Origin of the sequence: Kineosporia sp. R_H_3, from assembly GCF_002198675.1 — a bacterium.
In the GTDB taxonomy this organism is placed as follows: Bacteria; Actinomycetota; Actinomycetes; order Actinomycetales; family Kineosporiaceae; genus R-H-3.
Genome location: NZ_MWLL01000152.1, coordinates 56775 through 104287, shown reverse-complemented (window position 1 = coordinate 104287; position 47513 = coordinate 56775). Strand labels below are relative to the sequence as shown.

At 74.1% G+C, this 47513-nt stretch carries 43 protein-coding genes (1 of these 43 only partly in view); 22 read left to right on the top strand and 21 right to left on the bottom strand.

Features of this window, described 5'->3' with window-relative positions:
- Nucleotides 1-1035 (bottom strand): LacI family DNA-binding transcriptional regulator (locus tag ECOMGDLI_RS15805; RefSeq protein WP_233153478.1); only part of this gene is annotated, 1035 nt, incomplete at its 3' end.
- Between the two features lie 265 nt (nt 1036-1300).
- Here ECOMGDLI_RS15805 and ECOMGDLI_RS15800 point away from each other — a divergent pair.
- The 7 genes from ECOMGDLI_RS15800 to ECOMGDLI_RS15770 all read left to right on the top strand — a co-directional run bounded on the left by ECOMGDLI_RS15800 (nt 1301) and on the right by ECOMGDLI_RS15770 (nt 10051).
- Nucleotides 1301-2824, top strand: a complete 1524-nt coding sequence (locus tag ECOMGDLI_RS15800; protein WP_198954894.1) for a sugar ABC transporter ATP-binding protein — start codon at nt 1301-1303, stop codon at nt 2822-2824.
- The gene (locus ECOMGDLI_RS15795; RefSeq protein ID WP_198954893.1) at nt 2821-3903 is read left to right on the top strand and encodes an ABC transporter permease; all 1083 of its coding nucleotides are present in this window, start codon (nt 2821-2823) and stop codon (nt 3901-3903) included. The genes ECOMGDLI_RS15800 and ECOMGDLI_RS15795 overlap by 4 nt, the downstream gene beginning before the upstream one ends.
- A complete protein-coding gene (locus ECOMGDLI_RS15790) occupies nt 3900-4880 on the top strand; it encodes an ABC transporter permease (protein ID WP_088317760.1) in 981 nt (326 codons plus the stop codon). Before ECOMGDLI_RS15795 ends, ECOMGDLI_RS15790 begins: the two co-directional genes overlap by 4 nt.
- A 138-nt stretch (nt 4881-5018) precedes the next feature.
- Entirely contained in the window at nt 5019-6089 is a 1071-nt protein-coding gene (locus ECOMGDLI_RS15785; protein ID WP_088317787.1) for a substrate-binding domain-containing protein, read from the top strand.
- Nucleotides 6090-6163: 74 nt separating this feature from the next.
- Entirely contained in the window at nt 6164-6529 is a 366-nt protein-coding gene (locus ECOMGDLI_RS15780; RefSeq protein WP_088317758.1) for an L-rhamnose mutarotase, read from the top strand.
- A gap of 1 nt (nt 6530) precedes the next feature.
- Entirely contained in the window at nt 6531-7700 is a 1170-nt protein-coding gene (rhaI, locus tag ECOMGDLI_RS15775) for an L-rhamnose isomerase (protein WP_088317757.1), read from the top strand.
- An 80-nt stretch (nt 7701-7780) separates the two neighbouring features.
- Nucleotides 7781-10051, top strand: coding sequence for an alpha-L-rhamnosidase (locus ECOMGDLI_RS15770; protein WP_088317756.1), 2271 nt, complete (start codon nt 7781-7783; stop codon nt 10049-10051).
- Nucleotides 10052-10076: 25 nt separating this feature from the next.
- Here the strand turns inward: ECOMGDLI_RS15770 and ECOMGDLI_RS15765 are convergent.
- The 3 genes from ECOMGDLI_RS15765 to ECOMGDLI_RS15755 form a co-directional block, all read right to left on the bottom strand.
- Nucleotides 10077-12266, bottom strand: a 2190-nt coding sequence (locus ECOMGDLI_RS15765; protein ID WP_143447734.1) for an MMPL family transporter, incomplete at its 3' end; no start/stop codon positions are given.
- 60 nt (nt 12267-12326) lie between these two features.
- Nucleotides 12327-12938, bottom strand: a complete 612-nt coding sequence (locus ECOMGDLI_RS15760) for a TetR/AcrR family transcriptional regulator (protein ID WP_088317753.1) — start codon at nt 12936-12938, stop codon at nt 12327-12329.
- 90 nt (nt 12939-13028) lie between these two features.
- Entirely contained in the window at nt 13029-14648 is a 1620-nt protein-coding gene (locus tag ECOMGDLI_RS15755; protein ID WP_088317752.1) for a PP2C family protein-serine/threonine phosphatase, read from the bottom strand.
- Between the two features lie 444 nt (nt 14649-15092).
- Between ECOMGDLI_RS15755 and ECOMGDLI_RS15750 the strand changes: the two genes are divergently transcribed.
- Nucleotides 15093-17633, top strand: coding sequence for an ATP-dependent Clp protease ATP-binding subunit (locus ECOMGDLI_RS15750; RefSeq protein WP_088286476.1), 2541 nt, complete (start codon nt 15093-15095; stop codon nt 17631-17633).
- 79 nt (nt 17634-17712) lie between these two features.
- Here the strand turns inward: ECOMGDLI_RS15750 and ECOMGDLI_RS15745 are convergent, their stop codons facing one another.
- From ECOMGDLI_RS15745 to ECOMGDLI_RS15725, 4 genes are all read right to left on the bottom strand, one after another.
- Nucleotides 17713-18798, bottom strand: coding sequence for a hypothetical protein (locus tag ECOMGDLI_RS15745; RefSeq protein ID WP_088317751.1), 1086 nt, complete (start codon nt 18796-18798; stop codon nt 17713-17715).
- Between the two features lie 477 nt (nt 18799-19275).
- On the bottom strand, nt 19276-19500 hold the full coding sequence (locus ECOMGDLI_RS15735) for a hypothetical protein (RefSeq protein WP_088317749.1): 225 nt from the start codon (nt 19498-19500) through the stop codon (nt 19276-19278).
- Complete coding sequence (locus ECOMGDLI_RS15730; RefSeq protein ID WP_088317748.1) at nt 19497-20189, bottom strand: SDR family oxidoreductase; 693 nt, start codon at nt 20187-20189, stop codon at nt 19497-19499. Before ECOMGDLI_RS15730 ends, ECOMGDLI_RS15735 begins: the two co-directional genes overlap by 4 nt.
- A 10-nt stretch (nt 20190-20199) precedes the next feature.
- On the bottom strand, nt 20200-21009 hold the full coding sequence (locus tag ECOMGDLI_RS15725) for a TetR/AcrR family transcriptional regulator C-terminal domain-containing protein (protein ID WP_088317785.1): 810 nt from the start codon (nt 21007-21009) through the stop codon (nt 20200-20202).
- 144 nt (nt 21010-21153) lie between these two features.
- On the opposite strand from ECOMGDLI_RS15725, the gene ECOMGDLI_RS15720 reads away from it, so the two are divergent.
- From ECOMGDLI_RS15720 to argA, 6 genes are all read left to right on the top strand, one after another.
- Entirely contained in the window at nt 21154-22182 is a 1029-nt protein-coding gene (locus ECOMGDLI_RS15720) for an ATP-binding cassette domain-containing protein (protein WP_088317783.1), read from the top strand.
- A complete protein-coding gene (locus tag ECOMGDLI_RS15715; RefSeq protein WP_088317747.1) occupies nt 22179-23027 on the top strand; it encodes an ABC transporter permease in 849 nt (282 codons plus the stop codon). Before ECOMGDLI_RS15720 ends, ECOMGDLI_RS15715 begins: the two co-directional genes overlap by 4 nt.
- Nucleotides 23028-23035: 8 nt before the next feature.
- Entirely contained in the window at nt 23036-25294 is a 2259-nt protein-coding gene (locus ECOMGDLI_RS15710) for an excinuclease ABC subunit UvrA (protein WP_088317781.1), read from the top strand.
- A gap of 77 nt (nt 25295-25371) precedes the next feature.
- On the top strand, nt 25372-26046 hold the full coding sequence (locus ECOMGDLI_RS15705; RefSeq protein WP_158221020.1) for a TetR/AcrR family transcriptional regulator: 675 nt from the start codon (nt 25372-25374) through the stop codon (nt 26044-26046).
- On the top strand, nt 26046-26477 hold the full coding sequence (gene arfB, locus ECOMGDLI_RS15700; protein WP_088317745.1) for an alternative ribosome rescue aminoacyl-tRNA hydrolase ArfB: 432 nt from the start codon (nt 26046-26048) through the stop codon (nt 26475-26477). Before ECOMGDLI_RS15705 ends, arfB begins: the two co-directional genes overlap by 1 nt.
- A gap of 75 nt (nt 26478-26552) precedes the next feature.
- Nucleotides 26553-27884 (top strand): amino-acid N-acetyltransferase, encoded by a 1332-nt coding sequence (gene argA, locus ECOMGDLI_RS15695; RefSeq protein WP_088317744.1) that lies wholly within the window; start codon nt 26553-26555, stop codon nt 27882-27884.
- Between the two features lie 74 nt (nt 27885-27958).
- Here the strand turns inward: argA and ECOMGDLI_RS15690 are convergent, their stop codons facing one another.
- The 10 genes from ECOMGDLI_RS15690 to ECOMGDLI_RS15635 form a co-directional block, all read right to left on the bottom strand.
- Nucleotides 27959-28915 carry an NAD-dependent epimerase/dehydratase family protein gene (locus ECOMGDLI_RS15690; RefSeq protein ID WP_088317743.1) on the bottom strand — a complete coding sequence of 319 codons (957 nt, stop codon included), beginning with the start codon at nt 28913-28915 and terminating at the stop codon, nt 27959-27961.
- Between the two features lie 151 nt (nt 28916-29066).
- On the bottom strand, nt 29067-29957 hold the full coding sequence (locus ECOMGDLI_RS15685) for an adenine glycosylase (RefSeq protein ID WP_088317742.1): 891 nt from the start codon (nt 29955-29957) through the stop codon (nt 29067-29069).
- Between the two features lie 52 nt (nt 29958-30009).
- Nucleotides 30010-30420, bottom strand: coding sequence for a type II toxin-antitoxin system VapC family toxin (locus ECOMGDLI_RS15680; RefSeq protein WP_088317780.1), 411 nt, complete (start codon nt 30418-30420; stop codon nt 30010-30012).
- Nucleotides 30421-30425: 5 nt separating this feature from the next.
- The gene (locus ECOMGDLI_RS15675; protein WP_088317741.1) at nt 30426-30707 is read right to left on the bottom strand and encodes a type II toxin-antitoxin system Phd/YefM family antitoxin; all 282 of its coding nucleotides are present in this window, start codon (nt 30705-30707) and stop codon (nt 30426-30428) included.
- A 72-nt stretch (nt 30708-30779) separates the two neighbouring features.
- On the bottom strand, nt 30780-31862 hold the full coding sequence (disA, locus tag ECOMGDLI_RS15670) for a DNA integrity scanning diadenylate cyclase DisA (protein ID WP_088317740.1): 1083 nt from the start codon (nt 31860-31862) through the stop codon (nt 30780-30782).
- 224 nt (nt 31863-32086) lie between these two features.
- A complete protein-coding gene (radA, locus tag ECOMGDLI_RS15665; protein ID WP_088317739.1) occupies nt 32087-33520 on the bottom strand; it encodes a DNA repair protein RadA in 1434 nt (477 codons plus the stop codon).
- A 1347-nt stretch (nt 33521-34867) separates the two neighbouring features.
- Nucleotides 34868-35245 carry a hypothetical protein gene (locus tag ECOMGDLI_RS15650; protein WP_143447733.1) on the bottom strand — a complete coding sequence of 126 codons (378 nt, stop codon included), beginning with the start codon at nt 35243-35245 and terminating at the stop codon, nt 34868-34870.
- An 81-nt stretch (nt 35246-35326) separates the two neighbouring features.
- A complete protein-coding gene (locus ECOMGDLI_RS15645) occupies nt 35327-36013 on the bottom strand; it encodes a class I SAM-dependent methyltransferase (RefSeq protein ID WP_088317736.1) in 687 nt (228 codons plus the stop codon).
- A 22-nt stretch (nt 36014-36035) separates the two neighbouring features.
- The gene (locus tag ECOMGDLI_RS15640) at nt 36036-36911 is read right to left on the bottom strand and encodes a hypothetical protein (protein ID WP_088317779.1); all 876 of its coding nucleotides are present in this window, start codon (nt 36909-36911) and stop codon (nt 36036-36038) included.
- A gap of 38 nt (nt 36912-36949) precedes the next feature.
- Nucleotides 36950-37819, bottom strand: coding sequence for a GNAT family N-acetyltransferase (locus ECOMGDLI_RS15635; RefSeq protein ID WP_233153476.1), 870 nt, complete (start codon nt 37817-37819; stop codon nt 36950-36952).
- 60 nt (nt 37820-37879) lie between these two features.
- On the opposite strand from ECOMGDLI_RS15635, the gene ECOMGDLI_RS15630 reads away from it, so the two are divergent.
- The 7 genes from ECOMGDLI_RS15630 to ECOMGDLI_RS36305 all read left to right on the top strand — a co-directional run bounded on the left by ECOMGDLI_RS15630 (nt 37880) and on the right by ECOMGDLI_RS36305 (nt 44042).
- Nucleotides 37880-38815, top strand: a complete 936-nt coding sequence (locus ECOMGDLI_RS15630) for a Ppx/GppA phosphatase family protein (RefSeq protein ID WP_088317735.1) — start codon at nt 37880-37882, stop codon at nt 38813-38815.
- A 63-nt stretch (nt 38816-38878) separates the two neighbouring features.
- On the top strand, nt 38879-39877 hold the full coding sequence (locus tag ECOMGDLI_RS15625; protein ID WP_233153475.1) for a sugar phosphate isomerase/epimerase: 999 nt from the start codon (nt 38879-38881) through the stop codon (nt 39875-39877).
- 191 nt (nt 39878-40068) lie between these two features.
- On the top strand, nt 40069-41643 hold the full coding sequence (locus ECOMGDLI_RS15620; protein WP_088317734.1) for an MFS transporter: 1575 nt from the start codon (nt 40069-40071) through the stop codon (nt 41641-41643).
- Nucleotides 41644-41686: 43 nt separating this feature from the next.
- The gene (locus ECOMGDLI_RS15615; protein WP_088317733.1) at nt 41687-42283 is read left to right on the top strand and encodes a TetR/AcrR family transcriptional regulator; all 597 of its coding nucleotides are present in this window, start codon (nt 41687-41689) and stop codon (nt 42281-42283) included.
- Nucleotides 42284-42349: 66 nt separating this feature from the next.
- A complete protein-coding gene (locus ECOMGDLI_RS15610) occupies nt 42350-43138 on the top strand; it encodes an ABC transporter ATP-binding protein (RefSeq protein WP_088317732.1) in 789 nt (262 codons plus the stop codon).
- Nucleotides 43135-43869 carry an ABC transporter permease gene (locus ECOMGDLI_RS15605; RefSeq protein WP_233153474.1) on the top strand — a complete coding sequence of 245 codons (735 nt, stop codon included), beginning with the start codon at nt 43135-43137 and terminating at the stop codon, nt 43867-43869. Before ECOMGDLI_RS15610 ends, ECOMGDLI_RS15605 begins: the two co-directional genes overlap by 4 nt.
- A gap of 47 nt (nt 43870-43916) precedes the next feature.
- Nucleotides 43917-44042 (top strand): hypothetical protein, encoded by a 126-nt coding sequence (locus ECOMGDLI_RS36305; protein WP_255395991.1) that lies wholly within the window; start codon nt 43917-43919, stop codon nt 44040-44042.
- Between the two features lie 22 nt (nt 44043-44064).
- On the opposite strand, the gene ECOMGDLI_RS15600 is transcribed toward ECOMGDLI_RS36305, so the two are convergent.
- Nucleotides 44065-44892: a bifunctional 2-polyprenyl-6-hydroxyphenol methylase/3-demethylubiquinol 3-O-methyltransferase UbiG gene (locus ECOMGDLI_RS15600; protein WP_143447732.1), complete on the bottom strand. Its 828-nt coding sequence runs from the start codon at nt 44890-44892 to the stop codon at nt 44065-44067.
- A gap of 566 nt (nt 44893-45458) precedes the next feature.
- Here ECOMGDLI_RS15600 and proC point away from each other — a divergent pair.
- Nucleotides 45459-46268 carry a pyrroline-5-carboxylate reductase gene (proC, locus tag ECOMGDLI_RS15595; RefSeq protein WP_088317730.1) on the top strand — a complete coding sequence of 270 codons (810 nt, stop codon included), beginning with the start codon at nt 45459-45461 and terminating at the stop codon, nt 46266-46268.
- Nucleotides 46269-46283: 15 nt separating this feature from the next.
- On the opposite strand, the gene ECOMGDLI_RS15590 is transcribed toward proC, so the two are convergent.
- A complete protein-coding gene (locus ECOMGDLI_RS15590) occupies nt 46284-46955 on the bottom strand; it encodes a TrkA family potassium uptake protein (RefSeq protein WP_233153473.1) in 672 nt (223 codons plus the stop codon).
- A 70-nt stretch (nt 46956-47025) separates the two neighbouring features.
- Nucleotides 47026-47513: the end of a diguanylate cyclase domain-containing protein gene (locus tag ECOMGDLI_RS15585; RefSeq protein ID WP_158221019.1), read on the bottom strand. It continues 1924 nt past the right edge of the window; only the last 488 of its 2412 coding nucleotides appear in the window; its start codon lies off the right edge, out of view — the gene reads right to left on this strand; its stop codon occupies nt 47026-47028.

Below are 47513 nucleotides of genomic sequence, written 5' to 3'. Positions count from 1 at the left end.
GAGCGCCTCGAGCACCTTGAGCGCCTCGCGGACGACGAGGTCGGGGCTGAACTGCACCTGGCGGTGGGTGTGGGGCGGGCCGCCGTTGGCCGCGGCGTCCTCCTCGAGGAGCAGCTCGGCGGCGGTCCGGCCGAGCTGGTGCCGGGGCTGGCGCACCGAGGTGAGCGGGACGGCGGCCGCGGCCGCGAACTCGATGTCGTCGTAGCCGACGATCGCGACGTCGTCCGGGACCGCCATCCCGAACTGGGTCAGCTGCTGGAGCAGGCCGAGGGCGAGCAGGTCGTTCGCGCAGAAGACCGCCGTCGGACGGCGGCGGGCCGGCATGCCGGTGATCCGCTCGCCCGCACCGCGGCCCTCGCCGACCGTGAGGCCCTCGGTGACGATCTCGGTGAGCGCGTCCGCGGGCAGGCCCGCGGCGGCGAGCGCGGCCCGGGCGCCCTGGAGCCGTTCGCGCACCTGGACGATGCCCATCGGGCCGCCGACGAAGGCGATCCGGCGGTGGCCGAGCTCGAGCAGGTGGGCGACCGCGAGCTCGCCGCCCTCGACGTCGTCGACGGACACGCTGCAGCCCTCGAAGCCGCCGTGCTGCGCGCGGTCGAGGAGGACGACGGGGACGCCGCGGCCGGGCAGCGCGGCCAGCCGGTCGCCGTCCGGGTCGACGGGGGTCACGAGGACGCCGCGCACGCGCTGCTCGAGGAGCAGGTCGAGGTAGTCGTCCTCCCGGCGTGCGTCCTGGTCGCTGTTGCAGAGGAACAGCGCGAGACCTGCCGCGCGGGCCGCCTCCTCGACGCCCTTGGCGACGTCGGAGAAGAACGGGTTGCCGGCGTCGAGCAGGACGTAGGCGATCGTCCGGCTGCGCCCCGCGCGCAGCTGGCGCGCCGACTCGTTGCGGATGAACCCGAGCTCGGCGATCGCCTCCTCGACGCGGGCGCGGGTGGCGGCGCCCACGTGGTCCGGGCGGTTGAGGACGTTGGAGACCGTGCCGACCGAGACGCCTGCGCGGGCGGCGACGTCCTTGATCCCGGGCGGAGACACGGCAACCTCCGAATCGATGCGTCTGAAACGTCCCAGACGGACGGCGGGGGCGCGGGCCGCCGTCTGTGCGCAGTATGCACCTCGCGGGCCTGCTGCCGTTCCCGGACGCGCGACGAGCGCCGCCTGGACTGGAAACGCTCTCGGATGGAGCGGCCGCTGTCGGGCGGCCGACCTCGGTCACGAGACGGTAACGCGGCCTTGACGCCCGGGAAACGGGCCTCTTAGAGTCACCGCTCTGAAAGGTTTCATGAGAGGTGGGTCACAGGTGGTCGACGCAGAGCCGCTCGTCCGCGTGCGTGGCGCGGCGAAGGCGTTCGGGGGTGTCCAGGCCCTCCGCGACGCCTCGCTCGAGCTGTTCGCCGGCGAGGTGCACGCCCTGCTCGGCGAGAACGGCGCGGGCAAGTCGACGCTGCTCAAGGTGCTGGCCGGCGTCCACCGCACCGACGCCGGCGAGGTGACCATCGGCGGCGGCCCCTTCGAGCAGGGCAGCACCCGGCGCTCCCGCGAGCAGGGCGTCGCGGTGATCTACCAGGAACCGAGCCTGTTCCCCGACCTCTCGCTCGCGGAGAACGTCTTCATCGGCCGCCAGCCCGTCACCGGCCGCGGCGCGGTCGACTGGGCCCGGATGCGGCAGGAGGCCGCAGCGCTGTTCGGCCAGCTCGGCGTCGACCTCGACCCGGACCGCCCCGCCCGCGGGCTGTCGATCGCCGACCAGCAGATCGTCGAGATCGCCAAGGCGCTGTCCACCGACGCCCGGGTCATCGTCATGGACGAGCCGACCGCAGCGCTCTCGGCGTCGGAGTCCGAGCGGCTCCTCGACGTCGCCCGGCGGCTGCGGGACGGCGGCGCCGCCGTCGTCTTCGTGAGCCACCGGCTCGACGAGGTCTTCGCGCTGTGCGACCGGCTCACGGTCATGCGGGACGGCGCGACCGTGCGGACGAGCACCGTCGAGGGCACCGACGCCGGCGAGGTCGTCCGCTGGATGGTCGGACGCGAGCTCACCGACCTGTTCCCCAAGACCGAAACGACCACCGGCGACGTCGTCCTGCGGGTGCGCGGCCTGACGACGGACGGCGTCTTCGACGACGTGAGCTTCGACGTCCGCGCCGGCGAGATCGTCGCGTTCGCCGGCCTGGTCGGCTCCGGCCGCAGCGAGGTCGTCCGGGCCGTCTTCGGCATCGACCGCTACGACAGCGGCTCGGTCGAGGTGCTCGGCGCCCCGCTGCCGCCCGCCGACCCGCGGGCCGCCCTGGCCCGCGGCGTCGCGCTCGTCCCCGAGGACCGCCGCCAGCAGGGCCTGTTCATGCCGGCCTCGATCGCCCGGAACACGGCCGTCGTCGTGCTCTCCCGGCTGGCCCGCCGCGGGGTGGTCCGGGAGCGGGCCGAGCGCGAGCTCGCGGCGCACTGGGCGCAGCGCCTCCAGCTGCGCCACGGCGGCCTCGACCAGCCCGTCGAGCGGCTGTCGGGCGGCAACCAGCAGAAGGTCGTGCTCGCCAAGTGGCTCGCCACCGACCCGCGGCTGCTCGTCGTCGACGAGCCGACCCGCGGGATCGACGTCGGCACCAAGGCCGAGGTGCACCGGCTGCTGTCCGAGCAGGCCGGCCGGGGCCTGGCCGTCCTCATGGTGTCCAGCGAGCTGCCGGAGGTGCTCGGCATGGCCGACCGGGTCCTCGTCATGCGGGAGGGCCGGCTCATGGCCACCCTCGACCGCGACGAGGCGACCCAGGAGCGGGTCATGCTCGCCGCGACCGGCCAGGCGTCGGTCGCCGGCGAGGGGAGCGCCGCGTGAACGGCGGGCTGCGGCGGGTGCTCGCCGGCCGGGAGGCCCCGGTCGCCGGTGCGCTGCTCGTCGTCCTCGCGGTGACGACGGCCGTCAACCCGCGGTTCCTCTCCGACCAGGGCCGCTTCGACCTGCTCGTCGCCATCGCCATCACCGGGCTCATGGCCGTCGGCCAGACGTTCGTGCTCGTCATGCGGCACGTCGACCTGTCGGTCGGGTCGGTGCTCGGGCTGTCCGCCTTCATGGCCGGCTCCGCGGTCCGCGGTGACACCGGCGGGCCGCTGGTCCTCGCGCTGCTCGTCGGCGTCGTCGTCGGCGTCCTCGCGGGGCTGGTCAACGGTGCCCTCGTGGCGTTCCTGCGGCTGCCCGCGCTCGTCGTCACCCTGGGCACGCTCTACGTCTTCCAGGGCGTCCAGGCGCTGCTCACCGGCGGCACCCGGATCAACGCCGACCAGCTGCCCTCCTCGGTCGTCGGCTTCGGGGTCACCGGGTTCCTCGGCGTCCCGTGGCTCATGTGGGTCTGCCTGCTCGCCGCGGCCCTCGGCGGCGTCTTCCTGCGGACCCGCCGGTCGGGGCGCGACCTCTACGCGGTCGGCAGCAACCCGCCCGCGGCCGAGCTCGTCGGCATCCCCGTCGCCCGGCGGACGCTGCTCGCCTACATGGTGAGCGGGGCCTGCGCCGGCGGTGCCGGGGTGCTCTTCCTCGCCCGGTTCGGCGGCGTCGACTCCAACGCCGGCATCGGGTACGAGCTGCCCGTCGTCGCGGCCTGCGTCGTCGGCGGCGTGAACATCTTCGGCGGCTCCGGGACCGTGCTCGGCGCGCTCCTCGGGGCGATGCTCCTCAAGACGATGGGCGTCTCGCTCAGCGCGCTCTCGGTGCCCGAGTTCTGGCAGCAGGCGATCAACGGCCTGCTCCTGCTCGTGGCGATCACCGCCGACCGGGTCGTGCTCCTGCGTCGCGAACGTGCGGCGCGCGTCGAGGCCGCCCGGCACCGGCGCGAGCAGGCGGACGCCGAACCGGCGCCACCGGCGGCGGGCGCGGAGAGCCCCGGCCACGAGGGTGCGACGACGACGGAGGTCGTGCGATGAGCCGCGTGCTCAGCTGGGACCGCTCGGTCTTCGTCCTGCTCGTCGTCACCGTCGCGGTCGGTGCGGTCGTCGACCCGGACTTCGCCGGCGGCTCGAACCTGGGGTTCGTCCTGCAGGACATCGGCGAGATCATGCTCATCGCGCTGCCGATGACCTTCCTCATCATGACCGGCGAGATCGACCTGTCGGTCGCGTCGACGGCGGCGCTGGCCGGCTGCGTCCTCGGCTGGGCCTGGCAGGCGTCCGGGTCGATGGCGGTCGCGGTCCTCGCGGCCGTCGGCACCGGGGTCGTCTGCGGCGCGGTGAACGGCTTCCTCGTGACGCGGCTCGGGCTCGGCTCGCTCGCGGTGACGATCGGCACCCTGGGCCTGTACCGGGGCCTGTGCTACGCCCTGCTCGGCGACACGACCGTCGCGGACTTCCCGGCGGGCTGGACGAACCTCGGGTTCTCCTCGATCCCCGGCACCCCGCTGCCGTACGTGACACCGCTGCTCGTCGTCCTCGCGATCGTGTTCGGCGTCGTCCTGCACCTGACCCGGACCGGGCGCTGGGTCTTCGCCGTCGGCCAGAGCGTCGAGGCGGCCCGGTTCGCCGGCATCCCGGTGGCCCGCCTCAAGTTCCGGCTCTTCGTCGTCACCGGTGCGGTGGCCGGCCTCGCAGGCGTCGTCTACGACCTGCGGTTCGCCAGCGCCCGCCCGGACGGCGCCCTCGGCTTCGAGCTCGCGGTCATCGCGTCGGTGCTCTTCGGCGGCGTCTCGATCTTCGGCGGCGTCGGGACGATGTGGGGCGTCGTCAGCGCCGTGCTCTTCCTGGGCAGCGTCCGATCGCTGCTGCAGCTGCAGGGCGTCCCCGGGAACGCGCTGACGATCATCACCGGCGGCCTCCTGCTCGCCTCCGTCGTCATCCCGGTCGTCGCCCAGCGCTGGAGCGCGTTCCGCGAACGACGCGGCCGGGCCCTGGCCGCCGCCGCCCCCTGACCCTTCCCCGCCGGGGAAGCGCACCACCCCGCACCGCCGTACGACCCGCACCGTCAGACCCGCACCGTCAGACCCCGCACCGTCAGACCCGAACCGCACGACCAGCACAGCGCAGTCACCGTCTCCCAAGGAGTGCAGATGCGTCCCACCCGTCTCCGTCTCGTGGCGTTCCTCGCTGTCGCGGCCGCCTCGCTGGCGGCCTGCGGCGGCGGTTCGAGCGCCGGCGCGGGCTCGTCCTCCAGCGCCGCGGCGCCCAGCGAGTCCGCCTCCACCCCCGCCGCCACGGCGGGTGCCGTCAAGGAGGGCCTGAAGATCGCGATCCTCCCCAAGGCCATCAACATCCCCTACTTCGACGCCGCCTACGCCGGCGCGCAGAAGGCCTGCGCCGAGATCAAGGCCGAGTGCGAGCAGATCGGCCCGACGCAGGCGACCGGGGCCGCGCAGCTGCAGTTCATCAACACCGTCATCCAGAAGAAGTACGACGCGCTCGTCATCTCCGCGGCCGACGCCAACTCCGTCGTGCCGGCGCTCAAGAAGGCGCAGGACGCCGGGGTCGCCGTCGTCACGTACGACGCGGACGTCGCCGACACCTCGGCCCGCAGCGTCATGGTCAAGCCGACGACGCCGGACCTCATCGGCAAGTCCCAGGTCGACTGGATCTCCAAGGCGATCGGGTCGGGCGGCGGCGAGATCGCGATCCTCTCGGCGGCGGCCACCGCTGAGAACCAGAACGCCTGGATCAAGATCATGGAGGCCGAGCTCGCGGCGAACCACCCCGAGCTCAAGCTCGTCGACACCGTCTACGGGGACGACGACGCCGCCAAGTCCGCCGAGAAGGCGGCGGCCCTCATGCAGTCGCACCCGAACCTCAAGGGCATCATCAGCCCGACGACGGTCGGTGTCGCCGCCGCCGCGAAGTACATCAGCGGCTCGAAGTACAAGGGCACCGTCCAGGTGACCGGTCTCGGCCTGCCGAGCGAGATGAAGGCGTACGTCAAGGACGGCACCGTGAAGTCGTTCGGTCTGTGGGACCCGGGCATGCTCGGCTACCTCGGCGTCTACGCGGCGGGCGTCAAGGCGAGCGGCGGCGACCCGAAGGCCGGCTTCAAGGCCGGTGACAAGGACTACACGGTCGACGGCGACGGCGTCGCGATCGTCGGCCCGCCGCAGGAGTTCACGGCCGAGAACGTCGACCAGTTCACCTTCTGACCGTTGGGAAAGACCCGGCGCCGGTGCCGCCCACGGGGCGGCACCGGCGACCGGCCCGCCGAAAGGGCCCGTCCGTGAACCGGTACTGCTTCCTGCTCCAGGTCCGCCCGGAGCGGCTCGAGGAGTACGCCGCCGCGCACGAGCGGGTCTGGCCCGACATGCTGCGGGCCCTCGCCGCGACCGGCTGGCACAACTACTCGCTCTTCCTGCGCGACGACGGTCTGCTCGTCGGCTACGTGGAGAGCCCCGACCTCGCGGCGGCGCAGGCCGCGATGGCCGCGACCGACGTCAACGCCCGCTGGCAGGCCGAGATGGCCGGGTTCTTCGTCGGGCTCGACGGCCGCGGTCCGGACGAGGGCTTCCTGCTGCTGCGGGAGGTCTTCAACCTCGACGACCAGCTGTCCCGGCTCCCCGCCCCCACGACCCCTTCGGAGCACTGACATGGCCGATCTGCCCGCCGCCGTCCTGGACACCCTCTCCACGGTGGCGATCGAGCTGCCGTCCTGGGCGTTCGGGAACTCCGGGACGCGCTTCCGGGTGTGGCCGTCGGCGGGGACGCCGCGGAGCGTGCACGAGAAGATCGCGGACGCGGCGCAGGTGCACGCGTACACCGGGGCGGCCCCGTCGGTCGCCCTGCACATCCCGTGGGACGAGGTCGACGACTACGCCGCGCTGCGGGCCTTCGCCGAGGACCTCGGCGTCCGGTTGGGGACGGTGAACTCGAACACGTTCCAGGACGAGGCCTACAAGTTCGGGTCGCTGACCTCGTCGGACCCCGGCGCCCGGCGCAAGGCCGTGGACCACCACCTGGAGTGCATCCGGATCATGCACGCGACGGGGTCGCGGGACCTGAAGATCTGGCTCGCGGACGGCGCGAACTACCCGGGGCAGAACGACCTTCGGCGCCGGCAGGACAACCTCGCGACCTCGCTGGCGGAGATCTACGCGGCGCTCGGTCCGCAGCAGCGTCTCGTGCTGGAGTACAAGTTCTTCGAGCCGGCGTTCTACTCGACCGACGTGCCGGACTGGGGGACGGCGTACGCGCACGTCGCCGCGCTGGGTGAGCGCGCGGTGGTGTGCCTGGACACGGGTCACCACGCGCCGGGCACGAACATCGAGCAGATCGTCGCGACGTTGCTGCGGCTGGGGAAGCTGGGCTCGTTCGACTTCAACTCGCGGTTCTACGCCGACGACGACCTCATCGTGGGGGCCGCGGACCCGTACCAGCTGTACCGGATCATGGTCGAGGTGGTCCGCGGCGGCGGGCTCGACCCCGCGTCCGGGGTCGCGCTCATGCTCGACCAGTGCCACAACGTCGAGGCGAAGATCCCGGGCCAGATCCGGTCGGTCCTCAACGTGCAGGAGATGACGGCGCGGGCACTGCTGCTCGACCGGAGCGCACTCGAGGCGGCGCAGGACGCGAACGACGTCCTCGCCGCGAACGAGGTCTTCATGGACGCGTTCTACAGCGACGTCCGGCCCGCTCTCGCTGCGTGGCGGGAGTCCCGGGGTCTGCCCGGCGACCCGATGAAGGCGTTCCTCGCCGACGGCTACCTGGCCCGGATCGCCGACGAACGCGTCGGCGGCACCCAGGCCGGCTGGGGCGCCTGATGACCACCGGCCCGTCCGATCGACCCGCACGCACCGCATACGGCACCGCCGAGCCGGATCCGACACCCCGGAAGGACCTCATGACCCACGCCACCCGTACCTGGACCGCTTCGATGGTCGCCCCCGACGAGGACTTCGCGGGTGCACCGCTGCTGCGCGGGGAGGTCGTGCTGGACGCCGGTCACGGCGACGTCGTCTCCGCACGGCTGCTCGCGACCGCGCACGGCGTGCTCGAGGCGTACGTCGCCGGCGAACGCGCGGACGACGACGTGCTGACCCCGGGATGGTCCTCGTACGAGTGGCGGCTGCGCTATCGGGAGTACGACGTGAGCCGGCAGGTCGCCACGGCCCAGCGGGACGGCCTCGGCCAGGTCGTGCTCGGGCTCGCGCTCGGCAACGGGTGGTGGCGCGGCCGGCTGGGGTTCCTCGGCAACCGGTGCGTGTACGGCAGCGAGCTCGCCGGGCTCGCCGAGCTCGAGGTGACGTTCGCCGACGGGCACGTCCAGGTGGCCGGCACCGGCACCGCCTGGCGCTCCGGCCCGTCCGCGGTCACCGCCAACGACCTCTACGCGGGCCAGACCGTCGACGCCCGGCTCGCCGACGACGGCTGGCTGCGCCCCGGTGCCGACGTCTCGGACGCGGCCGGCTGGGCCGGCGTCCACGTCGTCGGGCGCGACCCGGCCACCCTCGTGCCCTACCTCGGGCCGCCCGTGCACCGGCAGGGCGTCCTGGCCCCGGTGGCGGTCACCACCGCCCCGTCGGGGCGCACCGTCGTCGACTTCGGGCAGAACCTCGTCGGCTGGGTCCGGCTGCGTGTCCCGGCGGGCGCCGGCGCCGCGGGCACCGTGGTGACGGTCCGGCACGCCGAGGTGCTCGAACCGGACGGCGAGCTGAGCACCCGCCCGCTGCGCACCGCCGAGGCCACCGACCGGTTCGTCCTCTCCGGCCGGACCGACGCCGAGGACGTGTTCGAGCCGACGTTCACCTTCCACGGCTTCCGGTACGCCGACCTCGACGGCTACCCCGGTGAGCTCACCGCGGGGAACGCCGCCGACGTGCTCGAGGCCGTCGTCGTGCACTCCGACCTGGAGCGGACCGGCACCTTCGAATGCTCGGACCCGTTGCTCAACCGCCTGCACGAGAACGTCGTCTGGTCCCAGAAGGGCAACTTCCTCGACCTGCCCACAGACTGCCCGCAGCGCGACGAGCGGCTCGGCTGGACCGGTGACATCGCCGCCTTCGCGCCCACCGCGGCCTACCTCTACGACGTCTCCGCATTCCTCGGCGACTGGCTCTGCGACGTCGACGCCGAGCAGCGGTCCGCCGGCGGCATGGTGCCGCACGTCGTCCCCGACAACCTCAAGTACGACACGCTCCCCGAGTTCTTCCCACGCGCCGAGACGACGGCGTTCTGGTCCGACGCCGTCGCCTGGGTGCCGTGGGCGCTCTGGCGGGCGTACGGCGACCTCGAGGCGCTGCGCCGCCAGTACCCCGCGATGCTCGCCCACGCCCGCCGGGTCACGACCCTGCTCTCCCCGAACGGGTTGTGGGACACCGGGTTCCAGTTCGGCGACTGGCTCGACCCGACGGCGCCGCCGGAGGCCCCGTTCGAGGCCAAGGCCGACCAGGGCGTCGTCGCGACCGCGTGCGCCGTCCGGACGTACACCGTCGTCGCCGACGTCGCCGCCCTGCTCGGCCACGACGAGGGCGCCGCGCGGACCCGCGCCCTGCGGGACCGGACCCGGGCCGCGTTCGCCGAGCACTACGTCGGCGACGACGGCACGATCCGCTCCGACTGCCAGACCGTCTACGCGCTGGCGATCGCCTTCGACCTGCTCGACCACGCCCACCGTGACGCAGCCGGCAAGCGCCTGGCCGATCTCGTCGTCGAGGCCGACCACCGGGTCTCCACCGGGTTCGCCGGCACCCCGTTCGTCCTCGACGCGCTCACCGCGACCGGGCACCTCGACGTCGCCTACGCCATGCTCACCGAGCGAGGCTGCCCGTCCTGGCTCTACCCGGTGACCATGGGCGCCACGACGATCTGGGAGCGCTGGGACTCCCTGCTCCCCGACGGCTCGGTGAACCCCGGCGAGATGACGAGCTTCAACCACTACGCCCTCGGCGCGGTCGCGGACTGGATGCACCGCACCATCGGCGGGATCACCCCGCTCGCACCCGGCTGCTCGAAGGTCCTCGTCGCCCCCCGCCCGGGTGGCGGCATCACCTGGGCGAAGGCGTCGCTGCGGACCCCGCACGGCACCGTCGCCGTCTCCTGGACCCTCGGCCCCGACGGCGCACCCGTCGTCGAGGTCGAGGCCCCCGGAGGTGTCGAGGTGGTCAGGGGCTGACCCGGACGCCGCCGCCGGCCCGCGNGGCCGCCGGGGCGGCGGGCCCGCCGTCGAGCACGTGCCGCAGCTTCTCGCCCTCGATGTCGAGGTCGGGCAGCAGGCGGTCGAGCCAGCGCGGCAGCCACCAGGCCGAGCGGCCGAGCAGCGTCATGACCGCCGGCACGACCGTCATCCGGACGACGAAGGCGTCGAACGCGATGGCGACCCCGAGGGCGAAGCCGATCGACTTGATGAACGACTGCGGCGACGTCACGAAGCCGAAGAAGACGCTGATCATGATGATCGCGGCGGCGGTGACCACCCGGGCGCCGTGACCGAAGCCGCTGACGACGGCGTCCCGCGCGGACGCCCCGTGGACGAAGTCCTCCCGCATCCGGCTCACGAGGAAGACCTCGTAGTCCATCGCGAGGCCGAAGACGATCCCGACGAGGAAGATCGGCAGGAAGCTGATGAGCGGCCCGGTCTGCTCGACGCCGAAGACCGCGCCGAGCCAGCCCCACTGGAAGACCGCGACGACGGCGCCGAAGGTCGCCGCGATGCTCGCGAGGAAGCCGACGGCGGCCTTGACCGGCACGAGCACGGAGCGGAACACGAGCATGAGCAGCAGCAGGGCCAGGCCGACGACGACGCCGATGTAGGGCAGCAGCGCGTCCTGGAGCTTCTCCGAGATGTCGATGTTGATCGCCGTGATGCCCGTGACGCCGACGCCCGCACCGGGCACGTCGCCGTCCAGCGCCCGGATGTCGCGCACGAGCGTCTGCGTGGCCGTCGCGCTCGGGGCGCTGCGCGGGACCACCGTGACGATCGCGGTGTCCCCGGCGGCGTTCGGGGTCACCCCGGCGACGGCGAGGACGTCGGGCAGCGCCTGGATCCGCTGCACCACCTGGCCGGCGAGCGGTTCGACCCCGGAGCCGGCCGTCGCCTCGACGACGACGACGAGCGGGCCGTTGAGCCCGGGCCCGAACCCGGACGCGATGAGGTCGTACGCCTTGCGCTGCGTCGTGTCCGGGGCCGCGGTGGAGTCGTCGGGCATCCCGAGCCGCAGGTCCTGCGCGGGGATGGCGACGACCCCGAGCGCGACGAGCGCGGCGACGAGGACGGGCAGCGGGTGCCGGGCGACCGTGCGGGCCCAGCGGAAGCCGAAGGCCGGCTTCGCCGACTCCTCCGCGTCGTCCTCCGGGTCCCGCGGGCGCAGCCCGGGGATCCGGCCGCCGGCGATCCGGGCGCCTGCGAAGCCGAGCAGCGCGGGCAGCAGGGTGAGCGCGATGAGGACGGCCAGCGTGACCGTCGCGGCGGCCGCGACACCCATCTGCGTGAGGAAGGGGACGCCGACGACGAAGAGCGCCCCGAGCGCGATGACGACCGTGGCGCCGGCGAAGACGACCGCCGACCCGGCGGTCCCGACGGCGCGGCCGGCCGCCTCGTCGAGGTCGCGCCCGAGGGCGATCTCGTGCCGGTAGCGGGAGACGATGAAGAGGGCGTAGTCGATGCCGACGGCGAGACCGATCATGAGGGCCAGGGTCGGGGTGTTCGAGGACAGGTCGGCGAAGCCGGTCGCCGTGGTGATGCCGGCGAAGACGATGCCGATGCCGAGCAGGGCGGTGAGCAGCGGCATGCCGGCGGCGACGAGGGAGCCGAACGTGACGACCAGGACGATCGCGGCGACCGAGACGCCGATGACCTCGCCGATCCCGGTCTCCGGCCTGGGCTGGAACGCGTCGCCGCCGACCTCGACCCGCAGGTTCGCGGCGCTCGCCCGGGTCGCGGCGGCGACGAGGGCGTCCCGGTCGGCGTCGGAGAGGTCGGCCGACTGGACCGCGTAGGAGACCTGCGCGAACGCCATCGTCTGCGCCGGGTTGACCGAGCGGGTCGCGAACGGGTCGGTCACCGAGGCGACCTTCGGTGCCTTCCGCAGGTTCGCGACGGTCTTCGCGACCTGGGCCGCGTACCCCAGGTCGGTGATCCTCGAGCCCTCCGGGGCGACGAGGACGACCCGCGCGGTCGCCCCGGAGGCGTTGGCCTCGGGGAAGCGCTCGCCGAGCACGTCGATCGCCTGCTGGGCCGGCGTGCCGGGGATCCGGAAGGCGTCGGACGACGTCCCGCCGAGCGTCAGCGCGGACGTCGCGACGGCGGCGAGCACCGCGAGCCAGAGCAGGGCGACCGCACGGCGGTGCCGGAAGGCGCCGCGGCCGAGGCGGTAGAGGAACAGGGCCATCTGAGTGCTCCGTGTCGTCGGTGCTGCGGGGTGGACGGGCGACGGGTCGGCGTGGGCGGGTCAGTGCGGGACGGGCAGGGGCGCGGGCAGACCGGCCCGGACCCGGGTGAGGCAGTCGCGGACGAGGTCGGGCAGGTTCTCGCCCTGGCCGCGCACCCACAGCCCGACGGCGACCCGGACGGCGACCATGACGGCCCCCGCGAGCACGTCGGGGGTGGGGTCGGCGAGCGGGTCGACGCCCAGCCGGTCGGCGAGCACCTGGGCGATCCGGGCCTCGACGTGGACGAAGGCGGCGAGCTGGTGGGCGACGAGGGCCGGGCTCTCGTCGAACATCGCGAACAGGCCGGCGGCGTCGGCGCGGGAGCCGACGAGAGCGGTCGCGTGCTCCGGCAGCAGGACGAGGAGGCTCTCCCACACGGGCTCGTGGGTCGGGCGGCCGGCCAGTGCGTCGGCCAGCTCGAGGCCGCGCTGGGCGAGCCCGTCGACGACCGCCTCCTCGACGCTCGAGAAGTAGTTGCGGAACGTCCGCGGCGAGACCCCGACGCGCTCGGCGACCGACTCGGCCGACACCGCCCGCAGGCCCTCGGCGAGCGCGGAGCGCAGCGCGGCCTGGCTCATCGCGGCCCGCGCCTCGCGCTTCTTGCGCTCGCGCAGCCCCTCGTCGCGGATCACCGGACCACTATCGGCGGATCTTGCAGTTCCGGCAAATTTTCCGGATCGGAATCGCCCGGACGGCTCTCCTGGCGGTCCCCGGGCCGGTGCTCAGCCGACGGGGCGGTGGACGACGAGCGCGACGTCGTCCCGGCCGCCGGCCGGCAGGAGCCGGGCGAGGAGCCCGTCGGCGAGGTCGTCGAGCGGTGCGTCCGGGCCGATCGTCCGGACGGCGGCCGCCAGGTCGTCGAGGCCGGTGCCGATCGAGGCCGGCGGGTGCTCGACGAGCCCGTCCGTGAAGAGCACGAGGGTGTCCGCGTCGCCGAACGGCACGGTGACGTCCGAGCGGGCGCCCGCGCCCGGGACGGTGAGCGGGACGTCGCCGGAGCCCTCGAGCCAGCCGGTGCCGCCGTCCGGGTGCAGGAGCAGGCCCGGGACGTGCCCGGCCGAGCTGTACGTCAGGGTGCCCGCGGAGCGGTCGACGACGCCGCAGAAGACCGTCGTGCACTCGGCGCCCGTCAGCTCGTCGGCGAACGCGTCGAGCGAGGTGATCGCGTCCGAGGGGGTCCGCCCGTCGAGGACGAAGGCGCGCAGCGCCGAGCGGAGCTGGCCCATGACGGCGGCCGCGCCGAGGCCGTGCCCGACGCAGTCGCCGACGACGACCGCCGTCCGGCCGCCGCCGAGCCGGACGGCGTCGTACCAGTCCCCGCCGACGGCGAGCCCGCCGATCTTGGGCCGGTACCGGGCGACGACGTCGGACATGCCGGTGACGCCCGGCAGCATCGACAGCTGGAGGGTCTCCGCGACGTGCCGCAGCGCGCCCACCTCGCGGTCCCGGCGGACGGCGGCGCCGAGCGCCGCCCCGAGGTTGTTCGCGAGCAGCTCGAGGAACGCCTGGAAGCCCTCGTCGAGCGGGCGCATCGGGCCCGCCTCGAGGACGGCGACGCCGACCGCGGCCGACTCGCCGCTCTTGCGCAGCGGGCAGACGAGCGTGTGGCCGACGACGACGGGGGCGCTCCCGCGGGCCGCGTCGCGGAGCAGGGCGCCGTCGACGGCGTCGACCCCCTCGCGGGCCCGGGTCGTGGCGAGGAGCAGGAGGTCGTCGCCGTCGACGAGGTGGACGTCGGCGGCGGCGACGTCGTCCGGGGCGAGCCGCAGCAGGCCGGCGGCGACCCGGCCGACGTCCTCGACGTCTCGCGCGCCGTGCAGCCGGCGGGAGAGCTCGGTGAGCAGCCGCAGCCGACGGCCCTCGACGACCGACTCGGTGGTCTCCGTCGCGATGTCGAGGACGCCCCGCACCGTGCCGTCCTCGTCGCGCAGCGGCGAGTACGAGTAGGTGAAGTAGGCCTCCTCGGTGAACCCCGAGCGGTTGACGACCAGGCGCATGTCGGTGGTCCACGTCGGGCGGGCCGTCGTGAGGACCTCCTGGAACAGCCCCTCGACGTCCGGCCAGACCTCGGCCCAGACCTCGGCGCAGGGGGCGCCCATGGCTGCGGGGTGCTTCTGCGTGCCGAGCATCTCGCGGTAGCCGTCGTTGTAGATCATGACGAGGTCCGGGCCCCACGTGACGAGCACCGGGAAGCGGGTGCTGAAGCACAGTTCGACGGCGGCCCGCAGCGGCTGCGGCCACGCGTCCGGCGGGCCGAGCGACGTCGCGGCCCAGTCGACGCCGCGGGCCAGGTCGCCGCACGGCGTCCCGGCGGTGACCGCCGTGAACCACGCCGGAAGCATGCGCCGAAGATAACGACACCATCGGGCGTCGGCGCAGCGAGGACGGTGCCGTACCGGGCGTGACCCGGGTCTCGGAAACAGAATTCGTGAGTCGCACGTGAGGTGACGTGTCGTCGCGGCATTACCCACCTAATGCGCAGAATGCGACGGATCGCGTCGGCCGCTGCGTCCGGGGGCGTTGTGACGTGCGCCACGCGGGAGGGTGCGGGAGCCTCGCGCGGGTCCCGACAGGCCCGCCGCCGGCTTCCGCTGCAAGCGAACAGAGAACCGGCCAACGCCCCGGGCGGAACACGAAAGTCCTCGTCAGAGTTGGTCGAAGCACTGGGAGCGGTGACGACTTGCCTCGAAGACAGGGGGTGAGGTTGCCGGTACCCGCAGATAGCATCGACAGGTCAGCGCTGGACGACCGTCCGGCGCCGGACCGCACGCACGCGAGGAGCGCTGATGTTCGAGAGGTTCACCGACCGCGCCCGCCGTGTCGTCGTCCTGGCCCAGGAGGAGGCCAGGATGCTCAACCACAACTACATCGGGACAGAGCACATCCTGCTCGGCCTGATCCACGAGGGCGAAGGCGTCGCCGCCAAGGCTCTGGAGTCCCTCGGCATCTCGCTCGACGCCGTGCGCGAGCAGGTCCAGGAGATCATCGGGCAGGGCCAGCAGGCGCCGTCCGGCCACATCCCCTTCACGCCGCGCGCGAAGAAGGTGCTCGAGCTCTCGCTGCGCGAGGCGCTCCAGCTGGGGCACAACTACATCGGCACCGAGCACATCCTCCTCGGCCTCATCCGCGAGGGCGAGGGCGTCGCCGCCCAGGTGCTCGTCAAGCTCGGGGCCGACCTCAACCGCGTCCGGCAGCAGGTCATCCAGCTGCTGTCCGGGTACCAGGGCAAGGAGCCCGCCGCCGCGAGCGGCGCCCAGGAGGGCACGCCGTCCGGCTCCCTCGTGCTCGACCAGTTCGGTCGCAACCTCACGCAGCAGGCCCGCGAGGGCAAGCTCGACCCGGTCATCGGGCGTGAGAAGGAGATCGAGCGGGTCATGCAGGTGCTGTCCCGCCGCACCAAGAACAACCCCGTCCTCATCGGTGAGCCCGGCGTCGGCAAGACCGCCGTGGTCGAGGGCCTCGCGCAGGCGATCGTCCGCGGCGAGGTCCCCGAGACCCTCAAGGACAAGCAGCTCTACACGCTCGACCTCGGCGCGCTCGTCGCCGGTTCGCGCTACCGCGGTGACTTCGAGGAGCGCCTGAAGAAGGTCCTCAAGGAGATCCGCACCCGCGGCGACATCATCCTGTTCATCGACGAGATCCACACCCTCGTCGGGGCGGGTGCCGCCGAGGGCGCGATCGACGCCGCGAGCATCCTCAAGCCGATGCTGGCGCGCGGCGAGCTCCAGACGATCGGCGCGACGACCCTCGACGAGTACCGCAAGCACGTCGAGAAGGACCCTGCCCTGGAGCGGCGCTTCCAGCCGATCCAGGTCCAGGAGCCGTCGCTGTCGCACACGATCGAGATCCTCAAGGGCCTGCGCGACCGGTACGAGGCGCACCACCGGGTCTCCATCACCGACAGCGCCCTCGTCGCCGCGGCGACCCTTGCCGACCGGTACGTCAACGACCGGTTCCTGCCGGACAAGGCGATCGACCTCATCGACGAGGCGGGCGCGCGGCTGCGCATCCGCCGGATGACGGCCCCGCCGGACCTGCGCGAGTTCGACGAGAAGATCGCGCAGACCCGGCGCGACAAGGAGAGCGCGATCGACGCGCAGGACTTCGAGAAGGCTGCCGCCCTGCGCGACACCGAGAAGAAGCTCCTCGCGGCGAAGGCCGAGCGTGAGAAGCAGTGGAAGGCCGGCGACATGGACGTCGTCGCCGAGGTCGACGAGGAGCTCATCGCCGAGGTCCTCGCCACGGCGACGGGCATCCCGGTCTTCAAGCTCACCGAGGAGGAGTCGGCCCGGCTCCTGCGCATGGAGGACGAGCTCCACAAGCGCATCATCGGCCAGAACGACGCGATCAAGGCCCTGTCGCAGGCGATCCGGCGCACCCGGGCCGGCCTCAAGGACCCGAAGCGTCCCGGTGGCTCGTTCATCTTCGCCGGCCCCACGGGTGTCGGTAAGACCGAGCTCGCCAAGGCGCTCGCGGAGTTCCTCTTCGGTGACGAGGACTCGCTCATCCAGCTCGACATGAGCGAGTTCTCCGAGAAGCACACGGTCTCGCGGCTGTTCGGCTCGCCCCCCGGCTACGTCGGGTACGAGGAGGGCGGCCAGCTCACGGAGAAGGTGCGGCGTCGTCCGTTCTCGGTGGTCCTCTTCGACGAGGTCGAGAAGGCCCACCCGGACATCTTCAACTCGCTGCTCCAGATCCTCGAGGACGGCCGCCTGACCGACAGCCAGGGCCGGTCGATCGACTTCAAGAACACGGTCATCATCATGACCACGAACCTCGGGACCCGGGACATCGCCAAGGGTGTCCAGATGGGCTTCCAGGCCAGTGCGGACACGAAGACCGGGTACGAGCGGATGAAGGCGAAGGTGACGGACGAGCTCAAGACGCACTTCCGCCCCGAGTTCCTCAACCGTGTCGACGACACGATCGTCTTCCCGCAGCTGTCGCAGGACGAGATCATCCAGATCGTCGACCTGATGCTCGCCAAGCTCGACGAGCGCCTGCGCGACAAGGACATGGGCATCGAGCTCACGCCGTCCGCGAAGGTGCTCCTGGCGACGAAGGGCTACGACCCGGTCCTCGGGGCGCGCCCGCTGCGGCGGACGATCCAGCACGACATCGAGGACCTGCTCTCCGAGAAGATCCTCTACGGCGAGCTGAAGCCGGGTCAGATCGTCCTCGTCGACACCGAGGGGGAGGGCGACAAGGCCGTGTTCACCTTCAAGGGTGCGATGCGGACGACGGTGCCCGACGTCCCGCCGGTCGAGACGACCTCCTCGGCGCCCGCCGCCGAGGACGGCCCGCTCGGCGCGGCCGAGGCCGGCTGACACAGCACGACGCACGACGACGGGCCCCGATCCCTGCGGATCGGGGCCCGTCGCCTTTGCCGCTGCGGACCGGGGGCGGTCAGCGGCGGACCGTCAGCGCCACCCGCTCGTGGCCGCCGAGGGCGCCGTCCCGGACGAGGGCGACCCAGCCGCCGCGGTCGAGGACGGTCTCGATGAGCTCGTCGACGAGGTCGTCGATGACGTCGGGCGCCTCGGTGTCCTCGGCCGGGGTGACGAGGTCACCGTCCACGGAGAGCCGGGCCGGGAAGCGGTAGCCCTCCTCGACGGCGAGCATCTCCGGGCGCTCGGTGCGGGCGGCGAGCCAGGCCGAGGCGATCCCGGCGGCGACCCGGTGCGCACCGGCCCGCCGCTCGAGCAGGGCGAGGGCGTCGTCCTGGCGGGAGAGCAGGTAGCGCTCGAGGACGGGCCGGGTACGCGCGGCGAGGTCCTCCAGGGTCGAGTGCTCGACCGCTCCGTGGACGACGCCGGCGAGCCGCCCGGTGTGCCGGGACACGGCGGTGAACGCGGCGACGGTCCGTTCGGGCCCGGCGACGACGAGCGGGGCCGGGTGCAGCCGCAGGTGGGTGCCCAGGGCTCGGTCGACGATGCGCATCGACGTCGCGAGGTCGGGGGTCTCCAGCGTCCGCAGGTCGAGCGGGAAGTGCCGGCCGGGGACCGGGGCCAGCCGGCCGGCCTGGCCGTCGAAGAGGGCGGCCCGGTGCGCGCTCAGGCTGAGGACGACGTGGCGCGGGGTGCGGTGGAGCGCCCTGACGAGGTCCCGGGTCGCGAACGACGGGTCGACGACGGTGCGGTCCTCGACCTCGACGGGCAACCGGACGCTGCGGGCGAGGGCCTCGCTCGCGTACAGGGCGAGCCCCCGCTCGGTGGGCGCGGTGACCGCCTCCTGCACGAGCCGGTCCAGGGCGTCGACGACCGTCCGGCTCTCGAGCCCCTCGGTCCGCAGCCGGCCGAGGGCGTGCAGTCGCAGCCGCTCCAGGCGGGCCGCGTCGCCGGGGGTCATCCGTGGCGCCGGCTGCGTCGTCATCATGAGCGAGACGCACGGGTAGCCCCGGACGGCCTGGACGAGCGTGACGAGGCCGGTGGTCAGCGGGGACGGCGACCAGGCGGCTCCGGCAGCGGGCGGGACCAGGGTCAGCTCAGGCACGGCGGGGCTCCTTCGAGGTGGCGGGGGACGATCGGGCGGTGGCCGGGCCGGCCGGCGCCCCGCGACCCGACGGCACGACGCGAGGGAGCGTCGCGGCCTGCCGCACGGGGAGCGGCAGAGACGTGCCGATGAGGGCTGCTGCGGGGAGCCGGCCGGACCGGCCGGTCGCGCGGTACGGCTGCCTGCCACGGACCGCCGGGGTGCGCCGGGGCGCGGTGCGGCGGGCGGTCGGTGGCGCGTCGGGGGTACGCATGACAGCCTCCGGCGACAGGAGCCTGCCTCCCGCGGACCGGTCGGCCCGCGGGAGGGGCTCGGAACCGGAGGTCTCTCCCGGCCGCCTCGGGCGCGGCCCCGGGCCGCCGGACGCCGCGCCGTCCCGGCCTCGCCGGGGTGCTGCGGAATCGTGATGACGACGACCCGGTCTCGGGATACTCCCCTCCATCTATGCGTCTAGTTTCAGGAACTCAATTTCGTCTGTCAAGAGATCGAGAACGAGTGATCGATCGCAGGATCGGACCTGCGGGCGACGACCTGCCACATGCGTGCCGTGCGGACGTACGGCTCGCGATCGCAGAGGGCGAGCTCGAGGCGCTCCAGGTCGGCGTGGAACGCCGGGTCGTGCTTGCGGGCGTCCCGCCAGGCGTCGCGGTGCGCGCCGAAGTCGGTGCGCGGTGGGGCTGTGGGGCCGTCGTCCGCCGTCACCCGACCGGGACGACGCCGTCGGCCGTGAGGTCGACGACGCGGTACCAGCCGGCCGGGTCCGAGGCGGTCTGCTCGGCGAGGTCGGCGTAGACCTGCGCCACGACGTCCGGGGCGAAGGGGGTGCCCTCGGCGACCGTCCCGCGGATCGTCACGGTCGCGACGTGGATGCCGTCGGGGGCGAGGTCCTCGGCGAGGGCGAGGGAGAGGTTGCGTAGCGCGGCCTTCTGCACCCCGAGGGTGGCCGCCCCCGGGAAGGGCCGGTCGGCCGAGCCGCCGCCGGTCGCGAGGATCGTGCCGGTGCGCTGGGCACGCATCGTCGGCAGCACGGCCCGGGCGGCCGTGAGCAGCGGGGCGGTGCCGACGGCGAGGTCGGCGAGCAGGTCGGCGGCGCTCGTCTCGTCGCTGCGCTGCGCCCGGTAGCGCGACGGGTTCACGACGAGGACGTCGACCCGGCCCGAATGCCCGCAGAACCGCTCGATGGCGAGCGTCAGGCGGGCCTCGTCGGTGACGTCGCACGGCGTCCACCCGGTCGTGACGCCCGCCGCCTGGAGCGAGGTGCCGAGCTCGGTGAGCCGGGCCTCGTCGCGTGCGACGAGCGCGACGTCGTAGCCGAGGGAGCCGAAGCGGCGTGCCGTCGCGGCCCCGATGCCCGGGCCGGCGCCGACGATGACAGCGAGAGGGTTCGACACGGGGGCGACGCTACCGCCGTTCCGCGGCCGTGCGCGTCGCGTGCGCCTCGAGCCCGTCGAGGAGCAGCTGGAGCCCGAACTCGAAGGCGTCGAGCGCCTCGCGCTCGAGGTACGGCGTCGTGTCGTCGGGGGCCCGGTCGGGCTGCTCGTACACGCCCTCCGCGGCCAGGGCCGTGATCGTCGGGTACCGGGTCGGCCCCTGCTCGGCCATGATCTCGTCGAGCAGCGGGGCCCGCTCGCTCCACCACTCGTCGTCGGAGACCCCGGTCGTCGACTCCGCGGCGCGGCTGTCCGCGTAGGTCCGCGCCGCACCGCGGACGAACGCGTCCACCGCGGAGGCGGCCCGGCCCGCGTCGAGGGCGGACAGGCCGGACGCCGTGAGCACCCGGAGCAGCTCCTCGTACCGGTCGAGCTCGTTCGGCCCGAGGACGGCGCGGCCGCCGGCGACCTGCAGCGCCCACGGGTGCCGGCGGTAGAAGTCCCAGGCGTCACGGGTCGCGGCCTCGAGCGCGGGCCGCCACCCGGCGCCGAGGTCGTACCGGGTCGGCCGCTCGCCGAGCACCGTGTCGAGCATGAGGTCGACGAGCTCGGCCTTGCCCGGCACGTAGCTGTAGAGCGACATCGCGCTGCGCCCCAGTCGCTCCCCGACCTTGCGCATCGACAGTGCCGCCAGCCCCTCGGCGTCCGCGATCGTGACCGCCGCCGCGACGACGTCCGCCACCGTCAGCCCCGGCCGCGGCCCGCGGCCCGTGCTGCGCGCCCGGCCCCACAGCAGCGCCATCGTCTTCTCGACGTCTCCGCGGCCGGCGTACTCGGTCACCGGGCGCTCCGCGCCGTCGCCGGGGTCGCAGGCGGCACCGTGCGGGTCCGCCACGGCCCGGGGCAGCAGGGCATCTTGCAACTCCTTACGGCGTACGCTAATTTCGTCACCCGATCTCCTTACAGCGTACAGAGTGGGGTGCTCATGCGGGGCTCAGGGGTGGACGGGACGGCGATCGAGGCGAGCGGGCTGGTGAAACGCTACGCCGGGGCGGCGGCGCTGGACGGCGTCGACCTCGCCGTGCGGGCGGGCACGGTGTGCGCACTGCTGGGCCCGAACGGGGCCGGGAAGACGACGGCTGTGCGGGTCCTCACGACGCTGCTGCGCCCCGACGCGGGCACGGCGCGGGTCGCCGGGGCCGACGTCCTGCGCGAATCGCAGGAGGTGCGCCGACGGATCGGGGTCAGCGGTCAGGAGCCGGCGGTCGACGAGATCCTCGGCGGCCGGCAGAACCTCGTGATGTTCGCCCGGCTCCTCGGCTACCGACCGGCCGCGGCCGCCGAGCGCGCCGACGCGCTGCTCGACCGGTTCGGGCTCGCCGGGGCGGGCGCCAAGCAGGTCAAGCACTACTCCGGCGGGATGCGGCGCCGGCTCGACCTCGCGGTCACGCTGCTGCTCGCCCCGCAGGTGCTCTTCCTCGACGAACCGACGACAGGGCTCGACCCCCGCAACCGCAACGAGGTCTGGGCGGCCGTCCGGGGGCTCGTGGCCGGAGGGACGACGGTGCTGCTCACCACCCAGTACCTCGACGAGGCGGACCGGCTCGCCGACGAGGTCGTCGTCATGGACGAGGGCCGGGTCATCGCCGCCGGCACCCCGGCCGCGCTCAAGGCCCGCGTCGGCGGCGAGCGGCTCGAGGTCGTCGTCCGGGACGCCGCCGACCTCGCGGCGGCGACGGCGGCCCTCGCCGAGGTCTGCGACGGGCCGCCGGAGGTGGACGCCGACGCGGGGCGGGTCGGCGGGGACGTCGCCCGCCCGGTCGCCGCGCTGGGCCGGGTGCTGTCGACGCTCACGGCCGCCGGTGTCGAGCCGACGGACATCGGCCTGCGCCGGCCGACGCTGGACGACGTCTTCCTCCGGATCACCGGTCATCGCACCGGGCCACGGCCCGACCGGGCTGCCGAGGTCGCCGACGGCACCGAGGGCACCGACGGCGCCGAGGTGGCGGCGTGAGCGGCGCCACGCCGGTCGCGACCGGCCCGGCCCCGCTGCCGCAGGTGCTGCCGGCGGGCAGGCTGCGCCGGGCGGTCCGCGACGGGCTGCTCGTCGCCCGCCGGGACGTCAGCCACTGGGTCCGCGAACCGCAGATGATCCTCTGGGGGCTCGCCGTCCCGATCGTCACCGTCCTGCTCTTCGCCTACGTGTTCGGCAGCGGCATCCGGGTTCCCGGCGACGGCGACTACCGCGACTTCCTCATGCCGGGGATCTTCGTCCAGACGATGGCCTTCGGGATCGGGGAGACGCTCGCGGCGGTCCAGGCGGACTCGGCCAAGGGGGTCACCGACCGGTTCCGCACGATGCCCATCGCGCCGTCCGCGGTCGTCCTCGGGCGCTGCCTGGCCGCGATGCTCTACTCGACGGCGAGCCTGGGGCTCATGGTCGGCTGCGGGCTCGCGATCGGGTGGCGCTGGCGCGGCTCGGCGGTCGATGCGCTCGCCGCGCTCGGGCTGCTGCTCCTCCTGCGGTTCGCGCTCCTGTGGGTGGGGATCCTGCTCGGGCTCAGGGCGAGGAGCGCGGAGGCGGCCAACGCGGTCTTCGGGCTGCTCTACCCGGTGACGATGCTGTCGAACGCGTTCGTCGCCGCCGAGCTCATGCCGGGCTGGCTCGGCACGGTCGTCGAGTGGAACCCGTTGTCGAGCAGCATCACCGCGACCCGCATGCTCTTCGGCAACCCGGTCGGCACGGCGACGAGCTGGCCGGGCGAGAATGCCCTCGTGCTCTCCGTCGTCTGGCCGCTCGTCGTGACCGCGGTCTTCCTGCCCCTCGCCGTCCGCGCCTTCCGTGGGCTGAGCCGGTGACGGGCGACGTGACGGCCCACGAGAACCTCTACGGCGCCATCGAGGTCCGCGGGGCCCGCGAGAACAACCTGCGCGGCGTCGACGTCGACATCCCCAAGCGCCGGCTGACGGTCTTCACCGGCGTCTCCGGTTCGGGCAAGTCGTCGCTCGTCTTCGGTACCGTCGCCGCCGAGTCCCAGCGGCTCATCAACGAGACGTACTCGGCGTTCCTGCAGAACTTCATGCCGACCCTGGCCCGGCCCGACGTCGACGCGCTGCGCAACCTCAGTGCCGCCATCGTCATCGACCAGGAGCGGATGGGGGCCAACGCGCGCTCCACGCTCGGGACGGCGACCGACGCGTACTCGATGCTGCGGGTCGTCTTCAGCCGGATCGGGACGCCGCATGCGGGGCCGTCGAACGTGTTCTCCTTCAACGACCCCGCCGGGATGTGCCCGCAGTGCGAGGGGTCGGGCCGGGTGAGCACCCTCGACGTCGACGCGATGGTCGACCGCGACCGGTCGCTCAACGAGGGCGCGATCCTGCTGCCCGGCTACGCCGTCGACTCCTGGCAGTGGCGGATCTTCGCCGCCTCGGGCTTCTTCGACCTCGACGCGCCGCTGCGCGACTGGACCCCGGAGCAGTGGACCCGCTTCCTCGAGGGTCCGTCGACGAAGGTGTCGATCGCGGGGGTCAACCTCACCTACGAGGGCCTTCTCGACCGGTTCCGCCGGCAGGTGCTCAGCAAGGACGTCGACTCCCTCCAGCCGCACGTCCGCGCGGTCGTGGACCGGGTCGCGACGTTCGCCACCTGCAGCGCGTGCGGCGGTGCCCGGATCAACGAACGGGCCCGGGCGAGCCTCGTCCACGGCCGCAGCATCGCGGAGTGCGCGGCGATGCAGGTGAGCGACCTCGCGCAGTGGCTCGAGGTGCTCGACGAGCCGACGGTGGCGCCGATGGTCGACAACCTGCGGGGCACCCTCGCCGGGCTCGTCGAGATCGGGTTGGGCTACCTCAGCCTCGACCGCGAGTCGGGCACCCTGTCCGGCGGCGAGGCGCAGCGGGTCAAGATGGTCCGACACCTCGGGTCCGCGCTCACGGACATCACCTACGTCTTCGACGAGCCGACCGCGGGCCTGCACCCGCACGACGTCCAGCGGATGAACGAGCTGCTGCAACGCCTGCGGGACAAGGGAAACACCGTGCTCGTCGTCGAGCACAAGCCCGAGGTCATCGCGGTCGCCGACCACGTCGTCGACCTCGGGCCGGGAGCCGGCCGGGCCGGTGGCCAGGTCGTCTACGAGGGCGACGTCGCCGGGCTGCACACGTCGGGCACGGTCACCGGCAAGCATCTCGAGCGGCGGCAGCCGGTGAAGACGGACGTCCGGACCCCTACCGGCGCGCTGCGCATCGAGCACGCGACGCTGCACAACCTCCGCGACGTCACCGTCGACATCCCGCTCGGCGTGCTCGTCGCCGTCACCGGGGTCGCGGGCTCCGGCAAGAGCTCGCTGATCCACGGCTGCCTGCCCCGCGTCGACGGGCTCGAGATCGTCGACCAGGGGGCGATCCGTGGCTCGCGGCGCTCCAACCCGGCGACCTACACCGGGCTGCTCGAGCCGGTGCGGAAGGCCTTCGCGAAGGCCAACGGCGTACGGCCGGCGCTCTTCAGCGCGAACTCCGAGGGCGCCTGCCCGGAGTGCAAGGGCCTCGGGATGATCTACACCGACCTCGCGTTCGTCGCCGGGGTGGCGAGCGTCTGCGAGGTCTGCGAGGGCCGACGCTTCACCGCCGAGGTGCTCGGCTACCGGTTGCGGGGCCGCACCATCGACGACGTGTTCGGCATGTCGGTCACCGAGGCGCGGGACTTCTTCGTCGAGAAGGCCGTCCGGGTCGTCCTCGACTCGCTCGACGACGTCGGGCTCGGCTACGTCACCCTCGGCCAGCCCCTGACGTCGCTGTCCGGCGGGGAGCGCCAGCGGCTCAAGCTGGCGATCCACCTCGCGGGCACCGCGACGCGCGTCGTCGTGCTCGACGAGCCGACCACCGGGCTGCACATGGCCGACGTCGACGGCCTCGTCGGGCTGCTCGACCAGATGGTCGACCGGGGCCGGTCGGTCATCGTCATCGAGCACAACCTCGACGTCGTCGCGCGCGCCGACTGGGTCGTCGACCTCGGCCCGGGCGCGGGCCACGACGGCGGCCTCGTCGTCTTCGAGGGCCCGCCCGCGGACCTCGCGGCGGCCGCCGACCGCTCGCTGACGGGGCTGCACCTGGCCCGGCGGTGACCCTCGCCACCTGCCCGTGACGGCGCCGGATGTGGTCCACTTGGTCCGCAGACAACGTTGCCATGCAGGGAGGGTCGATGGCCTACGTGCCCGTGGAGCAGCGCCGGGCGCAGCTCGTCGCGGCCGCCCTGCGCGTGCTCTCGCGCGAGGGCGTGGTCGGTGCGACGACCCGCCGGATCGCCGACGAGGCCGGGGTGCAGGTCGGCACCGTGCACTACTGCTTCACCGACAAGGAGGAGCTCTTCGCGGCCGTCATGGACCACCTCACCGACGAGCTCCTCGGCGCCGGCGGCGGGGCGCCCCTGCCGGACGGCGACCTCGTGGCGATGCTCCGCGGCGGCCTCGACGTGCTCTGGCCGGTCGTCGGCGCCGACCGCGGCAAGCAGGCCGTCGGCTACGAGCTCACTCTCACGGCGATGCGCACGCCGCGCCTCGAGGGCCGCGCCAGGCAGCAGTACGCCGCCTGCCTGGCGGCCGTCGAGAGCTTCCTGCGCCGGGTCGCGGCCGGTGCCGGGCTGCCCCTGCCGGACGGCGAGCCGGCCCGGCTGGCCCGCTGGGTCGTCGCGACCGTCGACGGCGCCGTGCTCCAGCTCGTCGTCACCGGGGACGAGGCGGCCGCGTACGAGGTGCTCGACGGCCTCGTCGTCGCGGTCGCGACCCGGATCCGGGAGAGCGCCGGAGCCACCGCGGCGCCCGCGGCCCGTCCGGCCCGTCGCCGTGTCCCCAAGCCGGCCGTCCCGCCGGAGTCGTGATGGACGCCGACCTCGTCGTCACCCCCGCCGTCCGGATCCCCGCCGACGAGCTGCGCTGGCGGTTCTCCCGCTCGTCCGGCCCGGGCGGGCAGGGCGTGAACACGACCGACTCACGCGTCGAGCTCGGCTGGGACGCCCCGGCGTCCGTCGCGCTCCACGGGCTCGGTGAGGGGGTCCGGGAGCGGGCGCTCGAGCGGCTCGCCGCACGGTCCGTGGACGGCGTCGTGACGATCGCGGCGTCCCAGTTCCGCTCGCAGCTGCGCAACCGGGAGGCGGCCCGCGCCCGGCTCGCCGCGCTCGTGCGGGAGGCGGTCGCGCCGCCGCCCGCGGCCCGCCGCAGGACCCGACCGACCCGCGGCTCCCAGCTGCGCCGGCTCGAGGGCAAGAAGCGCCGCTCCCAGGTCAAACGCCTGCGCCGGGGCGAGGAGTAGGCCGGACGGCGGACGTACCGCGGCTGGCCGACCCCGCTCCCGCGGATGCGGGCCCGCGCTGGCTAGCCTTGCGCCGTGGAACCCGGCGACTTCGTGGCAGCACTGCGTGGCGCCGCTCCCTACGTGCACTCCCACCACGGCCGCACCGTCGTCGTCGCGTTCCCCGGCGAGACCTGCGCCCGGCCGGACTTCGAGCGGCTGCTCTCCGACATCGCCCTGCTGTCGAGCCTCGGGCTCAAGGTGGCGATCGTCCACGGGGCCCGGCCGCAGATCGACGCCGAGCTCGCGCTGCGCGGCCTCGAGCCGCAGTACGTCGGCGACCTGCGGGTCACCGACGAGGCCGCGATGGTGGCCGTCAAGGCCGCGGTCGGCGCGCTGCGGATGGACATCGAGGCGAAGCTCTCGTCGAACCTCGCCGGCACCCCCATGGGGGGTGCGCAGGTCAAGGTCGTCGGCGGCACCTGGGTCACCGCGCGGCCGGTGGGCGTCCGGGACGGCGTCGACCACCTGCTGACCGGCGCCGTCCGGCGGATCGACCTGGACGCCGTCCAGGAGGCCCTGTCCGCGGAGCGGATCGCCCTGCTGTCGCCGGTCGGCTACTCCCCGACGGGCGAGGCCTTCAACCTGCGCAACGCCGACGTCGCCGAGGCGCTCGCCGGCGGGCTGCACGCCGACAAGCTCGTGTTCGTCCTGGAGTCCGACCCCGCGACGTGGGACCTCGCGCGGTCCGCCGGTGACGCCGGGCACCTGCTCCTGTCCGACGCCGAGCGCTTCCTCGCGAGCGACGAGGTGCTCGGGCAGCTCTCCGCCGAGGACCGCAACTGCGTCCGCGCGGCGCTCGCGGCCTGCCGGTCCGGGGTGCGCCGGGTGCACCTCGTCGGGGCGGGCTCCGACGGGTCGCTGCTGCGCGAGCTCTACACCCGGGACGGCGCCGGGCTGATGTTCTACGCCGACGAGGACTACGAGTCGACCCGGGACGCGACGATCGCCGACGTCGCGGGCATCCTCGCCCTGCTGCGGCCGCTCGAGCAGGCCGGGATCGTCGTCCCGCGCTCGCGCGAGCAGCTCGAGCTCGACGTCGACGGGTTCTCGGTCATGGTGCGGGACGGCATGGTCATCGCCTGCAGCGCGCTCGTGCCCTACGACGAGGACGGCGCCGCCGAGTTCGCGGCGGTCGCCGTCCACCCGAGCTACCGCGGCCGGGACCGGGCCGAGGCGCTGCTCAAGCGCGCCGAGGTGACGGCGCGGCAGCGCGGCCTGACCCGGCTGTTCGCGCTGACGACGCACACACCGCACTGGTTCGTCGAGCACGGGTTCGTCCGGGGCGGCCCGCAGGACCTGCCGGCCGCCAAGCGGGCCGGCTACAACGAGCGCCGCAACTCGCTCGTGCTCGTCAAGTCGCTCTGACGGCCGGGAACGCCGGAGCCCCGGCAGCCGATGGCTGCCGGGGCCCGAGACGTGGGGTGGTGCGGGTGGTGCGGTCAGACGCCTGCGGACGACATCGCGTAGCGCTCCTCGAGCTGCCACTCGACCTGGCGCTTGAGGCCGTCGAACGGCTCGACCGAGGGGTTGTAGCCGAGGAGCTCGCGCGCCTTGTCGACGACGGCGCTCGTGGAGCGCTGGTCGCCCGGGCGCTTGGGGGCCCAGGTGATCTCGGGCGTCACGCCCGCGTGCTCGCCGATGATCGAGAGCGCCTCGAGCAGCGTGATGAGCTTGCCGCCGCCGATGTTGAAGATCTCGCCGGCCGGGCCCAGTGCGAGCGCCGCGCTGATCGCCGACACGGCGTCGTCGATGTACGTGTTCGACCGGCTCTGCAGCCCGTCGCCGTGGACGACGACCGGCCGGCCGCTCGTCACGGCGTCCGTGAAGATGTTGTAGGCCATGTCCGGCCGCTGCCGCGGGCCGTAGACGGAGAACAGCCGCAGCACCGTGACCGGCAGGTCGTGGGTGCGGTGGAAGGCCAGCGCGAGCTGCTCGGCGGCGAGCTTGGTGACGCCGTAGGGCGAGACCGGCAGCACCGGCACCGACTCGTCGCCCGTCGCGTCGAGGCCGTAGACCGAGGAGGTCGAGATCTGCACGAAGCGGCCGACGCCCGCGCGGTGCGCGGCGTCGAGCAGACGCTGGGTGCCCAGGAGGTTGCAGTCCTGGTACAGCTGGAACTGGCTCCAGCTCTTGGCCAGGCCCGGCATGGCGGCCGCGTGGACGATGCCCTCGACCCCGTCGAGGACGGCGTCCAGGTCGCCGTCGCGCAGGTCGACCTCGGCGAGCGTGAACCGGGGCGCCGCCTCGAGCCAGTGCGAGAGGTTGCGCTCCTTGAGCGAACGGTCGTAGTAGGGGACGAAGGAGTCCAGCCCCACGACCTCGTGCCCGTCGCGGACGAGCGACTCACTGAGGTGGGAGCCGACGAACCCGGCGGCCCCGGTGACACAGACCTTCAATGAACTGCCTCTCCCTGTCGAACGCCCCCGATGCTCAGAAAGGTAGACGGACGATGAACGAGGGATCGCCGGAACAGGTGAAAATCAGGTGTTCGTGCCCGCGAACGTGATGGAGGCCACGTGAAATCGCTTGCGTGCGTAGAGTGATCGGTTACCCCGGGAGCGTGAGGCTGCCGTCGTCGAGGACGTCGACGAGACCGTCCGCGACGAGGCTGCCGAGGCACCGGTCGCGCTGCAGCGGGTCGCGCAGGACGTCGTCCGGCACCTGCGCCACGAGGTCGTCGAGCGGCACCGGGCCGGACGCCGCGCGCAGCACCGCGAGGACGAGGCCGCGGACGAACCGGTCGGTCCCGGCGTAGGACTGGCCGCGCCGCGGCGGCCCGTCGTGGGCCGGCGCCCCGGCCGCCTGCCAGGCGCAGAGGTCGAGCACCGGGCACTCGCCGCAGCGCGGGGACCGGGCGGTGCAGACGAGCGCGCCGAGCTCCATGCTCGCGACGGCCCACGTCGCGGCGGTCGCGGCGTCGTCCGGCACGAGGGCCGCGGCGAGCGTGCTCTCGGCGGCGGTGAGCGCCGGGGCCGGGTACTCGGTGCCCGTCACGGTGCGCGCGAGCACGCGGCGGACGTTCGTGTCGACGACGCACGTGCGCCGGCCGAACGCGAACGCCGCGACCGCTGCGGCGGTGTAGCTGCCGACGCCGGGCAGCGCCCGCAGGTCGGCCTCGTCGGCCGGCACCTGCCCGCCGTGCCGTTCCACGAGCGCGGCGGCCGCCTCGTGCAGCCGCAGCGCGCGGCGCGGGTAGCCGAGCCGGTCCCACATCCGGATCGCCTCGCCGGGGGCGTCCGCGGCCAGCGCCGCCGGGGTCGGCCAGCGCTTCATCCACGCCTCCCAGGCGGGCAGGACGCGGGCGATCGGGGTCTGCTGGGCCATCACCTCGCTCACGAGGACGCCCCACGGCGTCCGGTCGTCGCGACGCCAGGGCAGGTCGCGCTGGTGGACGGCGTACCAGGCCAGGACCGGTGCGTGGAGGGGGTGCGCGGGCATCGGCGGCATCGTCGCACGGTGCCCCGCGACGCCGCGTGCCGGGCCTGACGCGTCAGCCGGAGAACGGGTCGACGTACGGGACGCCGAGGTCGGCCACGTCCTTCACGTTGCGGGTCGCCAGCGTCAGCCCGTGCACCAGCGCGGTGGCGGCGAGCAGGCCGTCGATGACCGGGACCGGCCGCCGTGCACCCAGCCTGCCCCACTCGTCCGCGACGGCCGCGGTCACGGGCAGGGTCCGGTCGGCGTAGTCGACGAGGATGCCGTCGATCCGTGCGTCGAGCAGCTGGGCCCTGGCGGGGTCGCGAGGAGCGAGACGTTCGACTCCCCTTCGTAGCTCGCCGAGCACGAGGACGCTGAGGAACGACGGGGTCCGCGTCCGTCGCCACCACTCGACGACCCGGGGGTCCGGCTCCCGCCGGAAGAGCTCGGACACGACGTTCGTGTCGAGCAGGAAGCCGCTCACCGCGTTCACTCCTCGTCGAAGATGCTCGACCCGTCGTCGGGCAGGACGCCCACGCGGCGCTCCTCGACGATCTCGTCGAGGATGTCGGCGAGGTCGTCGCTCTTCGGGCCGTGGAGCAACCAGTCCTTGAAGTCGACGGTCACCCCGGTGAGCCGGTGGTAGTACGCGGCGTCGATGACGAACGCGACCTCTTCGCCGTGCCGAGTGACGGCCTGCGGGCCCTCCTCGTGCGCCTTCCGGAGCAGCTCGCTGAACCGCTGCTTGGCCTCCTGGACCTGCCACGTCATGGCGTCACCTCCGTCTGGACAGTCTAGACAGAGCGGGGTGGGACGACAAGATCGCAGATGGTGCGGGCAGGGTCAGACGTAGCGTTCGAGGATGCTCGACTCGGCGAGTCGGGACAGGCCCTCGCGGACGGCGCGGGCACGCTGCTCGCCGACGCCCTCGACGGTCATGAGGTCGTCGAGGTTCGCCGCGAGGAGCTTCTGCAGGTCGCCGAAGTGGTCGACGAGCCGCTCCATGATCGTCGGGGGCAGTCGCGGGACCTTGTTGAGCAGCCGGTAGCCCTTGGGGCTCACGGCGGCGTCGAGCGCCTCGCCGCCGGTCGAGAAGCCGAGGACCCGCGCGACGAGCGCGAGGTCCACGAGCTCGGTCGACGGGATCTGCGCGACGTCGTCGAGGAGCTCCCAGACGGTGCGCTCGCTGCGGGCGGCGTCGATGTAGTCCCGGATGACGAGCTCGCGGTCGGGGCTCACGCCGCCGATGAGCTCGTCGAGCTGGAGGGAGAGCAGCCGGCCGTCGGTGCCGAGCTCGACGACGTAGTGCGCGATCTCGGTGGAGATCCGGCGGACCATCTCGAGCCGCTGGACGACGATCGAGACGTCGCGGACCGTCACGAGGTCCTCGATCTCGAGCGCCGAGAGCGTGCCGGTCACCTCGTCGAGGCGCGCCTTGTAGCGCTCGAGCGTCGCGAGGGCCTGGTTCGCCTTGGCGAGGATCGCGTCGGAGCCCTCGAGCACGTACCGCAGCCCGCCGACGTAGAGCGCGACGATCCGCATCGACTGGCTGACGGAGATCACCGGGAAGCCGGTCTGCTTGGCGACCCGCTCCGCGGTGCGGTGCCGGGTGCCGGACTCGCTCGTCTCGATGGACGAGTCGGGGACGAGCTGGACGGCGGCCCGCAGCAGCCGGGTCAGCGCGGTGTCGGTGACGATCGCGCCGTCCATCTTCGCGAGCTCGCGCAGGCGCGTCGCGGAGAACTCGACGTCCAGGACGAAGCCGCCCGTGCAGACGTCCTCCACCGTGCGGTCGTGCCCGAGGACGATGAGCGCGCCGGTACGGCCGCGCAGGATGCGCTCGAGCCCGTCCCGCAGCTCGGTACCCGGGGCCACGGCGGCCAGGGTGGCGCGCAGCAGCTCCTCGGGGGAGCGATCTGGTGCCACGACGAGGTACCCCCACGGCGATCGGCGTCAGGCGCGCGACGGTGCCGCGACCTCCGGTCAGGGGGAAGTGTATCGGCGCGAAGGCCCCGATGCGGTCATAGGCGGGCGTGCCGTGACGAGACCCTCACCCCGTCCGACCTGCGACGACGCCCTCCGGGGCCGCTCCGCGAGGTGTCTCGCCAGCCTGCATGTGCACCTGCACGGGAACCGGCTCCCGGGGCCGGTCAGCCCCGCCCCGCCGTCGCCTTGAGGTAGGCCGAACCGACGTCCTCGACCTCGAGGACGACCATCCCGTCGGGCGCGGCGTCGTCGGTGCCGGCCGGCACGATCGCCTTGTCGAAGCCGAGCCGGGCCGCCTCCGCGAGCCGCCGGCCGACCCCGGCCACCCGGCGCACCTCGCCCGCGAGGCCCACCTCGCCGATCGCGACGAGCCCCGGGACGAGCGGCGCGTCGTAGCTGCTGCTCGCCACGGCCAGGCAGACGGCGAGGTCGGCCGACGGTTCGGTGAGCCGCACGCCGCCGACGGTCGCGACGTAGACGTCCTTGCCGGAGACCCCGAGCCCCGCCCGCTTGTCGAGGACGGCGAGCGCCATCGCGACGCGGGAGGAGTCCAGCCCGGACGTCGCGCGCCGCGGGTTCGGCGTCGTCGACGCCGCGACGAGGGCCTGCACCTCGGCGACGAGCGGACGGCGCCCCTCGAGCGCGACGGTGACCGCCGTCCCCGCGACCGCCGTGCCGCGCCGGGAGATGAACAGCCCGCTCGGGTCGGGCAGCCCGACGATGCCGGTGTCGGACAGGTCGAAGCAGCCGACCTCGTCGGTCGGCCCGTAGCGGTTCTTCACCGCGCGCAGCAGGCGCAGCCGGGAGTGCCGGTCGCCCTCGAACTGGCAGACCACGTCGACGAGGTGCTCGAGCACGCGCGGGCCGGCGATCGAGCCGTCCTTCGTCACGTGGCCGACGAGCAGGGTGGCCATCCCGCGGGCCTTGGCGACCCGGATCAGGGAGGCCGCGACCTCGCGGACCTGGCCGACGTTGCCCGGCGTGCCGTCGACGGCGTCGCTCGCGATGGTCTGCACCGAGTCGACGACGAGCAGGTCCGGCGAGCACTGCTCGACGTGGCCGAGCACGGTCGACAGGTCGGTCTCGGCGGCGAGCAGCAGCCGCGGGCGCAGCGCCCCGATCCGCTCGGCCCGCAGTCGCACCTGGGCGGCCGACTCCTCGCCGGTGATGTAGAGGACGGTGCGCCCGTGCGAGGCGGCCCGTGAGGCGACGTCGAGCAGGAGCGTCGACTTGCCGGTGCCGGGCTCGCCCGCGAGCAGGACGACGGCGCCGCTCACGATGCCGCCGCCGAGCACCCGGTCGAGCTCGTCGACGCCGCTGGCCCACGTCGCCGCGTGCGACGCCTCGACCTCGCCGATGGGTTGGGCCGGGACGGCCGCGTTCCGCGCCTGGGTGACCCCGGCGGTGCCGCCGCCACCGGCCTCCTCGAGGGTGCCCCACGCCTGGCACTCGCCGCAGCGCCCGACCCAGCGGGTCGACGTCCAGCCGCACTCGGCGCACCGGAACGTCGGCCGGGCGTCCCGCGCGGTCTTCGCCGCCGCCTTGCCCGCCTGCCTGCTCCCCGCCGCGCCGCGCCCCGGGCCCGCTGCTGTCGTCACGTCCGCGAACCTAGACCAGGGCGCCGACAACCGGCCGCCCGTGCCCCTCAGCGGGTCGTGACCGGGCCCATCCGGACGACCTCGAACGCACTGCCGGGCACGTTCTTCAGGGCACCCAGCTGCTCGTCGTCCCAGCGCCGGTCGGGCGCCCCGGACAGGTACCAGTCGCTGCCGTTGTCCGCGACGATCATCCCGTAGCGCTGCAGCGCCACGAGGACGACGCGGGCCTGCGGCGGGTACTTCGAGACGTCGAACGAGGCCTTGAGCCGCACCCGCATCCCCATCGGCGGCAGCGCGGTGCTCGGGTCGCTGCTGGCCCAGTGCCGGGCCGGGGCGACGTAGCCCTTGCGGGTGCGGCTGACGGTGAACCGCAGCGCGTGGTCGATGCGCCCGGCCCGGACCTCGTCGTAGCGGACCAGGCCGGGCAGGATCGGCAGCCCCGCGGCGTCCGCGCTCGTCCAGCCGGCGGGGCGGGAGGCACCGGTGCGCAGGTCGAAGACGGCGCCCGAGCCGGCCCGCCAGGACCGCCCGCCGTCGACGGGGTAGGCCGCGTACAGCTCGTAGAGCAACCGGCGGTCGCGGTCGACGACGATGACGTGCCGGTCGCCGTCCGCACCGGCGCCGCCCTCGACCGGGGCGTTGCGCGGCACCGGGTACGGGCCGCGGTCGCTCTCGTCGGCGTACTCGAAGCGCACCGGCACCTTCGCCTGCGTCCCGGCGACGACGACGTACGGGATGCCGAACGGCCCGCCGTCCCAGTCCGCGCCGAAGTCGGGGTGCAGCCGGTCGCCGGTCCCGATCGAGGCGATGAGCGTCGCGGACCGCGGGTCGACGGGGGCACGGTCGACCCGGGTGTTCCAGGCGTTCGACGCCGGGAAGAGGCGCAGGCCCGCCAGGCTCGCGCCGGGGCCGAGGCCGCCCAGGGCGCGGGCGGGGGCGCGGGTCGCGCGGCCCGCGCCGACGGTCACGGTGCCGGTCCGCGGGGTGGCGGTCCCGGCGGACGACGACACGGACGACGACGCGGACTGGGACGGCGGGCCGTTCGGCATCCCGTACGTCGTCGTCGCCGGGACGCAGGCGAAGGTGCCNGTCGCGGGCCCGGACGGCGCGGGCGCGGTGAACGCCTCGGTCGTTCCGCACGCCGCGAGCGCGAGGCAGGCGGCCGTGGCCACGACGGCGCCGGCGGCGGCGCGGGCGGCCCGGGGGAGCGTCACGGGCGTCACTGTGCCACCGACGTCCGGTGACCGGCCAGGGGCGGTCCGGGCGTACCGGCCCCGCGGCGGGCTCACCGAGCGTGAGCCCGCCGCCCGGTCCTTCGAGCCGGCCGGTCGGCCGTGAAGCCGGTGCTCAGCCCCGCGAGAGCATCGTCGTGGCGAAGATGATCCCGCCCGAGACGGTCGCGAAGGCCGGGACGAGACCGAGGATGAGCAGCCCCGCCTCGCCCTTGCGGCGCCAGAGGAACGCCATCGAGAACAGCACGATCGCGGAGCCGACGACGCTGATCGCGAACGCCGTCCAGATGTCGCTCGGGTCGGCGCCCCGGCTGCCCGGGGGGACGATGAGCGCCGGGACGGCGAGGGCGACGACGAGGCCGAGGGCCCAGACGGTGACGGCACCGATCGTCGTCGCGTCGGCCTTCGGCCAGCGGATGGGGGCCTGGGCCCGGTTCCCCGGGTCGCGCTGCGTGGCGGGCCCGGTGCCCTTGGACGTGGATGTGGTGGACATGACCTCCACGATCCTCCACGTCGGCCCTGCGCGCGACCCTGCCGCGCGGTCGGTCCGGCGGACCTGCGCCCGGGCCGCGGCTCAGTACGTCCGGTGCAGCAGGTTCACCGCGTAGTCGACGCCCGTCCCGGGGTGCTCGGCGAGGATCCGGTCGGCGTGCTCGGGGGCGAACTCGATCCGGACGACGGCCTCGAAGTCGGCCCGGGTGGCGTGCTCCCAGCGGATGTCGAGGCTGCGGCGCGTCCAGCCCTGGAAGGCCCAGAACCGTTCCACCGCACCGGGGTCGTACGTCGGCAGCGCCCGGCGGAACCAGCCGCCGAACGTCGAGCGGGTCGCATCGTTGTCGATGACGAACGCGGTGCCGCCGCGGCGCACGACGCGCCCGAGCTCGCGCAGCCCCGGCTCGCAGCCGGGGCCGAAGAAGTACGCCCAGCGGGCGTGGACGACGTCCACGCTGCGGTCGGGCAGCGGCACCCGCTGCGCCGACCCGGCCCTGACCTCCACGTGGGGCAGAGCCCGGGTGCGCCGGCGGGCCAGCGCGACGAGCGGCGGGTGCGGCTCGACGCCGACGACCTGCCGCGCGGTCGCCGCGAACCGGGGCAGGTGGAACCCGCTGCCGCAGCCGAGGTCGAGCACGGCACCACCGGCCCAGTCGTGCACCTCGCGCATCGCGGCCTCGATGACGCCGTCCGGGTCGACTCCGCGGTTCTCGATCTCGTAGACCTCGGGGTGGTCCCAGATGTTCGGGCTCTTCACGGCGTCGGTCATGGCGTTCTGCTCGTCCGCCCCGTCAGTCCGTGCGGACGTCCTTGGAGCCGGCGCGCCGCTTCGCGGACGACGCGCGGGCCGCCTCGGTCGCCGGGTGGACGCTGAGCGGGAGCAGCCGGCGGGAGCCGAGGACCTGCTCGCAGTGCCGGGCGAGCACCTCGTACGCGGGCAGCCCGATGAGCTCGACGAGCTCGTTGCGCAGGCTCTTGTAGACCGGCTCGCGCCCGACGTGGGCCTCGGCGTTGCCGGTGCAGTACCAGTCGAGGTCGTGGCCGCCGGGGCCCCAGCCGCGCCGGTCGTACTCGGCGATGCTCACCTCGTTGTACTCCGAGCCGTCCGGCCGCTCGACGGTGCGGTACGAGCGCCGGATCGGCAGCTGCCAGCAGACGTCGGGCTTGGTCTCGAGCGGGTCGCGGCCCTCGGTGAGGGCGAGCAGGTGCAGCGCGCAGCCGCCGCCGTCCGCGTAGCCGCCGGGGTTGAAGCCGCGCCGGTTGAGGAAGACGCAGGCGCCGTCGACGACCTTCGTCTTGCGGGCGCCGTCCGGGTCCTTCTCGGTCCAGTGCGAGCGCTTGGGGGACGACGCGTCCCAGCCCTTCGGCATGAGCTGCCACTGCTCGGGGGTGAGCCGTCGCGCGTGCTCCTCCACCCGCTTCTCGTCGTCCCGGTCGGCGAAGTGCGCGCCGAGCGTGCAGCAGCCGTCCTCGGGCCGCTCGGTGTAGATGCCGTGGCAGCCCTGGCCGAAGATGCACGTCCACGAGGAGGTGAGCCAGGTCAGGTCGGCCCGGTAGACCGTCTTCGCGGGCTTCTCCTCGGACTGCCCCGCCGGGCCCTCCGGGTCCGGGAACTCGACCCACTGACGGGCGCTGTCGAGCGGGATCTCGTGCGGGGTCAACGGCATCCGCACAGCGTAGGGGACGGCCCCCGGCCCCGGCGGCGTCAGGGCAGGAGGAAGTAGTCCTCGGTCGAGACGGGCGCGAAACCGAGCGAGGTGTAGAGCCCGAGCGCCCGCTCGTTGGCGACCTCGACCTCGAGGTGCACCAGGGCGGCGCCGTCGGCGAGTGCCTGCCGGCAGGTGCGGCGCAGGACGTCCCGGCCGATCCCCTGCCCTTGCAGGTCGGGGCGGACGGCGAACCCGTAGACGCCCGCGACGTCGTCCGTGCGGGTCAGCCGCAGGCAGCCGACGACGGTGCCGTCGCGCTCGGCGACGACGGTCTCGGCGCGCAGCCGGCGGGCCCGCTCGCTGTCGTCGGCGACGCTGAAGTCCGGGCCGTGCGCACCGAACGCGCCGCGCAGCAGCGCGTCGACCGCGGCGCCGTCGGCGGCGTCGGAGCGCATGGGGCGCAACGAGATCCGCGGGTCCTGCGGCCCGTCGGCGGGCGGGCCGGTGAGCTGTAGGGCGTGCTCGCTGTGGTCGAGGACGGCGCCCCGCGCCCGCGCGAACGCGGCGCCGGCGGGCGTCGTCCGCGGGGTGACGAGCAGGACCCGGTCGATCCCGCGCGCCGCGCACAGCGGCAGCGCCGCGTCGACGAGGGCGGTGCCGATCCCGCGCCGGCGCGCGGCCGGCGCGACCATGCCGCCGAGCTCGCCGAACGGCCCGCCGAACGCGTAGACGCCGAGGAAGCCCACGAGCCGGTCGCCGTCCCACCAGAGCAGGTCCTCGACGTCCTCCCCGGAGCGGCTGCGCAACGTGCCCCACTCGAGCTTGAGCCGGCCGCCGTCGGCGGCGACCACCTCCCGCTCGAGGGCGGCGACGGCGTCGAGGTGGTCGGGGGACAGGCCGCGCACGGGCTCCAGCACGCCGGCCACTGAAGCATCCTCCCCGGGAGGGCCGTCAACCGGTTTCGCGGCGGCGGATACCGTGGCGGCATGCGACTGGGTGTTCTCGACGTGGGATCGAACACCGTCCACCTGCTCGTCGTCGACGCGCACCCGGGTGCCCGGCCGATGCCGGCGACGTCCCACAAGCTCGAGCTGCAGCTCGCCCAGCACCTGCTCGCCGACGGCCGGATCGGCCGGGCCGGCGAGAAGGCCCTCGTCGAGTTCGTCGGCTCGTGCCTCGAGGTCGCCGACGACCAGGGCGTCGAGCAGATGCTCGCGTTCGCGACGTCCGCCCTGCGCGAGGCGCCGAACGGCGACGAGGTGCTCGCGAACGTGCGCGCCACGACCGGCGTCGACCTCCAGGTGCTCACCGGGGACGACGAGGCCGCGCTGACGTTCCTCGCGGTGCGGCGCTGGTACGGCTGGTCCGCCGGGCGGCTGCTCGTGCTCGACATCGGCGGTGGCTCGCTCGAGGTCGCCGCGGGCATCGACGAGCTGCCCGACGTCGCGGTCTCGCTGCCGCTGGGCGCCGGCCGGCTGACCCGGGAGCGACTGGCCGGCGACCCGCCGTCCGCAGACGACGTCAAGGCGACCCGCAAGTACGTCCGTGCCGAGGTCGCCAAGGTGGTCCGTGACGTGACGAAGGCCGGCGCTCCCGACGTCGTCGTCGGGTCGAGCAAGACGTTCCGCAGCCTGGCCCGGGTCTGCGGTGCCGCACCGAGCGCCGAGGGGCCGTACGTGCCGCGCACCCTGGGTCGCGCCGCCCTCGCCGACCGGCTCCCGAAGCTGGCGCGGATGTCGGCCGCGGAGCGCTCCGGCCTGCCCGGCGTGTCGGCCCGGCGCGCCGCGCAGCTGCTCGCGGGGGCGCTCGTCGCGGACGCCGCGATGGACCTGCTCGGCGTCCCCGAGCTCGTCATCTCGCCATGGGCCCTGCGCGAGGGCGTCATCCTGCGCCGGCTGGACTCGATCACGGCCGCAGAGTGACGGCCCGTAACCTGGTGTCATGCAGGTCGCTGGTCAGTGCCCGCCCACCGCGAGGGGCGCCGCGTGAGCCCTGACTCCTCGGACCGCCCCGGCCCGACGACCGGTGCCCCGGTCCGCGTACCCGCGGCGACCGTCGCCCTGTCGACCGCCTCGGCCTACCCGGAGACCTGCGTCGACGCCTTCGCGATGGCCGCCGACCTCGGCTACGACGGCGTCGAGGTCATGGTCTGGCCCGACCCGGTCACCCAGGACGCCGCCGCCCTCCAGCGGCTCTCGGACCACTACTCGATGCCCGTCCTGGCCGTCCACGCACCGACCCTGCTCGTCACCCAGCGGGTCTGGGGCCGCGACCCGTGGGCGAAGGTCGAGCGGTCGTGCGAGCTCGCGCGGCGGCTCGGCGCACCGACGGTCGTCGTCCACCCGCCGTTCCGCTGGCAGCGCGAGTACGCGACCGGGTTCGTCGAGGGCGTCGTCGAGATCTCCGCGCGCACCGGGGTGACGATCGCCGTCGAGAACATGTACCCGTGGCGGGCCCGTGGCCGGGAGGTCCTCGCCTACCTGCCCGGCTGGGACCCGGTGCCGCTGCCGTACTCGCACGTGACCCTCGACCTCTCGCACACCGCGACCGCGGGCTCCGACGGGCTCGGGATGGCCCGCGACCTCGGCGGCCGGCTCGCGCACGTGCACCTCGCGGACGGCCTCGGCTCGGCCAAGGACGAGCACCTCGTGCCCGGCCGCGGCGGGCAGCCCTGCGGCGCCGTCCTCGGGCTGCTCGCCGAGCGCGGCTGGGAGGGCTGCGTCGTCGTCGAGGTGAACACGCGCCGCTGCCGGACCCGGGCCGAGCGCGAGTCCGACCTCGCCGAGTCCCTCGCCTTCGCCCGGCTGCACCTCGCGGCCCCCGCCGCGGCCGAGGGCCGGGTGCCGGGCGCACCGCCGCTGCCGCCCGAGCGGCTCGTGCCCCCGGAGGGCGGGCCGGAGATCCTCCTGGACGCGGACGGCGAGGTCGTCGTCGGGGCGGACGGCGAGGTGCAGGTCACCGAGGCCGGGTGGCCCTCGCCCTGACGCGGCCCTGACCCGGCCCGTCCGTGTGCCCGGGCGAGTCCATCCCGTCCATCCCGTCCGTCCCGCCTCCGCGCGCCCGCAGGTCGGCGTCGTCCTTCGTCGGCTGCGCCGTCCCTCAGACCTGCCGGTGTTGACTTTTCACCAGGTGATGAATTCTAATTTCCTCACCTGGTGAAAACATGGAGGCTGACATGGTCCCGTCCACGGGGGCGTCGTCCCCGACCACCGCCACGACCACCGCCGCGGCCGAGCCGTCGTCCGCGGCCGCCGTGCTCGCGCCGCGCCGGCAGCGGCTCGTCCTGGCCGTCATGGGCGTCTCGCTCATGACCGTCGTCTCGGCCGTCAGCGGCCTCAACGTCGCGCTGCCGAGCCTCGCCCGGGACACCGGCGCGAGCCAGACCGAGCTGACCTGGATCGTCGACGCCTACACCGTCGTCTTCGCGGGCCTGCTGCTCTTCGCCGGTGCGCTCGGCGACCGCTACGGCCGCAAGGGGATCCTCGTCGTCGGGCTGCTCGTCTTCGGCGCGGCGGCGGCCGGGGCGACCGTGACGTCCGACCCGCAGGTGCTCGTCGCGCTGCGCGCCCTCATGGGCGTCGGGGCGGCGGCCATCATGCCGACGACGCTGTCGGTCATCACGACCTCGTTCCCGGAGTCGGAGCGGCCGCGGGCCATCGGCGTCTGGGTCGGGATCGCCGGTGGCGGCGCCGTCCTCGGGCTCTTCGGTGCCGGGCTGCTCCTGGAGTGGTTCGACTGGAACTCGTTCTTCGCGCTCAACGTCGTGCTCGCGACGCTCGGGCTCGTCGGCACGCTCGCCGTCGTCCCCGCCTCCCGCGACCCGCACGCGCCGCCGCTCGACGTCGTCGGCGCGCTGCTGTCGCTCGTCGCCGTGGGCGGGGTCGTCTTCGGCGTCATCGAGGGGCCGGGGCGGGGCTGGTCGGACGGCGTCACGGTCGCGGCGCTCGCGGCCGGGCTCGTCGCGGGTGCGGCCTTCGTCGGCTGGGAGCTACGCCGGCCCGCGCCGATGCTCGACCCGCGGCTCTTCCGGCTGCGCGGCTTCGGCTCCGGCACGCTCTCGATCACGGCACAGTTCTTCGCGGCGTTCGGGTTCTTCTTCGCGGTCCTGCAGTACCTGCAGTTCGTCGTGGGCCTCTCGCCGCTGCAGGCGGCGCTGCGGCTGCTCCCGCTGCCGTTCGTCATGGTGCCGCTCGCCCGGACCGCGCCGCTGCTCGCGCGCCGGGTCGGGTTCCGCCGCCTCGGGCCGGCCGGCCTGCTCCTCATGGCGTCCGGCTTCGTCGTCCTCAGCCGGCTCGACGTCGAGCTCTCCTACCCCGTGCTCCTCGGCGGCCTGGTGCTCTTCGGGGCCGGGATGGGGCTGGCCGGCACGCCCGCGACGACGGCGATCACCGAGTCGCTGCCGCCGGCCAAGCAGGGTGTCGCCTCCGCGGTCAACGACACCGCGCGCGAGCTCGGCAGCGCGCTCGGCATCGCGGTGCTCGGCAGCGTCATCAACCAGACCTACCGGGACGGCGTCGCGGACGTCGCATCCCGGCTGCCCGCCGAGGCCGCCGAGCACGTCCGGGCGTCCGTCGCGTTCACCCAGTCCCCGGCGGTCGCCCGGCTCGGGGACGCCGCCCGCCCGGTCGTCGACGCGGCCCGGGCCGCGTTCCTCGACGGCGTGAGCACCGCGATGCTCGCCGCGGCGGTCTTCCTCGTCGTCGCCGCCGTCGTCGTCCTCGTGCGGTCGCCGCGGGTGCCGCAGGGCTGACGTCGCGGCCGTGCCCGCGGGTCGTCCGGTTACGGTGACTGCCATGACCGACACGACCCGCCGGCGCGGGCGCCGCCCGGCGGGGGAGGACGCCCGGGCCGAGATCGTCGCCGCGGCCCGCGCGGAGTTCGCTGCCCGCGGCTTCGACGGCGCGACGCTGCGCGGCATCGCCCGTGCGGCCGGCGTCGACCCGCGGCTCGTGCACCACTACTTCGAGAACGGCAAGGAAGACCTCTTCATCGCGGCGTTCCAGTTCCCGGCCCGGCCCGCGGACGTCATCCCGGTGGTCTTCGGTCCGGGGATCGAGGGCGTCGGGGAGCGGCTCGTCCGGTTCTTCTTCGGCGTGTGGGACACCCCGGCGGGGCGCGAGATGATGCTCGGGCTCGTCCGGTCGGCGGCGACGAGCGAGCAGGCGGCCGCGATGATCCGGCAGTTCGTCACCCGGGCGATCCTGTCCCGCGCCGCCGACGTGCTGCCGGGCGCCGACGCCGAGCTGCGCGTCGAGCTCGCCGTCGCGCAGATGCTCGGCGTCGCCTTTCTGCGCTACGTCATCCGGGTCGAGCCGCTCGCGTCGGCCGACCTCGAGGACCTCGTCCCGTTCCTCGCGCCGACGGTCCAGCGCTATCTCGCGGGGGAGTGAGCCGCCCGCCGCGCGGGCGCCGTCCGTCCCTTGTGCGCCGTCCCGGGCCGGGTCTACTTTCATCGCATGCTGAAAAACCCGCCGGTGGGTCAGCCGGCGATCCGCGTCGAGGGGCTGCGCGTCGTCCGCGGCGGCCGCACGGTGATCCCGGGGCTGTCCCTGGAGGTCCCGCACGGCCAGGTCGTGGGGCTGCTCGGCCCGAGCGGCTGCGGCAAGTCGACGCTCATGCGGAGCATCGTCGGCGTCCAGAAGGTCGCCGGCGGCGTCGTCGAGGTGCTCGGGCTGCCGGCCGGGACCGAGCCGCTGCGGCACCGGATCGGCTACCTGACGCAGGCGCCGAGCGTCTACACCGACCTCACCGTGCGGGAGAACCTCGCGTACTTCGCGGCCGTCGTCGGGACGCCGCGCAGCGGGATCGCCCACGAGGTCGCCCGGGTCGTCGAGATGGTCGACCTCGGCTCGCACGTCGACGCGAGCGTCGGGGCGCTCTCCGGCGGCCAGCTCTCGCGGGTGTCGCTCGCCGCGGCCCTCGTCGGCGCCCCGGACGTGCTCGTCCTCGACGAGCCGACCGTCGGGCTGGACCCGGTGCTGCGCCGCGACCTCTGGGTCATCTTCCGCCGGCTCGCCGCCGACGGCGCGACGCTGCTCGTGTCGAGCCACGTCATGGACGAGGCGGTCCGCTGCGACCGGCTCCTGCTCATGCGCGAGGGCGAGTTCCTCGCCGACGACACCCTGTCCGGCGTCCTCGCCTCGACCGGTGCGGCGGACGCCGAGCAGGCCTTCCTCGCGCTCGTCGACCAGGCCCGGGACCGGGCCGCGGCCGGCGGCACCACGACCTCGGAGGTGTCCTCGTGAGCCCGCGGCTGATGCTCGTCACGGCGGGCCGGGTGCTGCGCCAGGTGCGGCACGACCGCCGCACGCTCGCGCTGCTCATCGTCGTGCCGTGCGTCCTCATGGGCCTGCTCGCCTGGATCTACGCGGACACCCCGGTCTTCGACTCGATCGGCGCCCCGCTGCTCGGGATGTTCCCGTTCCTCGTCATGTTCCTCGTGACGAGCATCGCGACCCTGCGCGAGCGGCAGTCCGGCACGCTCGAGCGGCTCCTCACGCTGCCGCTGGCGAAGGCCGACCTCGTCGGCGGCTACGCGATCGCGTTCGGCGCGCTCGCGACGGTGCAGGCGCTCGTGGCCGGGACCTTCGCGGTGTACGCGCTCGGGCTCGACGTCGCCGGCCAGGACTGGCTGCTCATCGTCGTCGCGGTCGTCGACGCGTTGCTCGGGACGGCGCTCGGGCTGTTCCTCTCGGCGTTCGCGGCGACCGAGTTCCAGGCCGTGCAGTTCCTCCCGGCGTTCGTGCTGCCGCAGTTCCTGCTGTGCGGCCTGCTCGTGCCGCGGGACCGGCTGCCCGACGTCCTGCACTGGGCGTCCGACGTCCTGCCGCTGTCCTACGCGGTCGACGCGATGCGGACGATCACGGTCGACGCGTCGGCCGGGGCGGACGTGGCCAAGGACGTCGGGATCATCCTCGGGTTCGTGCTCGTGCTCGTCGGGCTCGGCGCGGCGACGCTGCGGCGGCGGACGGACTGACCCCGGTCCGGGCGGATATCGCTGCGCGGACCGGGAACGGGAGGGTCATGGCTCCCAGGTTCCAGGTCAGGCCCCTCGGCGGCGGCATCGGCTGTCTCGCGATGCTGCTCGTCTCCGTCGTCGCCTCGGTGCTGCTCACCGTGGTGCTCAACGTCGTCCTGAGGTCGGTGTGACCCCGGTGCCGCCGGGCGCCGGTCAGCGCCGGACGAAGCTCAGCCGGACGAACGTGTAGTCGAGCCCCGTGCGCGCCCAGTGCACGGGCCGCTCGGCGTGCTCGAGCGCGAGGTCCCCGAGCAGGTCGAGGCCGTGCTTGTCGGCCAGGGCGACGAAGTCCCGGATGTCGGCCGGCGAGAAGATGTGCACCGGCTGGCCGTACATGACGACGCCGCTGGTGTCCGGCGGGTCCTGGTCGTAGTCGGTCGACACGACGAGCACGCCGCCGGGCCGCAGGATCCGGGCGCTCTCGGCGAGGAACGGCTCGAGCGGCACCCCGTGCTCGACGACGCTCATGCACGTGACGGCGTCGAACCGGCCATCGGGGAAGTCGGTGGCGGTGATGTCCCCGTACCGGAAGACGACCCCGTCGCGGCGGACGTCGTCCCCGAACTCGAGGTTGTTGCCGACGAGGTCCGTCAGGCCGTAGAGCCGCAGCCACGGCAGCACCGAGGAGTAGCGCGCGCTCCCGGCGTCGAGCACCCGGGCGTCGGTGCCGACCCGGTCGAGCACGGTGGCGACGGCGCCGAGGGCGTCCCAGTTCTTCGGCTTGTCGTGGTGCAGGGGCAGCCGCAGCCGCTTGCACTCGGCGACGGACGCCTGCCACTCGGCGTTGCTGCGCAGGACGTCGGTCGGCGGCACCGGGGCGGGCCGGCGCCGTCCCGTCGGGAACCGCCGCGCCTCGACCCGCCGCTGGACGGCGACCCGCCCCCACAGCGCGTACTCGGCGGCCCGCTTGGCGACCGCGAGCGCGATCCCGCCCGGAGGCGCGGCCGTCACCCGGCCCGGGGTGGTTCCGTCGTCCGTCACGGGTGTCGACCCTACCGGGCAGCGTGCGTGCTCCCGAGTGACGCCGGAGACGGACCCCGGCCCCGCGGCCCAGGACCCGCGCCCCGCCGTCCAGCCACTGAGACGGCCGTACCCCAGGTCGTCACAAGAGCGCTCCAACCGCCGACACGCCGGGTTCGCGGCGCGTTGGTGCGTTCTGCGGTACGCCTCGAGCGGGCGGAGCCGGCGTGAGCGGCTGATCGTGCGCCACGGGTGCCCCGGGGCGGGACGCCGCTCGCGGGTGTCTGCTCTGCCCTCGCTGGTGAGGGCAGAGCAGGTGGCCGGCTCGCTGATGATGGCAGAGCAGGTGTCCGGCTCGCTGGTGATGGCAGAGCAGGCGGGGTGCCGCGCCACAGCTTCGTCGTCACCCGACGACTCGCCGTGCTGGTCCGAGCGAGTCGCGGAGCAACATCGACGTCGTGGCGCGCATCGCCGTCGCCGAGGCGCGGCGCACCCTCACAAGTGAGGGCAGAGCAAGCGACACCCTCACAAGCGAGGGCAGAGCAAAGCATGGCGGTGCGCGCTCGGGGAGCACCTACGCTGGGGCCATGGCGGAGACGGTCGCGATCCTCGGTGCCGGGGTCATGGGTGAGACGTTGCTGGCGGGACTGCTCCGGGCGGGGCGGGACCCGCAGGACGTCGTCATCACCGAGAAGCGCCCCGAGCGGGCGGCCGAGCTCGCCGCCAAGTACTCGGTCAAGGTCCTCGACAACACCGAGGCGACGACGCTGAGCGACACGGTCGTCCTCGTCGTCAAGCCGCAGGACATCGCGGGCCTGCTCGCGGAGATCCGCGAGAGCCTGCGGCCCGGCGCACTCGTCGTCTGCATCGCGGCGGGCATCACGACCGCGTTCGTCGAGGAGCGGCTCAGCGAGGGCACCCCGGTCGTCCGGGTCATGCCGAACACGCCCGCCCTCGTCGACGAGGGGATGGCCGCCGTCTCGCCGGGGTCGCACTGCGACGCCGAGCACCTCGCCCGGGCCTCGGCGCTGCTGTCGGCGACCGGCAAGGTCGTCCAGCTGCCCGAGTACCACCAGGATGCCGTGACCGCGATCAGCGGCTCGGGCCCGGCCTACATCTTCTACGTCGTCGAGGCGATGATCGAGGCCGGCGTGCTCCTCGGGCTGCCGCGGGCGACGTCCACCGAGCTCGTCGTCCAGACCGTGTACGGCGCCGCGACGATGCTCAAGGAGACCCGCGAGCACCCGACCGTGCTCCGCGAGCAGGTCTCCAGCCCGGCCGGGACGACGATGGCCGCGCTGCGCCAGCTCGACGACCACAAGGTCCGCGCGGCGTTCCTCACGGCGATGGAGGCCGCGCGCGACCGGTCCCGCGAGCTCTCCTCGGGCCAGGCCTGACCCCGGGTCGCAGCGTCAGGGCCGTGCGGCGAACTTCTCGATCAGCTCGCTGTGCCCGCTGACGATGAGGACGTCGTGGCTGCCGACCCGGGTGTCGGCCACCGCGTAGGTGAAGTCCTCGCCCGGTGACTTCACGCCGACCACGGTGACGCCGTACTTCTTGCGGATCTGCGACTCGGCGAGGGTGAAGCCCTCGGTCTCGCGCGGGGCGCGCATCTTGACGATCGCGAAGCCGTCGTCGAACTCGATGTAGTCGAGCAGCTTGCCGGTGACGAGGTGCGCGACCCGGGTGCCGGCGTCCTTCTCCGGGTAGACGACGTGGTGCACGCCGATCCGGGACAGGATCTTGCCGTGGGTCGGGGTGAGCGCCTTGGCCCAGATCTGCTTGACGCCGAGGTCGACGAGGTTCACCGCGGTGAGCACGCTGGACTCCACCGACGTCCCGATCGAGACCACGGCGATGCCGAACTCGCTGCAGCCGAGCTGCTCGAGCGCCTCCGTGCTCGTCGTGTCCGCCTCGACGACGTGCGTGAGCCGCCCCGACCACTCCTGCACGAGCTGCGGGTCGCGGTCGACGGCGAGCACCTCGTGACCGAGCCGGGCCAGCGCGTTCGCCGTCGCGGAGCCGAACCGGCCGAGGCCGCACACGAGGACCGCGTCCTCCCGGGAGTTCCTGCTGCCGCCCACCGTCGTCCTTCCGTCGCGCCGTCCCCTGACGGGCCGGCGGTGCACGGGCTCCATGGTGCCGGACGGGTGCTCAGATCACGTGGTCGGCACCCGTCTCGCGCGGCTTGGGGACGAACGGCTCCGGGACGGCGTCCAGCAGCCACCCGGACTCGTCGGCGTCCGCGACCGCCCAGCGGTCCTTGCCGAGCTCCTTGGCGAGGTACAGCGCGTGGTCGGCGGCCTCGAGCACCTCGGACGGCTCGACGGCGAGGTCCGGCACCCGGGCGGCGACACCGGTGCTCACCGTGAGCACCCGGCCCTGCTGGCCCGGGAACGCGATGCCGGCTTCGTGGACGAGCCGGTGCAGCCGGCGGGCCACCTCGGCGGCCCCGGCCTCGCCGGTGTCGGGGAGCATGAGCGCGAACCGCTGGCCGCCGGTCCGGGCCACGACGTCGCCGGGGCGCTGGGCGGCCCGGGCGAGCACGCCGGCGACCCTGCGCAGCGCGACGTCGCCCTGCTCGTGGCCGGCGGCCTCGTTGTAGGCGGCGAGGTCGTCGACGTCGACGACGAGGACGGCGA

Coding starts and splice junctions, on each gene's coding strand:
- ECOMGDLI_RS15790 (WP_088317760.1), top strand. CDS start 3,900: ATGAGCCGCGTGCTCAGCTGGGACCGCTCGGTCTTCGTCCTGCTCGTC.
- ECOMGDLI_RS15785 (WP_088317787.1), top strand. CDS start 5,019: ATGCGTCCCACCCGTCTCCGTCTCGTGGCGTTCCTCGCTGTCGCGGCC.
- rhaI (WP_088317757.1), top strand. CDS start 6,531: ATGGCCGATCTGCCCGCCGCCGTCCTGGACACCCTCTCCACGGTGGCG.
- ECOMGDLI_RS15770 (WP_088317756.1), top strand. CDS start 7,781: ATGACCCACGCCACCCGTACCTGGACCGCTTCGATGGTCGCCCCCGAC.
- ECOMGDLI_RS15755 (WP_088317752.1), bottom strand. CDS start 14,648: ATGCTTCCGGCGTGGTTCACGGCGGTCACCGCCGGGACGCCGTGCGGC.
- ECOMGDLI_RS15750 (WP_088286476.1), top strand. CDS start 15,093: ATGTTCGAGAGGTTCACCGACCGCGCCCGCCGTGTCGTCGTCCTGGCC.
- ECOMGDLI_RS15720 (WP_088317783.1), top strand. CDS start 21,154: ATGCGGGGCTCAGGGGTGGACGGGACGGCGATCGAGGCGAGCGGGCTG.
- ECOMGDLI_RS15705 (WP_158221020.1), top strand. CDS start 25,372: ATGGCCTACGTGCCCGTGGAGCAGCGCCGGGCGCAGCTCGTCGCGGCC.
- arfB (WP_088317745.1), top strand. CDS start 26,046: ATGGACGCCGACCTCGTCGTCACCCCCGCCGTCCGGATCCCCGCCGAC.
- ECOMGDLI_RS15685 (WP_088317742.1), bottom strand. CDS start 29,957: ATGCCCGCGCACCCCCTCCACGCACCGGTCCTGGCCTGGTACGCCGTC.
- ECOMGDLI_RS15675 (WP_088317741.1), bottom strand. CDS start 30,707: ATGACGTGGCAGGTCCAGGAGGCCAAGCAGCGGTTCAGCGAGCTGCTC.
- ECOMGDLI_RS15650 (WP_143447733.1), bottom strand. CDS start 35,245: ATGTCCACCACATCCACGTCCAAGGGCACCGGGCCCGCCACGCAGCGC.
- ECOMGDLI_RS15645 (WP_088317736.1), bottom strand. CDS start 36,013: ATGACCGACGCCGTGAAGAGCCCGAACATCTGGGACCACCCCGAGGTC.
- ECOMGDLI_RS15640 (WP_088317779.1), bottom strand. CDS start 36,911: ATGCCGTTGACCCCGCACGAGATCCCGCTCGACAGCGCCCGTCAGTGG.
- ECOMGDLI_RS15630 (WP_088317735.1), top strand. CDS start 37,880: ATGCGACTGGGTGTTCTCGACGTGGGATCGAACACCGTCCACCTGCTC.
- ECOMGDLI_RS15620 (WP_088317734.1), top strand. CDS start 40,069: ATGGTCCCGTCCACGGGGGCGTCGTCCCCGACCACCGCCACGACCACC.
- ECOMGDLI_RS15615 (WP_088317733.1), top strand. CDS start 41,687: ATGACCGACACGACCCGCCGGCGCGGGCGCCGCCCGGCGGGGGAGGAC.
- ECOMGDLI_RS15610 (WP_088317732.1), top strand. CDS start 42,350: ATGCTGAAAAACCCGCCGGTGGGTCAGCCGGCGATCCGCGTCGAGGGG.
- ECOMGDLI_RS36305 (WP_255395991.1), top strand. CDS start 43,917: ATGGCTCCCAGGTTCCAGGTCAGGCCCCTCGGCGGCGGCATCGGCTGT.
- proC (WP_088317730.1), top strand. CDS start 45,459: ATGGCGGAGACGGTCGCGATCCTCGGTGCCGGGGTCATGGGTGAGACG.